50 protein-coding genes (2 of these 50 running past the window's edge) are annotated in these 57,671 nt (G+C 56.6%); 36 read left to right on the forward strand and 14 right to left on the reverse strand.

All coding sequences use genetic code 11. The features are described 5' to 3' along the window. The 4 genes in view from GN111_RS04895 to GN111_RS04910 are tightly spaced (at most 28 nt apart) and all read left to right on the forward strand, a layout consistent with a single transcriptional unit that may run on beyond the window. Positions 1-2,109: the 3' portion of an acetate--CoA ligase family protein gene (locus GN111_RS04895; protein ID WP_231715674.1), read on the forward strand. 72 nt of this gene lie to the left of the window's left edge; the window shows 2,109 of its 2,181 coding nt (coding positions 73-2,181); its start codon lies beyond the left edge, outside the window; it ends in the stop codon at positions 2,107-2,109. Between the two features lie 6 nt (positions 2,110-2,115). Beyond that, the gene (locus GN111_RS04900; protein WP_155302679.1) at positions 2,116-2,538 is read left to right on the forward strand and encodes an SNARE-associated domain-containing protein; all 423 of its coding nucleotides are present in this window, start codon (positions 2,116-2,118) and stop codon (positions 2,536-2,538) included. Between the two features lie 28 nt (positions 2,539-2,566). Continuing rightward, the gene (locus tag GN111_RS04905; protein WP_155302680.1) at positions 2,567-3,502 is read left to right on the forward strand and encodes an Hsp33 family molecular chaperone HslO; all 936 of its coding nucleotides are present in this window, start codon (positions 2,567-2,569) and stop codon (positions 3,500-3,502) included. A 24-nt stretch (positions 3,503-3,526) separates the two neighbouring features. Then, positions 3,527-4,726: an MFS transporter gene (locus tag GN111_RS04910; protein ID WP_170302129.1), complete on the forward strand. Its 1,200-nt coding sequence runs from the start codon at positions 3,527-3,529 to the stop codon at positions 4,724-4,726. 92 nt (positions 4,727-4,818) lie between these two features. Here GN111_RS04910 and GN111_RS04915 read toward each other — a convergent pair whose 3' ends face one another. The 6 genes from GN111_RS04915 to GN111_RS04940 all read right to left on the reverse strand — a co-directional run bounded on the left by GN111_RS04915 (position 4,819) and on the right by GN111_RS04940 (position 10,505). Then, positions 4,819-5,349, reverse strand: coding sequence for an NUDIX domain-containing protein (locus tag GN111_RS04915; RefSeq protein WP_155302682.1), 531 nt, complete (start codon positions 5,347-5,349; stop codon positions 4,819-4,821). After that, complete coding sequence (locus tag GN111_RS04920; RefSeq protein WP_170302130.1) at positions 5,346-5,948, reverse strand: tetratricopeptide repeat protein; 603 nt, start codon at positions 5,946-5,948, stop codon at positions 5,346-5,348. Before GN111_RS04920 ends, GN111_RS04915 begins: the two co-directional genes overlap by 4 nt. A gap of 144 nt (positions 5,949-6,092) precedes the next feature. After that, a complete protein-coding gene (locus tag GN111_RS04925) occupies positions 6,093-7,091 on the reverse strand; it encodes a glucosyl-3-phosphoglycerate synthase (protein ID WP_155302684.1) in 999 nt (332 codons plus the stop codon). Next, a complete protein-coding gene (locus GN111_RS04930) occupies positions 7,084-8,241 on the reverse strand; it encodes a zinc-binding metallopeptidase family protein (protein WP_155302685.1) in 1,158 nt (385 codons plus the stop codon). The genes GN111_RS04925 and GN111_RS04930 overlap by 8 nt, the downstream gene beginning before the upstream one ends. A 7-nt stretch (positions 8,242-8,248) precedes the next feature. After that, positions 8,249-9,109 carry an HAD family hydrolase gene (locus tag GN111_RS04935; RefSeq protein WP_155302686.1) on the reverse strand — a complete coding sequence of 287 codons (861 nt, stop codon included), beginning with the start codon at positions 9,107-9,109 and terminating at the stop codon, positions 8,249-8,251. Beyond that, positions 9,096-10,505 carry a glycosyltransferase family protein gene (locus tag GN111_RS04940; protein ID WP_155302687.1) on the reverse strand — a complete coding sequence of 470 codons (1,410 nt, stop codon included), beginning with the start codon at positions 10,503-10,505 and terminating at the stop codon, positions 9,096-9,098. The genes GN111_RS04935 and GN111_RS04940 overlap by 14 nt, the downstream gene beginning before the upstream one ends. A gap of 312 nt (positions 10,506-10,817) precedes the next feature. Here GN111_RS04940 and sixA point away from each other — a divergent pair, with 312 nt between their 5' ends. Next, positions 10,818-11,279, forward strand: coding sequence for a phosphohistidine phosphatase SixA (gene sixA / locus GN111_RS04945; protein WP_155302688.1), 462 nt, complete (start codon positions 10,818-10,820; stop codon positions 11,277-11,279). A gap of 23 nt (positions 11,280-11,302) precedes the next feature. Here the strand turns inward: sixA and GN111_RS04950 are convergent, their stop codons facing one another. Further along, positions 11,303-11,890: a hypothetical protein gene (locus tag GN111_RS04950; RefSeq protein ID WP_155302689.1), complete on the reverse strand. Its 588-nt coding sequence runs from the start codon at positions 11,888-11,890 to the stop codon at positions 11,303-11,305. A 3-nt stretch (positions 11,891-11,893) separates the two neighbouring features. After that, positions 11,894-14,437 carry a hypothetical protein gene (locus GN111_RS04955; protein WP_155302690.1) on the reverse strand — a complete coding sequence of 848 codons (2,544 nt, stop codon included), beginning with the start codon at positions 14,435-14,437 and terminating at the stop codon, positions 11,894-11,896. Between the two features lie 363 nt (positions 14,438-14,800). Between GN111_RS04955 and GN111_RS04960 the strand changes: the two genes are divergently transcribed. Next, a complete protein-coding gene (locus GN111_RS04960) occupies positions 14,801-15,814 on the forward strand; it encodes a 3-oxoacyl-ACP synthase III family protein (protein WP_155302691.1) in 1,014 nt (337 codons plus the stop codon). Positions 15,815-15,993: 179 nt separating this feature from the next. Here GN111_RS04960 and pgi read toward each other — a convergent pair whose 3' ends face one another. Together pgi and GN111_RS04970 are read right to left on the reverse strand one after the other, a co-directional pair. Next, positions 15,994-17,619 (reverse strand): glucose-6-phosphate isomerase, encoded by a 1,626-nt coding sequence (gene pgi / locus GN111_RS04965; protein WP_155302692.1) that lies wholly within the window; start codon positions 17,617-17,619, stop codon positions 15,994-15,996. Positions 17,620-17,802: 183 nt separating this feature from the next. Continuing rightward, a complete protein-coding gene (locus tag GN111_RS04970; protein WP_170302047.1) occupies positions 17,803-18,024 on the reverse strand; it encodes a hypothetical protein in 222 nt (73 codons plus the stop codon). Between the two features lie 209 nt (positions 18,025-18,233). On the opposite strand from GN111_RS04970, the gene GN111_RS04975 reads away from it, so the two are divergent. From GN111_RS04975 to GN111_RS04990, 4 genes are all read left to right on the forward strand, one after another. Next, positions 18,234-18,929, forward strand: coding sequence for a DUF2760 domain-containing protein (locus GN111_RS04975; RefSeq protein WP_155302694.1), 696 nt, complete (start codon positions 18,234-18,236; stop codon positions 18,927-18,929). An 87-nt stretch (positions 18,930-19,016) separates the two neighbouring features. After that, complete coding sequence (locus GN111_RS04980; RefSeq protein ID WP_231715675.1) at positions 19,017-21,803, forward strand: Hsp70 family protein; 2,787 nt, start codon at positions 19,017-19,019, stop codon at positions 21,801-21,803. A 128-nt stretch (positions 21,804-21,931) separates the two neighbouring features. Continuing rightward, positions 21,932-22,156, forward strand: a complete 225-nt coding sequence (locus GN111_RS04985; RefSeq protein ID WP_155302696.1) for a hypothetical protein — start codon at positions 21,932-21,934, stop codon at positions 22,154-22,156. A gap of 11 nt (positions 22,157-22,167) precedes the next feature. Next, entirely contained in the window at positions 22,168-24,912 is a 2,745-nt protein-coding gene (locus GN111_RS04990) for an ATP-binding protein (RefSeq protein WP_155302697.1), read from the forward strand. Between the two features lie 14 nt (positions 24,913-24,926). On the opposite strand, the gene GN111_RS04995 is transcribed toward GN111_RS04990, so the two are convergent. After that, a complete protein-coding gene (locus tag GN111_RS04995) occupies positions 24,927-25,895 on the reverse strand; it encodes a cation diffusion facilitator family transporter (protein ID WP_155302698.1) in 969 nt (322 codons plus the stop codon). Between GN111_RS04995 and GN111_RS33315 the strand changes: the two genes are divergently transcribed. The 6 genes from GN111_RS33315 to GN111_RS05020 all read left to right on the forward strand — a co-directional run bounded on the left by GN111_RS33315 (position 25,885) and on the right by GN111_RS05020 (position 28,350). Then, positions 25,885-26,025 carry a hypothetical protein gene (locus GN111_RS33315; RefSeq protein WP_170302131.1) on the forward strand — a complete coding sequence of 47 codons (141 nt, stop codon included), beginning with the start codon at positions 25,885-25,887 and terminating at the stop codon, positions 26,023-26,025. The two genes, GN111_RS04995 and GN111_RS33315, sit on opposite strands and share 11 nt — an antisense overlap. Positions 26,026-26,149: 124 nt before the next feature. Continuing rightward, positions 26,150-26,506, forward strand: coding sequence for a cytoplasmic protein (locus GN111_RS05000; RefSeq protein WP_155302699.1), 357 nt, complete (start codon positions 26,150-26,152; stop codon positions 26,504-26,506). Continuing rightward, positions 26,507-26,764: a hypothetical protein gene (locus GN111_RS05005; protein ID WP_155302700.1), complete on the forward strand. Its 258-nt coding sequence runs from the start codon at positions 26,507-26,509 to the stop codon at positions 26,762-26,764. 91 nt (positions 26,765-26,855) lie between these two features. Continuing rightward, complete coding sequence (locus GN111_RS05010; protein WP_155302701.1) at positions 26,856-27,416, forward strand: YceD family protein; 561 nt, start codon at positions 26,856-26,858, stop codon at positions 27,414-27,416. A 7-nt stretch (positions 27,417-27,423) separates the two neighbouring features. Next, positions 27,424-27,603 (forward strand): hypothetical protein, encoded by a 180-nt coding sequence (locus tag GN111_RS05015; protein ID WP_155302702.1) that lies wholly within the window; start codon positions 27,424-27,426, stop codon positions 27,601-27,603. A 165-nt stretch (positions 27,604-27,768) separates the two neighbouring features. After that, positions 27,769-28,350 carry a hypothetical protein gene (locus GN111_RS05020; protein WP_155302703.1) on the forward strand — a complete coding sequence of 194 codons (582 nt, stop codon included), beginning with the start codon at positions 27,769-27,771 and terminating at the stop codon, positions 28,348-28,350. A gap of 222 nt (positions 28,351-28,572) precedes the next feature. Here GN111_RS05020 and GN111_RS05025 read toward each other — a convergent pair whose 3' ends face one another. Together GN111_RS05025 and GN111_RS05030 are read right to left on the reverse strand one after the other, a co-directional pair. Next, positions 28,573-29,571, reverse strand: coding sequence for a hypothetical protein (locus GN111_RS05025; protein ID WP_155302704.1), 999 nt, complete (start codon positions 29,569-29,571; stop codon positions 28,573-28,575). Positions 29,572-29,753: 182 nt separating this feature from the next. After that, entirely contained in the window at positions 29,754-31,139 is a 1,386-nt protein-coding gene (locus GN111_RS05030) for an aspartate kinase (RefSeq protein WP_155302705.1), read from the reverse strand. Between the two features lie 212 nt (positions 31,140-31,351). Between GN111_RS05030 and GN111_RS05035 the strand changes: the two genes are divergently transcribed. The 16 genes from GN111_RS05035 (at position 31,352) to GN111_RS05110 (ending at position 46,440) form a co-directional block, all read left to right on the forward strand. Continuing rightward, on the forward strand, positions 31,352-32,140 hold the full coding sequence (locus tag GN111_RS05035; protein WP_155302706.1) for a FadR/GntR family transcriptional regulator: 789 nt from the start codon (positions 31,352-31,354) through the stop codon (positions 32,138-32,140). 106 nt (positions 32,141-32,246) lie between these two features. Beyond that, a complete protein-coding gene (locus tag GN111_RS05040; protein WP_155302707.1) occupies positions 32,247-32,666 on the forward strand; it encodes a hypothetical protein in 420 nt (139 codons plus the stop codon). Positions 32,667-32,696: 30 nt separating this feature from the next. After that, the gene (locus GN111_RS05045; RefSeq protein ID WP_155302708.1) at positions 32,697-33,692 is read left to right on the forward strand and encodes a TAXI family TRAP transporter solute-binding subunit; all 996 of its coding nucleotides are present in this window, start codon (positions 32,697-32,699) and stop codon (positions 33,690-33,692) included. A 184-nt stretch (positions 33,693-33,876) separates the two neighbouring features. Continuing rightward, on the forward strand, positions 33,877-35,778 hold the full coding sequence (locus GN111_RS05050) for a TRAP transporter permease (protein WP_155302709.1): 1,902 nt from the start codon (positions 33,877-33,879) through the stop codon (positions 35,776-35,778). Between the two features lie 17 nt (positions 35,779-35,795). Beyond that, on the forward strand, positions 35,796-36,617 hold the full coding sequence (locus tag GN111_RS05055; protein ID WP_155302710.1) for a creatininase family protein: 822 nt from the start codon (positions 35,796-35,798) through the stop codon (positions 36,615-36,617). Continuing rightward, positions 36,605-37,981 carry an MmgE/PrpD family protein gene (locus GN111_RS05060; RefSeq protein WP_155302711.1) on the forward strand — a complete coding sequence of 459 codons (1,377 nt, stop codon included), beginning with the start codon at positions 36,605-36,607 and terminating at the stop codon, positions 37,979-37,981. The genes GN111_RS05055 and GN111_RS05060 overlap by 13 nt, the downstream gene beginning before the upstream one ends. A gap of 38 nt (positions 37,982-38,019) precedes the next feature. After that, positions 38,020-38,730 (forward strand): class I SAM-dependent methyltransferase, encoded by a 711-nt coding sequence (locus tag GN111_RS05065; protein ID WP_170302132.1) that lies wholly within the window; start codon positions 38,020-38,022, stop codon positions 38,728-38,730. After that, positions 38,720-40,132 carry an FAD-binding oxidoreductase gene (locus tag GN111_RS05070; protein WP_170302133.1) on the forward strand — a complete coding sequence of 471 codons (1,413 nt, stop codon included), beginning with the start codon at positions 38,720-38,722 and terminating at the stop codon, positions 40,130-40,132. Before GN111_RS05065 ends, GN111_RS05070 begins: the two co-directional genes overlap by 11 nt. Continuing rightward, the gene (locus GN111_RS05075) at positions 40,129-40,470 is read left to right on the forward strand and encodes a 4Fe-4S dicluster domain-containing protein (protein ID WP_155302714.1); all 342 of its coding nucleotides are present in this window, start codon (positions 40,129-40,131) and stop codon (positions 40,468-40,470) included. Before GN111_RS05070 ends, GN111_RS05075 begins: the two co-directional genes overlap by 4 nt. Continuing rightward, complete coding sequence (locus tag GN111_RS05080; protein ID WP_155302715.1) at positions 40,457-41,467, forward strand: (Fe-S)-binding protein; 1,011 nt, start codon at positions 40,457-40,459, stop codon at positions 41,465-41,467. Before GN111_RS05075 ends, GN111_RS05080 begins: the two co-directional genes overlap by 14 nt. Positions 41,468-41,495: 28 nt before the next feature. Then, entirely contained in the window at positions 41,496-42,788 is a 1,293-nt protein-coding gene (locus GN111_RS05085; RefSeq protein ID WP_170302134.1) for an MFS transporter, read from the forward strand. Positions 42,789-42,873: 85 nt separating this feature from the next. Next, a complete protein-coding gene (locus GN111_RS05090; RefSeq protein WP_155302717.1) occupies positions 42,874-43,563 on the forward strand; it encodes a DUF1847 domain-containing protein in 690 nt (229 codons plus the stop codon). A 43-nt stretch (positions 43,564-43,606) separates the two neighbouring features. After that, positions 43,607-43,816 (forward strand): 4Fe-4S dicluster domain-containing protein, encoded by a 210-nt coding sequence (locus GN111_RS05095; RefSeq protein ID WP_155302718.1) that lies wholly within the window; start codon positions 43,607-43,609, stop codon positions 43,814-43,816. 128 nt (positions 43,817-43,944) lie between these two features. After that, positions 43,945-45,093, forward strand: a complete 1,149-nt coding sequence (locus GN111_RS05100; RefSeq protein ID WP_155302719.1) for a 2-oxoacid:acceptor oxidoreductase subunit alpha — start codon at positions 43,945-43,947, stop codon at positions 45,091-45,093. After that, entirely contained in the window at positions 45,094-45,897 is an 804-nt protein-coding gene (locus tag GN111_RS05105) for a 2-oxoacid:ferredoxin oxidoreductase subunit beta (RefSeq protein ID WP_155302720.1), read from the forward strand. Then, entirely contained in the window at positions 45,898-46,440 is a 543-nt protein-coding gene (locus tag GN111_RS05110; protein ID WP_155302721.1) for a 2-oxoacid:acceptor oxidoreductase family protein, read from the forward strand. A 197-nt stretch (positions 46,441-46,637) separates the two neighbouring features. Here GN111_RS05110 and GN111_RS05115 read toward each other — a convergent pair whose 3' ends face one another. After that, positions 46,638-47,543 (reverse strand): universal stress protein, encoded by a 906-nt coding sequence (locus GN111_RS05115; protein ID WP_155302722.1) that lies wholly within the window; start codon positions 47,541-47,543, stop codon positions 46,638-46,640. 217 nt (positions 47,544-47,760) lie between these two features. Here GN111_RS05115 and GN111_RS34580 point away from each other — a divergent pair, with 217 nt between their 5' ends. The 4 genes from GN111_RS34580 to GN111_RS05135 all read left to right on the forward strand — a co-directional run. After that, positions 47,761-54,768, forward strand: a complete 7,008-nt coding sequence (locus tag GN111_RS34580) for a beta-ketoacyl synthase N-terminal-like domain-containing protein (protein ID WP_155302723.1) — start codon at positions 47,761-47,763, stop codon at positions 54,766-54,768. Continuing rightward, a complete protein-coding gene (locus tag GN111_RS05125; RefSeq protein ID WP_155302724.1) occupies positions 54,765-55,676 on the forward strand; it encodes an alpha/beta fold hydrolase in 912 nt (303 codons plus the stop codon). The genes GN111_RS34580 and GN111_RS05125 overlap by 4 nt, the downstream gene beginning before the upstream one ends. A 92-nt stretch (positions 55,677-55,768) precedes the next feature. Continuing rightward, complete coding sequence (locus tag GN111_RS05130) at positions 55,769-57,448, forward strand: fatty acid CoA ligase family protein (RefSeq protein ID WP_155302725.1); 1,680 nt, start codon at positions 55,769-55,771, stop codon at positions 57,446-57,448. Positions 57,449-57,469: 21 nt separating this feature from the next. After that, on the forward strand, positions 57,470-57,671 hold the 5' portion of the coding sequence (locus GN111_RS05135) for an NAD-dependent epimerase/dehydratase family protein (RefSeq protein ID WP_155302726.1). Its footprint extends 812 nt past the window's final position; only the first 202 of its 1,014 coding nucleotides appear in the window; its start codon is at positions 57,470-57,472; the stop codon falls past the right edge of the window.

Consider the following 57,671-nt stretch of genomic DNA (forward strand, 5'->3'; position numbering starts at 1 on the left):
ACAGTGCTGGGCGCTTACGGCGTGCCGGTGGTGCCCGAAACCATTGCCGAAACCGCCAAAGAGGCGGCCCGGGCTGCATTGGAAATGGGTTTTCCCGTTGTGCTCAAGGGGCTTGGCGAGAGCCTACTGCACAAAACCGAAATGGGACTGGTTCATCTTCAATTGCAGGACGAACCTTCCGTAATCAAAGCGGCAGAAAAGATACTCGCCGCAGCACCGGAGGCCCGATTTCTCGTTCAACCGCAGGTTACCGGCGACCGGGAATTCGTTGTCGGCCTTTTCCGTGATCCGCATTTCGGTCCTGCCGTTCTGTTCGGGCTGGGCGGAGTCTTCACCGAAGCCCTGTCGGATGTCGTTTTCCGCCTGGCGCCCCTCACTTCCACGGATGTGGCCGACATGCTTGCATCCATCCGATCCCGTTCGCTTCTGGATTCCTTCCGCGGTCAGCAGGCGGTGGATCGCCTAGTGCTGGAAAAAACATTGATGGCACTGAGTGCCATCGCCATGGATTTTCCCGAGATTACCGAGATCGACATCAACCCCCTCATCGTTACCGCGACCGGCGAGCTCAAGGCCGTCGACGCCCTGATTACTCTGGCACCGCCGGACAATGAAGAGAAGGAATGCCACCCGGTGCCGCCTCCTGCCATGCATGCGCTCTTCTATCCGCGTTCGGTGGCCTTTATCGGCGCTTCGGCCCAAATGGGCAAATGGGGGCACATGCTGATCTGCAACACCATCGGCGGCGGCTACCAGGGCGACGTGTACGCCGTCAACCCAAAGGGAGGCACCATCGCCGGCAAAGCCGCCTATCCATCCATCGGTGATATACCCGGGAAGGTGGATCTGGCGGTGATCACCGTTCCCGCCGCACGCATCAGGGATCTGATTCCCCAGTTGAAGGCCAAGGGTATCAAAAGCATGGTGCTGATTACCTCCGGTTTCGGCGAAACCGGCGACGAAGGTAAACAGTTGGAACGACAGATGGTGTCCGAAGCCCGCCAGGCCGGCATCCTGGTCCTTGGCCCCAACACCATGGGCATCTGCAATCCTCACATCGATTTTTTCTGCACCGGTACGTCGGTCCGTCCCCTGGCCGGCTCCACGGCCGTGGTGGCCCAGTCCGGCAATATGGGCACCCAACTGCTGGCCTTTGCCGAAGAACAAAACATCGGTATCCGGGCCTTCTCCGGCTCGGGCAACGAGGCCATGATCACAATCGAAGACTACCTGGAAGGCTTCGAGGTGGACGACCTGACCCGCACCGTGATGCTGTATATCGAAAGCGTCAAGCATGGGCGCCGTTTTTTCGAAAGCGCCTGCCGGGTGAGCCGCAAAAAACCCATCGTCCTGCTCAAAGGCGGACAGACCCGTGCCGGCAACCGCGCCGCTTCCAGCCACACCGGCGCCATGGCGTCCAACAACCGTCTGTTTGATGCGGTCTGCCGCCAGGCCGGCATTGTCAAGGTGGATCAACCCATGGAGCTGCTGGACCTGTCCGCGGCCTTTTCCTCGTTGCCCCTGCCCAAGGGCAACCGCATAGCCATCATGACCCTGGGTGGTGGATGGGGCGTGGTCACGGCCGACCTGTGCAACCGCTTCGGACTGGAAATACCCGACCTGCCTTCGGAATTGATCGCCCGCATCGACGAAATCCTCCCTCCCTACTGGAGCCGATCCAACCCCATCGACCTGGTGGGAGAAAATGACACCACCCTCCCGTTGACCGTGATGGAGGAGTTGTTGAAATGGGAAGGCTGCGATGCCGTCATCAACCTGGGCATTCTCGGGCGTCGAATCTTTACCCGCCGCCTGGCCGATTGCGTAGCCAAGGCGGATCCTGCCTACACCAAAGCGTTTCTGGAAGAAGCCGTCAAGATTTTCGCTGATTTCGAGACCGACTACGTGGCCGACATTGTCCGCCTGATGGAAACCTATGAAAAGCCCGTTTTGGGCGTAAGCCTGCTTACCGACGATCAGGACGCAACGGTGTATCGCGTGGATGGCCACGACTTGAAAGCGGTGTTCTACGAAACGCCCGAACAGGCCGTAAAGGCGGTGGCGCGCATGGTCGAATACCAGCGCTTTCGTTCAAAACGGGCAGATTGAGGCAACATGCTTTTCAACTTGGACCCATCCCTGCTGATCGCCGCCACAGCCAGTTTTTTGGCCGGATTGCTGGGTTATGTGATCGCCAGGCTGTGGATCAAGCCCATCGTGGGCTACAACATCGAAAAACGCAGGCTCGATCGTGAAATCTCCCGTTATCTGCAACGGATGGGGACTGTCGAAGAATCACAGACATCGGCAAAGGACCCGGAGGTTCAGGAAATATTGAAGGCAATTCGCAAATCAGCAACAAACCTGGCCGCCCGAAACAGCACGGAACTACCCGCCTGGTATCGAATTTTTCTGGTAAGCCGGGAGGAATCTTCCGATAAAGCGATGAAATTGCTGTCCCCGCTTGCCAAAATTAAAGACCACCATCAGATCCAGGAACGGGTTGATCAGGCACGCAAGGCCTTGCGACTTTCCTAAAACGGTATTTTCAGACGTATAGCGAAAGATGAATAAACAAGAATTGAAACCCTCCATTAAAATTTTGGATCCCGATGGCAAGGATGCGCTGCATACCTTTCTCATGGCTGATGACACCATACGCGGATCGGTGATCGAAGGCACCCGGATGATCCACCGGATGCAGCGCAAGCATCAACTGGGTGTTCTGGAGGCCCTCATCCTTGGCCACGCTTACCTGGGGGCATGCCTGATGAGCGCCGGTCTGAAAGGAAAAGAGCGCCTGCAATTACAGGTGGACTGTTCGGGCCCGATAAAGGGCCTGGTCGTCGAAGCCAATGCCGCCGGGGAAGTACGTGGGTTTTTAAAAAATGTCCTCATTCCTGTGGAAAAGCCCCTGGAAGACTTCAACATGGCGCCATTTTTCGGGGCGGGTTTTTTGTCGGTCACCCGAACGCTGGAAGATGCCAAACAACCCTTCTCCGGACGGGTGATGCTGGCCCATGGGCGTCTGGCCAAGGATCTGGCCCATTACTACCTCACGTCCGAACAGATCCCAACGTCCTTCAGCCTCAGTGTAAACTTCGACAGCCGGGGAAAAGTGGATGCCGCCGGAGGTCTGTTTTTGCAGGTCATGCCCGGTGCCAACGATGGCGTCGTCGGCCGGATCGAAGATCGGGTGGTGGATCTGCCGTCCATCGGCATCGCGTTTTCCCGAGGCATCGACCCGAAGCGTTTTGTCTACGATCATCTGGGCGAATATTCTCCCCGTTTCATCGGCCATCGGGATATCGGTTTCGTCTGTCACTGCAGTCGGGACCAGATCCGCAGTGTTCTCACTATGCTGCCCATGGATGAATTGCGCGATATTCAGACCAAAGGCCCTTTTCCGGTAGAAATTCGCTGCCATCACTGCAACACCCGGTATCGTTTCGATCGGGAGCACATCGACAGGATTGTGGCGGCACGATTCGCCGACAACTAAGAAATCCAAAAGGATCGTCGCAATTTGAGCAAGGCCACCGAACCGTCCCAGCGCATCGGGTTTCCCATTGCGGGCATCACCTTTTTCCGTCTGGTGCTCAATACCTCGAAACGCTTTGCCTACCCGTTCGCACCGGTGTTGAGCCGCGGTCTAGGGGTGTCCCTGACGGCCATCACCTCCCTGATTGCAGTCAACCAGATTACGGCCCTGTTGGGGCTGCTGGTAGGCCCGATCTCCGATAGGTGGGGATACCGCAAGATGATGGTTGCCGGCATGGCCCTACTGGGCATCGGGATGCTGGCTGCCGCCTTTTTCCCCTTTTATACCGTTGTCCTGGTGGCCCTGTTTCTGGCCGGACTGGGCAAGAGCGTTCTCGATCCGGCCTTGCAGGCCTGGGCGGGCAGCCATGTCCCCTTCGACCGCCGGGCTATGGTTATCGGCATCCTGGAGACATCCTGGGCGGCCAGCACATTGGTTGGCATTCCCCTGGTGGCCGTGATCATCGACCGGTACGGCTGGCGGTCCCCTTTTCTGGTGATGGGGCTTTTGGGGGTGGCGGGAGCCGTCACCCTCTTTTTTATCATTCCCCGGGAAAAAGAGATCCCCGAAGCTGACCGGACGGTTTCGTGGGCGACCTACCTGGGAGCCTATGGGCAGCTGGTCGGCAGCAAAGCCGCTCTGGGCGCCCTGGGATACGCATTCTTCGTCAGTGCGGCAAATGACAACCTTTTTGTCGTCTATGGCGCTTGGCTGGAAAAAAGCTTTGGCCTCGGCCTCGTAGCCCTGGGGATGGGAACCAGTCTCATCGGCCTGGCCGAACTGTTCGGAGAAGGGCTCACGGCAACGGTATCCGACCGCCTCGGTTTAAAGCGGGCGCTTTTCTGGGGGCTGGGACTGACAACTTTGAGTTATTTCATACTGCCGTTTCTGGAAAGTGCACTTTCCGCCGCCTTGGTCGGTATTGCATTAATATTCCTGGCTTTCGAATTTACCATGGTGACCAGTTTTTCCCTATGCACCGAGATTCTTCCCGCTTCCCGGGCGACGATGATGGCCAGCTTTCTGGCCACGGCCGGAATGGGGCGTGTGCTGGGTGCGCTGTTGGGCGGGTTCGTGTGGCAAACCGGCGGCATCTGGGCCACGTGCTGGTTGTCCGGCGGGCTGACCATCCTGGGTATGGGTTGCCTGAAAATCGGTCTCACCGGTTGGCAGCGAAAAAGTTAACCCTTCTTGACCACGCTATGCATTTCAGGGTGAATACCGGAAAAGATAGGCCTGAATAACAGAGAACCCGAATGCAGACTGGGCCGGGACCTTCATCCCAAACGACCGGCGGATAGGTGCAGCGCGCTGATCGTCTTGGCGTCCTGAATCTCTCCGGCAGCGATCATGTCCAAACACCGTTGATATTCGACGGGATGGACATAGAGCAGTTCGTCCGCATCCAGGTCTTGCGTTGCCTTTTCCAGACCTGTGCCCAGGAAGAGGTGAATGCGCTCGTCCGAATAAGCCGGCAGTGGCGTGATTTCGGCTAATTTTTCAAAATACCGGGCCGAGTAACCGGTCTCTTCGACCAGTTCCCGCCGGGCGCAGACCAGCGGATCTTCTTTCGGATCCAATGTCCCGGCAGGGATTTCCCAGATAAATCCCCCCACCGCGTGTCGGTATTGCTGGAGCAGCAGAACCCGTCCATCCGCCATTACCGGTACAATCGCGGCCGCACCGGGATGACGGATAATTTCCATCTCCAGGGTGACATCGTTCGGTAGGGTGACGTTTTCGGCGTAAAAATCGAACACGCGGCCTTTTAGGATCAGGGTGGATCGATTGCAGACTGCTGTTTTCATTTTTCTTTCCGGTGCTCCTGTAGGATGTGATCGACCAGTTCCCGTACTGAGTGACCGCCCGGCGACTGGGCATCGGGGTTGATGGCCAGCAAGGATTCCCAGGCTTTCAGGGCACCTTTTTCATCCTTGAGATCGTGGAAGAGAACAATCCCTTTGTTGAACCGGGATATTTCGTGCTTGGGATCGATCTGCATGGCCCGGTCAAAGGCAGCGACCGCCTTTTCCGGTTTTCCGCTTCTTCGGTACATGACCCCGAGATCCGTCCATACATTGGCATTTTGCGGCTGGATGGCCAAAGCCTTTTCATAGGCCTCGATGGATTGCTCCGCCTGGCCGGCGTCGAAATAAAGATGACCCAGTTGAATCCAGGCCTCTGCGTCTTTTGGATCTTCGCTGGTGCGGGCCTTGAAAGCGTCGATATTTGCTTGCAGTTCGGCATTCATGGCCGGCGCCCCCTCCATGGAACCGGGTGCCGAAAAGGTACCGCTTTTGTAAATGCCAAAGGCAACCCCACCGACAAATCCGATCAACAATGAAACCACTACAAACCAGATCACGTTTTCTGATTTTACGTAGCCGTCTATTTTCTTTGAGCTCATGGTTCTCCTTAATTTTTGGCCAGGCTGTCCGATCTTTCGAACGGCCGGCATCGATTCTGCGATAGAGGTTTTGTTTCGAACGGGTCGGTGATACCCAATTCCAGGGTAAAAGACAAGAATGCCTTCTACAGCATCCGTTGTGGATTACAAAGAGGCCTTTTCCCCGGCTGCTGTCCGGGAAAACTTTTGTTGATATTCGGGAATTTCGATCATCGGCGGCCGTTCGTGCTGCTCCAGAAGAAAATTTTCAGGCTTCAAGCGGTCTCGGACCAATTGATACTGAATCATCTCATCGTGGATCTGCTGCTGGATCTGCATCCGCTCTAATGTCTCCATACGGTTGAGGAAGGTTTTGATGATGACAAATGCCATCCGTCCCAGGGCCTTGGTGTCCTGATTTTTGTGTACCCTTCGATCCAGATCCACCTGGGCCATGACATCCAGTCCCCATTTACGATGGATGTCGATCAGCATACCGGTTTCAACGCCGTAGCCGATGTGGAAAGGAATTTTTTCGAAAATGCTGCGATACCCCGCGTATTCACCGGAAAGTGGCTGCAGGAATTGGGTCATGTCCGGCATGAACATGGAAAAAAGCGGTCGGGTAACCAGTTCCGTGACCCGGCCGCCGCCCGTGGGGCGCAGTTTGTTTTGTCCGATGGCAATGGGTCGGTCGTAAAAGGCTTTGGTAAAACGGATACGATCCCCGAGCAGTAGCGGGCCCAGCAATCCGTAGGCGAAACGATGATGGATGTTTTTGATGTCGGCGTCGATATAAATAATAATATCGCCTCGGGTCACATAAAGGGCCTTCCAGAGATTTTCTCCTTTGCCTTTGAATTTTTCCATCTGCGGCAGGATGTCGTCCGCCTGGTAGACCGTAACGTCATAGGAGCGGGCGATCTTTCGGGTATCGTCCGTCGAACCGGAGTCGATGACAACGATTTCGTCCAGCAGTGGATAGCGTGTCATCAGCTCCGATTTCATGATGACGATCTCTTTGGCGATGGTCCTTTGCTCGTTCAGTGTCGGAAGGCAAAGGGAAATGGACAGGTTCTTTTCGTGTTTGGCCGCCACCAGACGTCCGATATCCTTGAACTCGCTGTGATGGAAGGTGTTGGTGTCAATCCACTTCTCATTCATCGCAGGCTCCCTTGTCCATGGCCATCAGAAGGGCCGGAATTTGAGCGATACCTTTAACCATCGGTTCAATTTCGATCATGGCACCGTCCTGGTGGAAATTTTCTCCCAGTGTCAATCCGATGGTGACTGACGGGATGCCGTTTTGCAGGAAAATGGACAGGGCCGTTTCGCTGGGGTCGCAGACCGCTTCCACCTCCAATCGCCGGAGAATGCGCGAAGCGCATTTGACCAGCGGGTGGTTGTGCTGCAACTGGGTAGCGTTGAGATTGCTGATGCGATCCAGCTTGATTTCAACCGCAAAGGACTTATTGATGCCATCGACGATATCATGGATATCGCTGTACAGTTCCCGGACCATCTCATCGGAGTCGCTTCGGATTTCGAAGCCGATCATGGCGTCGTAGGCGATTTTACCGTGGTTGAAGCCGCCCGATATCTTGCCGATGACGATCTGGGTTCTGGGCTTCTGGGGCAACCGTAGGCCGAGAATTGCGTTGATCACCTCATTGATCACCAGAATTGCGTTGGGCGTGTGATGGCGTCCCAACTGTTTTTCGGCGGCGATGCTGCAATTGATTACCCCCCGGATCATGGCCGAAGAATAATAGTTCAAACGCCCCAATTCCACGCTTTCCAGGCAGATGGCCCCACGGATCGGCCCCGGCCAGGCACGCAGCAAGCGGCGGATGCCCCTTAAATTGCCCTTTCCCAGGGATTGCACGGGCGCCACCAGGACGATATCCGACTCGAAGGTCAGATCCAGTTGCCGAAAAATTTCGGGCAGGGAGGCCAGCACGCCCACGGCCGCTGAATTGTCCGAAACGCCGACGCCGCTGATGATCTTATCGGTCACCTCATAATGCTGGTCCGTCTCGAGTTCCGAAAAGGTGTCCAGGTGGGCGACGATAAAAATCGCTCCCTTTTCCTTCGCGGTTCCCCGAATGACCCCCACCGGATTGCCATAGTCGTCGATGACGCATTCGTCCGTGTTGAATTCGGACAATCGCTCGACCAGACACTCTGCACGCCTTCTTTCCTGAAAGGTGGGGGCCGGAATCTGTCCGACCAGGACGATATTGCTGATGATGATTTCGCGAATCTTGCGTATCCGGTCGACAAATGTCGGCAATGCGTTGAGATAGTCTTCCATGTGGCCCTCAACTGTTCGATTGGCCGGCGGCTTCCGCCAGTTGGTTGAGATGGGTGACGATCCAATCCGGAGAAACGTCCCGAAACGGTTCGTCTTCGTAGCGGAGCCGAAGGGAGCGTCGGTCTCCGGCAAACAATGCAGTACGAAACCCGGCTTCGGTGGCCGGCCGGATGTCGTTGCGCATGTCGTTGCCCACGTAAAGAACCGATTCGGATGGTATTCCCATGGATTGAAGGGCCGCTTTGGCACGGTTAAATAAGGTTGCCGAAGGTTTGGCACAGCCTTGCTGCCAGGAATAAAAACGCAGCCGCGGATCGAAGGCCGAGTCGTACAATTCCTTTCCGAAGAGCCACGCCAGCACGATGGGGGTGTAAAATTGCGCGTTGGAGATGATTCCCATCGGAATTCCCTTTTTTTTGCACAACCGGGCCAGCGTCCCGGCCCCGGGCATGGGGAAAACGGGATTGGTGATCAGCTCGTAGGCCAAGGCAAACGCTTTCACTAAGGAAAGATCCCGAAGTTCTATAATTTCCTGCCATATTCTCACGATGTCCACTTCCGGGAAATCGACGCCCTTTGCCTGTTGGCTGCGATGCTCCGCCTCGATGCCCCGGCGCAGCATCGACTGGAGCTTTCGGGGCGCATGTGCTATTTCATAGCGCTTCAGCAGTTCCGGCAACCGATCCATCCCGGAAGGCTGTGCCTGCACCAGCCCGATCTCCCCTGCCCCGCTGACCAGCAAGGTTCCGTAGACGTCGAAAAGGATCGCGCCACAGGGGCCCATCTTCGGCAGATTCGCACGCATCCCGGTGGCAATCGGTTCGAGTGGCCCCAGGTAGCGTCGACAAATATCGTCAAAATCCTCCATAGGCAGCCCATTTGAGAAGGGAAAAAGTTTCGGGCCTGAAAAACGAGTGCAGCAGGATCTTTTTATCGATGGTATGCCGGACCGGTTGGCTGACCACCCGGTCGTAGATCTGCAGGAGCCGGTCACGGTAGCGGTCCATTCCGTAACGATCCAAAGCGACCCTGCGATTTTTTTCAATTACGCCCGGGACTGCCACTCCTTCCCTGGCATCGGACAGCCATGGGTTGGTTCGGATCAGTTCCTCTTTCGCGAAGGGTGAAGCAATCAACCGGGAAAGGATCTGACGCTGGAATGCCTCGTCCAGCATGCCGAAATCGATGGTTTCCCTGCCGGTCAGATGATCGAAGGCTTTCGATACGGTGGCATCCGAAATGGTTAAACCGAATCGGTTGGCAGCCCGCAGGACCGCTTCGCGCCAACGGTTGGAAAAATCATCCCGATCGATCCAGTCCAGGGGTACATCGATACGGTCGTAAAGGGTTTGCAAATCGATGCCGCTTTCTTCGTAATCGCTGCAGATATCAGGGAGCCGGCGTCCCAACAGCGGTTTTCCAGTGGTCCACGTCTCGAGATACGCCATCCCGAAACCTTCGGAAACGCTGGTGGTGATCATCGACTGCGAGGCAGCGACAATGGATGCAAAGGGCGTTTTTCGGCCGACCTCGAAATCGACGGACAAGCCGTTGACCGAAGACCAGGCCACCCAATCCCGATAACTGGCTATATCTTCAGGGCTGTTGGGTGGTTGGGTGATTGCCAGACGCTGTCCTGCTTTGAAAAACAGGGAAAGCAAAAGTGCCTCCCCCAGGTTCTTGCGCCGAATAGCCCGCACCGGGTAAAGGACCTGTTTTGTCTGTTGCCGGTTCGAATCCACGGGCATGCCCAGGACCGCATTGGGAAGACAGTGAAGCCCCGAGTTGTCCAATCCGGCAGCCTTGAGTATGGCCTCGTCGCGCCGGTTGATCACCCCGTAGTGGCAATCCTCTGGGTAGGGCTCGTCGAAATAGACCTGGGGCCTGCCATCTTCCGCAAGGTCGTGAATCTGAAGAAAAAGAGCGATTCCGCTATCCTGCAGGCGCCGGATAACTTGCAGAAATCCCCTGTTTTTGGCCAGGGTCGGATTGTGGATGTGCAGGATATCGCACCCGTCGGACCATTTGCGAAGCAACGCCCTGCGCACCTGTTCGGCAACCCGCTCGGGCGGCAATTGCGGCTGCCCCGACCGATCGTATCCCAAACCGGGAATCTCCTCCACCTCACAAGGCAATTGTGTGTCCGCCCGGTCCCCCGTCAAAACGAAAAGGTCGCAAGCGTCGCCAAGCGCGGCGATCTGCCGTTTTATAACGGTAGTCACCCCTCCGGTCTTGAGGTGATAGTGAACAAGGGCAATCTTCATGGATACTTTAATTGCAAGCGTTCACAGGATACCGCATCTGCTTTGTTCCCGGGCACTGAAGGTTGACCAAACCGTCTGCGTGCCCGGCGCCTCACACCTGCGGCACCCTGTGAACGCTGGTTAGGCAGTTGCCGCACATTGGGCATTTCAATCCCGTGAATGGATACTTTAATTGTAGCCTGCACACGCTTTTTGTCAACTCTCTGAAAGTGACTGCATCCTACCGTTGACATCTCCCGTGCCGCAGTACATGTTTGATTTAAAATACTCGTGGTACAAATCAATCGTACCCCATTTTCTGGAGGATGAGAGATGGCATTGTATGTAGTACAGCACGGAAAAAGCCTGCCAAAGGCGGATGATCCCGAAAAAGGATTGTCCGAGGAAGGAATACGGGAAACCGAGCGCATTGCAAATGTAGCCAGAGGCTACGGCGTTACGGTCTCTGTCATCGTTCACAGCGGGAAGAAACGCGCCCGCCAGACAGCCGAACGGATGGGTGCAGCCCTCTGTCCGGATCAAGAAATCCAGACGCGCAGCGGCATGAACCCTTTGGACGATGTCGCTGCATTTGTAAGAGACCTGCCCCTGGATCAAAACATCATGCTGGTCGGACATTTGCCGTTTTTAGAAAAACTGATTGGTCTGCTGGTATGCAGCGATGCGACGCGGACGGTATTCAAACTCCAGAACAGCGGTATTGTCTGCCTGGACGAGGCGTCGGATATCGACAACGCGGTGATTCGCTGGGCGCTGATGCCCAACGTCGGTTGATATGGCAGGGGCTTATTACGCGATCATCGACCCGTATCGAGGCTTTTCCAGACGGATTCCGGAGAGTCGATGACCATGCTGCCCGGTTGAATGACGATCGTCTGGGCATCGGGCAGGTAGGCGTTCACAATCTTTTCGGTCTGTGAGACGAGCGCTCCGATTTTCATCCCCGAGAGCGTGTTGACAATTTTAAGGTCGTCGTCGGCCTGTTGATACAGGTAGCTGAGACGATCGCAGGCGACCTGGTAATAACTCATCTCCTTGGCGTAGCGTTTCATGTAGGCCTGAATCTCGGCAATGAGCCGCAAATCGAACAGGATTTTTGGCGTTTTCAACGCCTCTGCTTCATCCTTGATCTTCAATTCCGCCGTTTTTTCCCGGATTTCTGCTTTGATTTCCTCCATGCGCTTGGCCAGTTCCTCCCTCAATCGGGCGGCATCGGCCCTGCGCTGGGCCAATTGGTTGTTGAGCAAAGAAATGTCAGCCATCGTTTTTCGAAGCTGCTCTGCTCCATTGGGTGAGGCTGCCGTCACACCGGGGAACACGGCCCACAGACAGACGACAATGGAAAGCATACAAAGTCCGGCAAGAATCGGTTTTAACGGTTTCACGGTTTAATCCTTTGCAAAGCGGCGCTTACGGTTCATCTCTTCAGAAAGAAACAGCCGGGTTTTCGAGTTTTCCCAGTGGGCCATATGCTTGACGTTGACCAGTTCGATCTGATCGCCCTGCCACTCCGACAAAATGGCTACCACCCGGGGCGACAGCCGTGATAGGCCGTTTAAGGACAATCCTTTTCCCTTCCAGCGGGCAAGATGCGCCGCAGATTCCGGGGAGAGTTCCTCTATTCCGTTCAAACCCAACCAGTCTCCCTTCCAGGTCGCCAGTTGACGGGCCGCCTCCGGCTCCAGTTCCTTCAACTCGTTTAAAAATAGATCCTTGCCTTTCCATTGGGCCAGGCAGCCGGCCGTTTTCGGAGAAAGCATCGTCAATTTATGTTTCTGTGAATAATCGCCATTGCAGATTTGTTCTGAAATGAGATTGTTATCGGCGTTTGGGCCGGCGGCTGCGGCTTTTGGTGGATTTTTGGGCAATCGGCTTGTGATGTCGTTCCAGATGGCTTCCGTGGACAAGGGCGATACCGAAACATCGTCGATGTTCAGTTCCTCCAGGGCCCGAGTATGCTCGTCGATGAGTTCATGGGACTGCCGGATAAACCCGTCGATATCGATGTCGCTGGTTTTGGTGGCCATCAACGCCAAAAGTTCGGCTTTTCGAGAAGAGTAGAGCAGTTCTTCACTGTTCCAGGTAAGCTCGTCAACCGGACGCACCAGTTTCCGAATGTAAGTGTCGCGTCGCTGGATAGCGGAAAGACCCAATCCGATGCGAGGATCCGCCATGGCCGCCGAATCTTTGTTTGTCGTTTTCAAAAGATCAATGATCCCGTCTATTTCTGCATCGATGCCGGCCTGGTAATAGGCGCGCAATTCTTCGATTTCGGCCTTTTTAGCCAGCAATTGGCTGCGCAGGCGATCCAGGCTTTCCGCAGCGGTTTTCAGGCTGGATTGGTCCGAAACGTGTTGGTCCGGTTGAACCGGGGCCTGGGGTAAAGATGGTGGGGTGGGCTCCGGTTGGATGCTGGTTTCCGGGACGACGGTTTCCGATGAAACCACTTTCGGTTCGACATCTTCAATGGGTTTACGCAGCCAGTAGCGATACCCTGCCAGAAAAACGAGAATCAGAACGACAGTCGCGGCACCCAGGACGATCTTTTTCCACTTCTTTGCTGCAGGTTTGCCGGCTTCCCGCAAGGCGGCCGCCTTCTTTTTGGGGGCATCCTCCACGGAATCCGCTCTTGGCAGCGGTTTGAATTTTATGTCCGGCTGGGGCTCAACCAAATCTTCGGCTGGCTGTGTGCTTGCGGATGGAGCGTCCTGAACTGCTGCCGCTTTTTTGGCCTCAGATGGGGATTCGGCCGGTAAATGTTCTTTTTTATCCCCTTCTTTTGCGGTTTTTCGATCCTGCTCGATTGATGTCGGTTCGGGATCGGTTTCAGCGACGGTTGGTGCCGGCGGCGAGGTCTTTTCATCATCATCCTCTTCTTCCACAGCCACTTCTTTTAGGATTTCATCGACGTCCGCCGTGATATCCTCTTTCGTTTCATGGGCTTCGTCCTTTGGCAGACCGGTGTCTGGCGCTTGGATAGCCGCCGGCTTTTTTTCAGGCCGGGTCTCTACCGCTACTTCCAGTTCCCCCTCTGGCTCCTCTGCTTCCGGCTTGCCGCCTTCGATCTGAGCCATGATGCTTTCAAAGGCTTCCTGTTGGTCCTTATCCAGTGATTCATCGGAATCGGCATCTGCGCCTTCCTTATTTTCCTCTTTTTCCTCAGAACCTGCTGTTTCGGCGGTATTCTCGGATGGCTCGCCCTCATTGGCGGCGTCGGCCTGCCGAACGACCTTTTCCAACTCATCCGAAAAATCCTCTTCCGATACCGTGCCGTCATCCTCCTCGGCCTTATCTGCTTCGGCCTCATCTGTGGACGGGCCATCTTCGCTGTCACCGCCGCCCTCGATTTGGGACATGATGCTTTCGAAGGCCTTTTGCTGGTCCTCGTCCAGTTCGTCTCCCGCTTCGCTGTCGGTATCCGAATCTTCGCTTCCGTCGCTGTCGGCGTCGGCTTGTTGGACCACCTTTTCCAGTTCAGCCGAAAAATCCTCTTCCGACACCGTGCCGTCATCTTCCTCGGCCTTATCTGCTTCGGCCTCATCTGTGGACGGGCCTTCTTCGCTGTCACCGCCGCCCTCGATTTGGGACATGATGCTTTCGAAGGCCTTTTGCTGGTCTTCGTCCAGTTCGTCTCCCGCTTCGCTGTCGGTATCCGAATCTTCGCTTCCGTCGCTGTCGGCGTCGGCTTGTTGGACCACCTTTTCCAGCTCTGCGGCAAAGTCCTCCTCCGACACGGTGCCGTCATCTTTCCCGGATTCATTTTCTTCCGGGCTTTGTGCACTGTCGCCGTTGCCTTCGATTTCTCCCATGATTTTGTTGAAGGCATCCTCTTCTTCGGCGCTCATTTCATCGGACGGGCCATCGGTTTCAACGGACGATTCTGTCCCGAGATCCTGTTTTTTGGCGGACGAATTTTTCTTGTTTTCCGGCATATGGTTCAACTCGTTGCTGATTTCCGCTTGACGAGCGGCATATCGGGTCTTGTCTCTTTTTTCGATCCGTTGCCACGATTTCTCTCGTATCTCAGTAGGGATATCGTCGAAAGCCTGCCAAACTTAAGCGTTTTAATGGTTTTCGTGCTTGTTGAAGGCGGCTTTCGTTATTTCATTCATCGCCTCATCCACCTTCCGGATATCACCGAATCGGTCGGATGAGCCTGAAAAAAGAGCGAAAGCGATCCTAACCGGATAAATTTCTTGATCATTTTGTCAACCATAGGTATATTTCGGGTTGGCTTCACGTTCGCATAAACGCTTTCAAGAAACCGGAAAAGCTGACATGGAGGAGAAACAGACATGAAAAAAACCATCATCAAAGGAACCGGTCGCTACCTTCCTTCACGGCTTGTCACCAACGAAGATCTGTCCCGATGGATGGATACCTCCAACGAATGGATCATTCAGCGTACCGGCATCGAGCAGCGCTACTGGATCCCCGAAGAAGGTGGAGTTGGTGTCTCCGATTTGGGGCTGGAGGCCTCGAAAATCGCCATGTCGCGCGCCGGCTGGGAGCCCGGGGACATCGATCTGATCATTTTTGCAACATTGAGCCCGGACCTCTTTTTTCCCGGCTCCGGCTGCCTGCTGGCCCACAAGCTGGGCCTTACCACCACACCGGCACTGGATATCCGCCAGCAGTGCACCGGCTTTCTATACGGCATGGCCACCGCCGACGCCTATATTCGCAGCAGCCTCGCCAAACGCATCCTGCTGGTCGGCGCCGAAGTACACAGCACCGGATTGGATATTTCGACCCAAGGCAGGGACGTGACCGTGATTTTCGGAGACGGCGCCGCGGCTGTCTGTCTGGAGCATGTGGAAACGGACGACAAGAAGGCCGGCGTACTGGCTTCCTGCCTGCACGCGGACGGTTCCCTGGCGGAAAGCCTGATGGTCTATGCCCCGGCCTCCCGTGAAAATCCGCGCATAGATGAAAAAATGTTGGAAGAACGCAAGCATTTTCCGACCATGGACGGCAGGAACATCTTCAAGCATGCCGTTCGCAGGCTTCCCGAAGTGGCCGGAGAAGCGCTGAAAAAAGCTGGGGTCCCGCTGGAATCGGTGGACCTTTTCATCCCCCATCAGGCCAATCTGCGGATCAATCAGGCCTTTGCCAAATCTTTGGATCTACCGGAGTCCAAGGTGTACAACAATATCCAGCGCTACGGAAACACCACGGCTGCCAGCATTCCGCTGGCACTGGACGAAGCCATCGAAAAGGGGCTCGTAGGATCGGGAAGTACGGTGATGTTCCTGGGGTTGGGTGCCGGGGTGACCTGGGGTTCGGTGCTGTACCGCTTTGCCGACTGACGTGTCCGTCCAGAAATGGCCAAATTGCCCGATATCTTTGTTGCACGAAAAATTTTATCCTCGGAATATCGACCATATGCCTCCGGTAAAATTTTTAGTGCGCCTCGATCTCGACCAAATTTGCCTATTTCTGGATGAAAAGAACCGTCCCGATTCATCATCAAGACGATTCGGCTGGATCAATCCAAACGCCCATTAAACAACATCTGCAGATAGCGGCGGTTGATGGGATCGACTTCGGAAAAATCGTGAGCTTCATCGCGATTGCGGGCAGCCATCTCGGTGCGAAGCTTGCCGGCGGTAACCTTTCCCAGCTCGACGCCGAACTGGTCGAAGGGGTTGATCCCCCAGACAAAAGCCTCGAATATGGTTTTGGCTTCGTAAAAAGCCAAAAGCCGTCCGACACTTTCCGGCTCTAAATCCTCCACGACGATGGTGGAGGACGGCCGGTTTCCGGAAAAGGATCGGGCCGGATCGTCGCTTGGTTTCCCCATTGCCAGGGCCGTGGACTGGGCCAGCAGGTTGGCCCACAGTTCCTGTTGGTGCCCTACCCCCTTGAATCTGCCTTCATCCAGCTGCGTCTGCGGATTGAGCACGCCGATAAAATCGATGGGAAACGCCTTGCCCTGATGGGCCAGTTGAAAAAAGGAGTGCTGGGCGTTGGTGCCCGGCTCGCCGAAGATCATCGTTCCCGCCGGTTCGTCCAGCTTGTTGCCGGCGGCATCCACCGATTTTCCGTTGCTCTCCATGTTCAATTGCTGAATGTGGGCGGCCAATTTACGCAACGGAAAGGCATAGGGAACGATGGCGGTCTGGGGATATCCTAAAAAGCTGGCGTTCCAGACACCGATCAGGGCCGCGATGAGGGGCAGATTGTCCTTTGGCGGCGCTTCAAGGGCATGGCGGTCCATCTCTTCGGCCCCTTTAAGGAAACGCTCGAATCGCTCATAACCGAGATAGAGACTCAGTGGGACCCCACCGACCGCAGAGGTTACGCTATACCGCCCGCCAATGAAATCGAACATGTGGAAGGCGGCCAGTTCCTGGCCTGTGCCTTGATCGCCCGGACTGCCCTTGCTGGTTACCGTCACCATGTGCCACGCAGGATTCAGTCCCACCGCTTGCATATGCCTGCGAATCAGATCTTCGTTGGCCATGGTTTCCACGGTGGTGTAGCTTTTGGAGATGACCACCCACAGCGTTTTCTCGGGTACGATGCGCGACCAGACGCTGGAAAAATTGTGGATGTCCACATTGGCCAGAAAATCAAGCGAGAGATTTTTGTCGGCAAAGGCTTCCAGAGCGCAGGCGACAAACTCCGTTCCCAGGTAGCTTCCCCCGATCCCCACCACCACCACATGGCTGAAAGCTTGGCCGGTGCTGCCGGTGATCTCGCCTTGATGGACCGCTTTGGAAAAAGGACGAATCTGTTCCAGGACGTCTTGAAGTTCTGCCTTGGCATCCCGTCCATCTACCATGGCCGGCGACGATGAAAAACTCCTGGCCGCCATGTGCAGGGCCGCCCGGTTTTCGGTAACGTTGACCTTTTCTCCGGCGGCCATGGCGGCAAACTGCCGACCAACATCGGCGGCCTCGGTCAGTTCAAACAGCAGATCCATGACCGATTCGTCCACCCGTTGACGGCTGAAATCGTAAAACACCCCACCGCCCATAGCGCTGAAGGCATCCAGGCGCCGGTCCGCTGCAACAAGACGTTCGAGATGACAATCCGGCCCATTCATCCGTCCGGCCTGTTCGAGCAACCGGCGGTGCAGGGGGTCGTGGTGAAAACGGTATTTGGTCATGATGGGTTTCCTTGCAAAAGAGTCACATGGATGACAACTTCATAAAAGCTCCGGAATTTTCCACGAAACACCGGAAGGGATGATGATGCTTACGAATCCGGAAAAATGCGGTTTGTTTGGACCAACTGTGCAGTGACGAGGGATGAAAGCAGTTCGCAGTTATATGTTATTTAAACGAATCCTTCATGATTCGTCGCGGGCGTCCTGAAAGATGACGCTGGATTCCATTGCCCGGTAGGACCGCGAGCAGGAGATGCTGTTGGCCAGCACCGAATGGATCTTGTCCAACGGGGCGCAACCGTTCATGCAGCCGGGGAAATGGTGCCGGTTCGTGCACTCCCGGCAAGGGCTTTTTACCAGGTAGCCGATGTCGAAATCGAAGCGATGTCTGTAATTGTTGGCCATTTTTACGATCATAGCGGATGACGGTTGATTTTCCGGCAACGGTCTTTTGCACCGAAGCTTTTAACTTGATCTGTTAATTTTTATGATTACCATACACGCCTGGTTCGCACAAGAGGCAACCCTGGGTTTGCCGGGGCTTGACACAGCGACGGGTTTTTCTCTATCGTGCCGGCACCCATTTTAACCCATCTTTTCGATCAGGAAAAACAATGACGAAACAACCCTCTTTGCGCAGGACCTTTGCCCTTCGGTCCCTGGTACAATTTCTCGTTTTCGCTTCACTGTTGTCGGCCGTCGCCGTGGGCCTGCACTGGTATTCTCTGGACGCCGGAATCCGACCGAACTTCCGAAACTATGCCCTTTTGTTCGCTTTTCTGATTCTTTTCAGCCTGCTGCAATGGATGTTTTTGAAAAACACGCTGTCCAAACTGTTGGCCCGCAGCCTGGCGTCTTCAACGCCAAAAAACAAGAGGCCGACGACGCCCCGGGAAGACGAAGTCGACCGGAAAAAACGCGAAAACGAAAACAAACGTCTTTTTGTGCACCTTTTTGCCGTGCTCCAGCGGGAAGGAAGGCTGATGGATTTTTTGCAGGAGGACCTTGACCGGTACGAAGACGCTCAGATCGGTGCCGCAGTGCGCAGCATTCATGCAAACTGCAAACAGACCGTAAAACGATACCTCTCCCCGGAACCGGTCATGCGGCAGCAGGAGGGCGAGACCGTCGAGATTGAGGCCGGATTCGACCGCCAGGCAATCAAGCTGACGGGCAATGTGGGGGATCAGCCGCCCTTCACCGGAATTTTGCGCCATCGGGGATGGCAACTGAAATCCGTCGCCCTTCCAAAATTGGCGGAGACGGAAAACGCCGACTTCATCGCCCCTGCAGAGGTGGAAATCCTTTAATCGTCCTTCCATCCGAATCCAATACAAGCGCCGGATTCATCAGGTATCGGCCAAGGGGCCCTTACGGACCGGCGACGAGGAGTTCTTGTGATTTCAGACAGACGCTATGTCGTGGGAATCGACCTGGGAACCACCAACAATTCGGTAGCCTGTGTGGATCTTGCCCCCGGCGAAAACAAAACTTGTAAAATCAAAACGTTCCCTATACACCAGTTGGTCGGCCCCGGTGAGTTCGCTCCCCTTTCCGTGCTGCCCTCTTTTTTATATATCCCTGGTGAATACGACATCGCCAAGCAGGACATGGCCGCCCCGTGGACCGTCGACCAACGCAGCCGGGACGACCGCAATTTTGCCGGCGCTTTTGCCCGAGACCACGGCGCCGCGGTTCCCTTGCGTCTGGTCTCTTCCGCAAAAAGCTGGCTGTGCAACAAAGACGTCGATACCCGGGCCAGGATTCTGCCCTGGGGCGCCGGAGAGGATGTGTTCAAGGTGTCACCGGTTCACGCCTCGGCCGCCTATCTGAAACATATCCGCAAGGCCTGGAACGTTTCCATGGGCGACGAAGAAGAAAACTATTTAGAAAAACAAATGGTTATTCTTACCGTCCCTGCGTCATTCGACGAGGTGGCCAGGGATTTGACCCTCCAGGCCGCCCGCTCCGCCGGGCTTGGCGATGTGATTCTGCTCGAAGAACCCCTGGCCGCGTTCTACAGCTGGTTGATCGAACACGAAAAGAACTGGCCCGATCATGTGGCGGCCAATCAGTTGATTCTGGTGTGCGACGTCGGGGGCGGCACCACCGACTTCACACTGATCGCCCTGCGCGAGGTGGATGGCAGCCCCCGTTTCGAACGCATCGCCGTCGGCGATCATCTGATTTTAGGCGGCGACAACATGGATCTTTCCATTGCCGGCAGTGTTGCCCGAAAGCTTGGCAAAACACCTAAGGCCATGGGTCGCAATGACTGGAAAGCCCTGTGCCATCAATGTCGACAGATCAAGGAGCACGTTCTGGAAGGGTCTGCCGACAGCGGCCGGATCACGATTATGGGTGCCGGTTCCGGCCTGATTGCCGGTACCATGACGGCCCGCATCGACCGATCCATGGTGGAATCCATCGTTCTGGATCGCTTTTTTCCGCTTTCCGGCACCTGCGCACAAACAGAACTGCCAACCGGCGATGCCTCATGGGGCCTGCCCTATGAAGCCGACACCGCCATTACCGGCCACCTGATCCGTTTTCTGGACCGCCATAGAGAGGATGTCCGCGCTGCCATCGGCAGGGATCGGACCGCCCCGGACCTGATTCTTTTCAACGGTGGTGCGCTCAAGGCGCCGATTCTTCGCAGCCGGATCCAGCAGGCGGTAAAGCATCACTTTTCCCTGGACACCGCCCCTCGATCCCTGGACAATCGGGAGATGGATCTGGCCGTGTCCCTTGGGGCGGCCTACTACGGCACGGTTAAATCCGGGGCCGGCGTACGGGTAGGCAGCGGAAGCCCGCGCAGCTATTACGTGGGTGTGGGCGACGATGCCAACGGCAGCGGCGAGAGGAGCAGACAGGCCGTATGTCTGGTGGAACGGGGACTGGAGGAAGGCAGTAGCATCGCCCTGCCGGATCGCCCGCTCAAGGTTCTGGCCAACCAACCGGTTTCCATTGACCTGTTCAGTTCCAGCTACCGTTCCGGGGACCGCAGCGGCGACCTGGTTGAGGTGGATGATACCCTGACCGCTTTGCCCGCCTTGAACACCGTCATTCAATTCGGCAGCAAGGGGATCCGCACCGAAATTCCCGTGAACCTGGAGGCCAGCTATACCGAAGTGGGAACCCTGGAGATCTGGTGCCAGTCGTTAAACAGTCCCCACCGCTGGCAACTGCGCTTCCAACTGCGTGGCGACAAAAAGCCCATCGAGGTGACTGAGCACAACGTCTTCGAAGCTTCCCTGGTCCAAAGCGCCCGGGAAACCATTCGAGAGGCCTTTACCTCTCCACCCGGTCAAACCCGGCTTCCTCGGCTCATGTCGGACATAGCTGGCGTGCTGGACCGTCCCCGTGAAAAATGGCCGTTGAGTCTGCTGCGGACGCTGGCCGATACCCTGCTGGAACACGAATCGGCCCGCAAAAAATCCATCGAGGCGGAAAGCCGTTGGATGAACCTGCTGGGATTCTGCCTGCGGCCGGGAATCGGTGAGGGGTTGGATCCCCATCGGGTCAAAACGCTCTGGAAGCAATACAAGAAAGGACCGGTTCACGCCACGGCGCCCCAGGTGCGTCTGGAGTGGTGGATTCTGTGGCGGCGGCTGGCCGCCGGGCTTACCGCCGGCCAGCAGCGCCAAGTGTATCAGGATATCGGATCTTTTCTGGTACCGAAAAAAAAGTCGCGCTTTTCCCGTCAGGAACTCACGGAAATGTGGATGGCCATGGCCAATATGGAACGCTTGCTGGTCAAGGACAAGATCGTTCTGGGACGTCAGTTGATTCAGGCGTTTCATACCAGAAAACCCCAGCCACAGCTGCAATGGGCCCTGTCTCGCATCGGCAGCCGCGATCCGCTTTACGGTTCCATCGATCGGGTGATTCCACCCAGCGAAATAGGCCGGTGGGTCGAAAAGCTCCTTTCCATGAGTTGGAAAAACCCCAAGCCGACCGTGGAAATGCTTTCCCAACTATGCCGGAAAACCGGAGACCCCTTGCGCGAAATCGACGACGAAACGCGGGACAGGGTCGTGGGCTGGATCGCATCGGCCGGCGATTTTCCCGAGGCGCTGGCCCGCATTAAAACGCAGTCGATCCGCGAGCAGCAGGAAAAAAATACCGTTTTTGGTGAATCGCTGCCCGCGGGACTGGTTCTGGACAACTCCCCGTCAGTATAACCATTTTTAAATACTACACCCCTTCTGACCCGTCCAATCGTCGGCTGGACTTTCCCCAACCTCGATGGTAGAGTGAATCGACCTTTCCCCCCTCGTTCCGCAAACGATTTTTCGAAAGGAACGGATTGATGACAGGTGACAAAACCGTAGCCGGACGACTGATCGGGCTGTTTCTGCTGGGGTTGTTGCTGTTCAATTTCCCCCTGCTCTCGATTTTCAACCGTCCGGTGCTCTATCTGGGCATTCCCGTTCTTTATTTTTACCTGTTCGCCGTTTGGCTGCTGATTATCTTTCTCATGCTGCTGATCAGCCGGATCAAGCCGGATCAAGCCTTGCCCGATAAAAACGAATAAAGGACGCTGTAATGCTGGCTACGGAAACCGTCATATTCGCTTCCCTTTGCTACATCGGCGCATTGTTCGGTATCGCCTACTACGGAGACAAGCGCGCCGATTCCGGCAGCAGCATTATCAGCAATCCTTACATCTACGCGTTGTCACTGGCCGTATATTGTACGGCCTGGACCTTTTATGGCAGCGTTGGCCGGGCGGCCTCGGCCGGACCCGCCTTTCTTACCATCTATCTGGGGCCCACCCTCATGGCCACCTTAGGTTGGCTGGTACTCAAAAAAGTCGTTCGGATCTCGAAAATCCACCGTATCACCTCCATTGCCGATTTCATCGGCTCACGCTACGGGAAAAGCATGACGCTGGGCGGTGTGGTCACGGTCATCGCCGTGCTGGGCATTATTCCCTACATATCGCTGCAGCTCAAAGCGATCTCTTCCAGTTTCCTGCTGATTCATCAATATCCATCCCTGGAACCCCTCAGTTACCCGGCTGGTATCGGGATCTGGAGCGATACCACCTTCTACGTAGCGCTATTGCTCGCGGTGTTCGCTACCCTTTTCGGCACCCGCAGCCTCGAAGCCACCGAACGTCATGAAGGGCTGGTAGCGGCCATCGCCTTGGAATCCATCGTTAAACTGGTTGCCTTTCTGGTGGTCGGCGTCTTCGTAACCTTTTTCATTTACGACGGATTGGCCGATTTGGGGGAAAGGGCCATGGCATCCGTCGAACTGCGCCAGCTTCTGACCCTGCCAGAAAACACCGGTGCCTATTCAAGTTGGGCCGCCCACATCTTCCTTTCCATGATGGCCATCGTATTTCTGCCGCGTCAGTTCCAGGTCATGGTGGTGGAAAATGTCAACGAAAGCCATCTCAACAAGGCTATCTGGCTTTTTCCCCTTTACCTGGTCGCCATCAATCTTTTCGTTCTGCCGGTGGCCTTCGCCGGCATGCTCTCCTTCGGGCATAGCGGTTTGGACGCGGATATGTTCGTTCTGACCCTTCCCATGGCCAATAAACAGGTTTTTCTGACGCTTCTGGTCTTCATCGGCGGCATGTCCGCGGCCACTGGAATGGTCATCGTCGAGACGGTGGCCCTGTCCACCATGATCTGCAACGACTTGGTCATGCCCCTGCTGTTGCACATGCCCTCGTTGAAGCTGGCCCAACGCAGCGATTTGAGTGGTATACTGCTCACCATACGGCGCATTGGCATCATTTTCGTGCTGCTCATGGGATATGCCTACTTTCACTATGCAGGAGAATATTATGCCCTGGTTTCCATCGGTTTGGTATCCTTTGCCGCGGTGGCCCAGTTCGCTCCTTCCCTGTTGATCGGGATTTTTTGGAAACGAGGCACCCGCACCGGCGCCCTTTTGGGACTGCTGGCCGGGTTCGGCATATGGTTTTACACCCTGTTTCTACCCTCCCTTGCCGGGGCAGGATTGATCGCCCAGGATTTTCTGGAACACGGCCCTTTTGGCATCGACCTTCTGAAGCCGTTCGAACTTTTCGGTCTGGACGTGTTCGACCACATTACCCATGCCGTATTCTGGAGCATGCTGGCCAATGTGGGCTGCTACTTAGCGGGTTCCCTTTTCAGTCGACCGTCGGCCCTGGAACATACCCAGGCAACCATGTTCGTGGACGTATATCGCTATGTGGGCCGGGTTCACGATTCGTCCCTCTGGCGGGGAACCGCCTACCTGCCCGACCTGGTATCCATGCTGGAGCGCTTTTTAGGAAAAGAACGAACCGAAGCGGCGTTGGACAATTACGCCATGGCATACGGGATCAATCGGGACCAGTCCCTTACCCGCGATCCCGGCCTGGTCAACCATATCGAGAAACTGTTGGCCGGAGCCATCGGGGCGGCATCGGCCAGGGTCATGGTTGCTTCGGTGGTCAAGGAAGAGCCCCTGGGAATCGACGAGGTGATGGACATCCTCAACGAAACCCGCCAGGCGATTATCTACAGCCACGAACTGGAGCGGGCCACGGCGGAATTGAGAGCGGCCAACCAGCGTCTTCAGGAGTTGGATCGACTGAAGGACGAATTCATCTCCACGGTTTCCCATGAACTGCGCACGCCGCTGACGGCGATTCGCTCCCTGGCGGAGATTCTGCACGACTATCCCGAAACGACGCCCGAGCGCCAGCAGGAGTTTGCCGGCATCATCATTCGTGAAACCCGTCGCCTGACCCGTCTGATCACCCAGGTTCTCGATTTTCAGAAAATGGAGATGGGCCGACTGCGATGGACCATTGCCCCGGTGGATTTGAAAGAGGTGATCGAAGAGGCGGTCAGTGCCACTGGACAGCTAATGGCGGAAAAAAACATTCGAATGCGTCTGCACCTGCCCGATGCTTCGCAGCGCATTTACGGGGACCGCGATCAGTTGATCCAGGCCATGGTGAACCTGATTTCCAATGCCGTCAAATTCTGCCAACCGGAGACGGGCCGAATCGATGTGCGGTTGGCGACGGACGAAAAGGGGGTGACGGTATCGGTGGCGGACAACGGCATCGGTATCAGCGAGGCGGACCAGCGGCACATCTTCGACCGCTTCCACCAGGTGATGGATCCGGCCCGCGGCCGGCCTGCCGGTACAGGCCTGGGCCTTTCCATTACCCGCCGCATCATTCGCCACCATAAAGGGGAACTGACGGTGAAAAGCCAGCTCGGAAGAGGGGCCACGTTTTCCTTTTTCCTTCCGTGGAAGGGACTGCCCGCCTCAGCGACAGATGATACATCCGGATGAAAAAGATTGATCTGTCAATCGGTTTCGAATCCATTTTTCCGTACCGTCAACCGCTCGCGATCCCAGACAACGGGCGCCCCGGATTCCCGGCTGCGCAAATTGCACCGATATTGGGTGCAGACGGCGCATTCCGGATCTTCGCAAGGGTCCATATGAACCAGGACGCCGGCATTGCCTTCGAAGTGGTCGATGAGCATACGTTCCACAATCTTCGCTTCGCTGTGGGCATTTTCGAGGAACAGGTCCCGGGGAAGCACAAGGTGCAGATCGATATGCACAAAATTTCCCGAACGCCAGGCCCGCAGTTGATGGATATCGATCCAAACTGATTTTCGATGGCCTTCCAGCACACGGGAAATCTCGTCCAGCAGGACGGGGTCCGAGGCATCCATCAATCCGGAAAAGCTCTGCCGCACCAGTTGCAGGCCGGTAAGCAGAATGTGGAGCCCCACCAGGCAGGCCAGCGCGCCGTCCATCCAAAGCCAGCCGGTCCAGTACACCAGGACCAGACCGACCACGACACCTGCCGAGGTATAGACATCGGTCAGCACGTGCCGGCCGTCGGCAATCAGCGTCAGGGAGTTCGTTCGCTTCCCGACCCGGACCAGGCCCAACCCCAAAAACAGATTGACAACGGAGGCTGCCAGCAAAATAACCAGGCCCAGTTGCAGGTTGGGAAGCGCCTGGGGCTTTGCGAGATGGGAAATGCCGGTTTTGAAGATTCCGATGGCGGCAAAAATGATCAGGGCACCTTCGAATCCCGCCGAAAAGTATTCGATTTTGCCATGTCCGTAGGGGTGATCGGCATCCGGTGGCTGGGAGGCCATCCAAACGCTCACCGCGGCAAAGGTGGCGGCCACCACGTTGATGATGGATTCCAGCGCATCCGAAAGAACCGCCGCGGAGTGGGTCAGGCGATAGGTGTAGAATTTGACGGCCATCAATACAATGGCAACCAGCAGGGAGATGAGGATGGCGCCCATGCGTCCGCCGCAGCATTTGCCGTCCGACAGTGTTTTTATCTTTTCTGATGTCATGGCGATTGAAAATATACGCCGGGCGGAGGAAAACTTCAATACGGGTCGCACGAATCCGCTGGTCTCCGGTTTTTGACAAACACCGTGACACCGTGATCGAAATCGGGTAGGGTGCACCGGTACGGATGGAAACGCGGTTTTCTATTCCCTTTCAATATTTTCTGTCAGCAACGGAAGATTAAACCTACTGGAGAACATGAATGAACGAAGCGGAACAAATTAATTTTACAGTTGATCGTGGAAACCTTTACCGGGAAGAATCCATCACGGATCTTAAAGTGGCATCCATCCGAAAAATGGTGCCTGTGACCGAAAACGGCGAGGAAGATCCGAGCCGGACGCCGATGTTCCTGGGCCATACCCAGATCATTACCCCCCAGGGCCCGCTGCCGCTGCAGGCCAGGCTCATGGCCAACAATCTGCAGGAAGCCATGGACGCCTTCCCTGGGGCCATGGAGCAGGAGATGGCAAAAATGATCGAACAAATCCGCAAAATGCAGGAAGAGGAACAGAAAAAGCAGCGCGACGATTCGCGGATTATCGTTCCCGGCCGTTAAATGCAAATCCGCGTGGATTGTTATGCCGGCTACCGGGGCGAAGAGACGCCCCGGCGACTGATACTGGGATCCTGCCGGATCGGCATCGTGGCCGTCGAAGACCGCTGGCTGGCACCGGAACACCGATATTTCAAACTTATCGGCGATGACGGCGGCCTGTATATCATCCGGCACGACACCAGCCGGAATGTCTGGGAACTGACCTTTTACACGACGCAGGAGGCCCGGTCACACGCTGATGGCCTCCAACGTCCATAAACGCATCTTCCCGCATTTTACCGCTCTTTTTAACGAAGGTTGGCGGGAAAGATCCAACCGAACACGGGCGTAAATCCGACATCGATTTGCCATGCTGCGCATTCCCATCGGCAGTATCTGCGAAAATGGATGGCTCCTGAACGAACAGGTGGAAGCCGCCGGACTCCCTCTTCTCGCTGCGCTGGGCCGCAAAGAGGAGATTCGGTTTGTCCAACCGATCCAGATCCGGGTTGTGGCGACGCGGACCGGAGAGACGATTGCGATAAAAGGCGATGTGCACACTGGTGTGCATCTTCGATGCAGCCGCTGCCTGACGCCATTCGATCTGGATGTGCGATCCGAGTTTTCCGTCACGGCCGTTGCAGCGTTGGCCGAATCGCCAGCCGATTCGCATGCCAGCGAAACCGAACTGGCTGCCGACGAAATGGACGTGCTTCTTTACAGCGGTGACAGCATCGATCTGCGCGAGGAGATCGCCCAGCAAATCATTATGGCCCTGCCCTTCAACCCGTTGTGTAAAGAAGCCTGCAAGGGTCTGTGCAACCAATGTGGAGCCAATCTCAACCGATCGACCTGCCAGTGTAAAACCGTAGAAACGGGCAATCCCTTTGCCGTCCTGAAGAACCTTTCGCTTCCTGAAAAAAAGGAGTAGGCCGTCGATGTCCATTCGGCTCATCGCCAGGGATCTCTACCGTCTCCAGCAGGCGGTGGATCGGCTGGAAAGAAAATGGATCCGGGCCCCACTTGAGGAGCGGGAAAGGCTGAAGCGTGAACTTGACCGGGCCCGATCCGAACGTGATCAGGTCAAACGCATGCTGGACGGCCGCCTTGACCGCTGACGACCTTGTCTGCCGACGGTTGACAACAGCCAGATCAACCGCTATATGCCTGCCATTGGTTCACGGTTGCGTCAATCCATCAGATAATAATTCTCATTTGAAAAACAGCTGGTTGTTCGTTTTTTAACCGGCAATCCATCAACCTTTACCTTCTTTGGAGAGCGCATGGATTTTAAACGTCATATCGAATCCGCCTGGAATTTGACCCTCGGCAACATCGTCTCGCTGATTCTCCTGACCCTGGTCATGGTGGCGGTCAGTTCCCTTACACTGGGAATTCTGGCCCCGGTTACCTTGGCCGGCTACACCCAAAGTCTGCTGCTCCTCATCCGCAATGGACGTGAACCCAAAGTTCAGGACCTGTTTTCCCACATGAACCTGTTCCTTCCGCTTTTGGGTTTCGGCATCGCCCTTACGGTGGCCGTTGCAATCGGCTTTACCCTGCTGGTCCTGCCCGGCATTCTTATTGTTGTGGGCGTCACCTTCTGCTGCGTTTACATGCTGCCTTTGATGACCGACAAAAACCTGGGCATCGTGGATGCGATCAAGGAAAGTTACGCCATGGGGCGGCGCGGGGATCTGGTGGACCACGTGGTGGTGGTGGTCATCTTCATTGCCATTTCCGCGATAGGAAGCTCGGTATTCATCGGCGTACTGTTCACCCAACCCCTGGCAACGCTCTTTCTGCTTTTCACCTACGAAGAAAAGATTGCTGGAAGCGCCCCCCCTGCCCCACCGCAGCCCTGATGAGGGCAATGTATCAGGGGCTCGGCGCACCGTGCCCCTGCCAAAGAATCGGAATGTTTATTTGTCATTGTTTGATGGGCTCGTAAATAGCCGCATTTCCGACGGGCTCGTAAAAAGGCCGAGATCAAGGCTTGCGAATCCTGAGGAAGGAGGCGTACTTGGGCGTACGCCGCAGTGACGAAGGATGAGCGTAACGCCGATATCGGCCTTTTTACGCGCCCGTCATTGTTTGGATTTGCGCTTCAGCAACTTCCGATAGGCCGCGTTGAGCCGTATGAATCTCTCCGGATCGCCCCCCTTATCCGGGTGATGTTTCTGGGCCACTTTTCGGTATCTGCGTGTCAACATCCGGCAATCCATCTTTTTAAGGGTTTCGCTTGGCACGCCGAAAAGCCGTGCGGATTCTTCCAGGTTCACCCGTACGCTTTTCGGAGGCTGATAGATCCGATGCCGGTTCATGAAATCCCGTAGGAAATCTCCAAAGGGATCCCGCAGGGGAAAGGCACTGTCGAAGTACATGACCGCGTAGCGCACAAGATGCGGTTGCAGGCATTCGCCGGTCTCTTCCTCCATCCAGAAAGATCGGTCCCGATTCAATTCGCAGAGGGTTTTGACGAAAAAGCGGTCCATTTTCCCCGAGTCGAGGGCTTCAGGGTGGTTACGAGCATAAATTTCAGTAAAGTGGCGTTGCAGGTCGAAAATCTGGTAGGTGTAAAGGGCCAGTTCCCCGGGTTTAAGCTGACGTTCGGCACGAATGAAATCGTGTTCGATCTCGTCCCGGGATTTACGGTCCAGTTTTGCGTAGAAGCGATCCGGTGTGCAGCCCATCTCCCGATGGCTGACCCTTCCCGTTCTTAAAAAATGGAGTCGATATCGATCGAAACGATGGTGGGCCGCGGCCGGGGTGCATTCCTTGGGATCGGAACAACGACGGTCTTTCCGATCGAATCCGTCGATCACCCGCCGGATGTGCGGTGCCAGGAAAGGCAGAAAAACCGGCTCCAGATCGTCCTGGGAAACGGAAATACCTTGATCGGCGATGGCCTTTTCAAGGTTCGTGTCGATGTAAAAGCCATTGCCTCCGGGATAAACGATAAAGCGCGACGGATCGTCGCCTAAATCGAAAAGATCGCGGCTGCGGTATCCATTGTTATGGGAATAGGACTGTCGAATGATGTACCGCCAGCCCATATTTTTATCGGGCACTCGAGCCAGGTACATGGTAAGGTCTCCCGTATACCACGCACAGCGTCTGTTAAAACGCTTCCAACGCCGTACCGTTATTCTGAAAGTTGTTTTTTGAAAGATAATCCTTGTAAGGGAAAACACAAACACAGATAACGACGTCCGCAAACCCAATCGATCAATGCCGCCGGAAAGCGATCATGGATATCGGATTGCGGTCAGTTGCTGCAGCGCGGCGTAGAAAAAAAAGTGCTGTGAATGGCGATCACGGCACGCTGAAGACTGTTTTCACGCACCAGAAAATAAAGGGCGGCGCGAGACGGCCCGAAGGCAATCATGTTGACATTGACGTTGCACCCTGCGACAGCTGCGAAACAGCGTGCGGCAATGCCCTTTTTTCGTGAAAGCCCGTCGCCAACGATACTGATCAGGGCGCTGTCGGCCACTTTTTCGATGCGGCGGAACGGCCGGGGGCGCAGGGACATGAGGGCCTGGCGGCCGGCATCCAGATCGTTGCGCGCCAGAAGCAGGCTGATACAGGTCTGGGAAGTGACCACCGAGCGGATATTGATCCCGTGATCGGTCATGGCAGCGGCCACCTGGGCCAGGATGCCCATGCGGGCGCCCACGCCGGAGGCGAAAATATTGAGCAGACCGATGCCGGTATCGTAGGCCACGCTTTTAATCACGCTGGGAGGCTGCGGGCTTTTTGCACAGATTCGGGTGCCTTCGACATCGGGCCTGACCGTATTGCGTATCGTGACGGGAATTTTTCGAAGCCGGACCGGTTCCATGGTTCGTGGATGAAGGATCTTGGCCCCGAAATAGGCCAGTTCGGCGGCTTCTTCGTAAGAAAGCTCGGGAATCAGCCGGGATTCGGGAACGATTTTCGGATCGGCGCTCATGAACCCATCCACATCCTTCCAGATTTCCAGACATTCGGCCTCAAGTGCGCCGGCTGCAACCGCAGCGGAGTAGTCGCTGCCGCCCCTGCCGAAAGTGGTGATGTCACCTTCGGGTCCCACACCGAAAAAACCGGGCATAAAAACGATGCTCCCTGTTTCCAGAGACGTTTTAAGATGCCGCCTGAAATTGGCCGCCGTTTTTTTGGGCGCCACCGTGGCGTCACCGAACTTGCCATCGGTGATCAGACCGATTGTCTGGGGCATGGCCGTCACGGATGTTATTTCCCGGCTGTTCATCACCGCGGCCAGCAGTTCGGCACAGGTCCGTTCGCCGAAACTGACGATAGTGTCGTAAAGGCGGGGGGTAATCTCGCGAGTAAAACTGAGACCGTAAAGAAGACGCTCCAGTTGGCTGAAGGAACCGGCAAGCGTCTCTTTGCACAACCGCCTCGATTTTTTGTCCTGGATCAAATGGCGTCCCACCTCGGCATGGCGGTTTCGGTAGTGCGCCATAATATCCGGTATCCTGGATTCATCGACCAGGGCCTGCTGCATGGATTCGATCAGAAAATCGGTGATGCCCTTCAGGGCGCTGACAACGATCACGTTGCCCTTGCCGCGCTCGGACAGCAAATCCATAATGGTTTGAATGGTCCTTTTCCCGTTAAGACAGCCGCCGCCGATTTTAATCACCCGCATGCTGATTTCTTGCTCCTCGGTTTCACTGGTTTTATCAAAGGTCTTTTGCCATACCCCAGCACTGGAAAAATGGCAACTGCGGGGCGACCGGTTTTTAGTAGCATATTCCCGAAAACCGTTTGACAAACGTTTTCATTTCCATTAGTGGTATGACAACAGACGTCAAACGACAGACAACTGATTTTTAGCAGGGCCGAGGAAGGAGTTCTCCGATGCCAGAATATAAATCCCTTAAAAAACCGCTGCTTTCGCAAGAGGTTAAGGACGCCATCCAGACTTCCATTGCCGACGAAACCTTTAAACCCGGAGAGAAGCTTCCATCGGAACGGGAACTGGTTGATCAGTTCCAGGTGAGCCGTGTCACCATTCGTGAGGCGTTGAGGAATCTACAAAGCGCGGGGTTGATCGAAATTCGAAGAGGAATCAACGCCGGAGCTTATGTATCGGAACCCAATTCCGATCCGATCACCGAAAATTTCAGGAATCTGATCCATATGGGCCGGATCGGCTTTTCCCACCTTATCGATGCCCGTCTTTATATCGAACCGAGGGCATCGGAAATCGCCGCCAAATACGCCACGGACAAAGATATCGATCGCCTGCAGAAGGTTTTGGATAAGGCTGCGGGTCAAGTTGCTACATCCCGGAAAAGCGCACGCCTTACCAACGTCTCTTTTCATGTTGAAGTCGCTAAAATCACAAAAAATCCAATTATTTTATTTATCACCGAATCCATCACCCAATCCTATTCGGCCACGATCATTGAACTGACGCGAACCCAACTCAGGCGACGGGTGATCCAGAAGTTTATCCTGGGACACCGGGAGATCCTGGCTGCCATCGTGAAGCACAACCCTGCCGAGGCCTATGAAATGACCCGCCGGCATTTGCTCGATACCTACCAGGCATACACCCATGTCCTGCCTGACGATCAAGTCCAGGAAATTGACCGCCGCATTCAACAGGAGAATCATTGTTGGTCCGAGGATACTGAATTGTAAAATTTTGTTTGGTCATAACCGTCCGACGGTTCCCCGATAACCTGCCGCTTTCGGAACTGCAATAAAGCAGTCGACAACACCAAACCCAACTGGAAAGGAGAATGTTATGCCCAAACCGAGCAGGATTGAACTATTGGCAAGCGTCGTTCTCGCGATTGCGCTTTTCGGCCTCGGAGGATGCGCAACCACGGATGCCGGCGTCAATGAAGCTGCGTTCGAACAGAACATCCAGTACGAGGTCGCCCCTTCCGCGGAAATTACGAATATTGCCTACTGCATCAAACCGTACAAGGGCACCGACCGATTGCACATGTCCGTTACGGTGAAAAACAAGGCGGCCGAAACAAAACGGTTTCGGGTAAATATTTTTCTTCCGGACGGGACTTCGGCGGGTGGATTGTACCCGCGCAAGGTCAAGGGCGATGTCACCGGGGTGCCGGCCAGCGAGGAGCATACCCGCGAATTTCCGATGCTCTACAATCAACTGCCCAGCGGTTTCACAATCCTGATCAAGGAACTTGGCTAATCCAGCAGAAAACAAAGAAAGGGGGGTTTTATGCACGCAAAAAGATTGTTGCTCCGGTTCTCAAAACTTATCACTGTATTGTCGGTGGCGCTGTTCTTTGTGACGGCCCATCCAGCGTCTGCCATTGAATTTATTTCCTTCGGAACCGGGAGCCCGGCCGGCACCTATTACTTCCTCGGTGCCGGTTTCGCTTCGCTGATTAACAACAACGTCCCTAATGTTCGGGTGGCAGCCGAATCCACAGCCGCTTCGAATGAAAATGCCCGCTTGATGATTCGCGGTGAAATGGAGATGGGGCTGGCCTGCATGGGGACGCTCAATGGAATCAAGGCTCAGGGGCTGGAGGTCGATAAACTTCGACTGGTCGCCATTGGACACACCAGCGATGTGCATTGGATCGTTCGCAATGAATCTGACATTCAAACCATCGCTGACTTCAAGGGAAAGGTTATTGGCGTAGGACCGGCCGGCAGCGCGACCCTCAACGTGGTATCTAAAAAACATCTGCAAGATGGATGGGGGCTGACATTCGACGATTTCTCACCGAAATACATCTCTTTTTCTGAGGTCACACGTGGACTCCGGGATAAGACCATTGACGCCGGCCTGATCTTTGCCGGTGCGCCTCTTGCTTCTGTCATGGAACTGGCCCGTGACATTCCAATTCGAATTCTCGACATCCAGCCGGACATGCTGGCCGGGCTGCGGGCCAAGTTCAGCAATGTCGTCCCGCTGACCATTCCTGCCGGTACCTACAACGGAATCGATAAAGACATCCACACCTATTGTCTGCCGCAGATGTGGATCTGCCGCACGGATTTGTCCGAGGACCTGGTCTACAAGATGCTCAAGGCGGTTTATGACCATCCGGAAGACCGGGACGCGATCCATCCCATGGCCAAAATGTATATTCCGAAGAACGCATTCCGCGGATCACCGGGTGTTCCCGTAGGGTACCATCCCGGAGCCATCAAGTATTACAAGGAGATAGGCATCTGGGATAAACGGGCCGAGTATTACGAATAGACAACATCATTTATTTTCGTAAAAGCAGCCTTTGGACGGGGGAGGTGCTCGCAAAAGGCCTCTCCCGAAGCCGCATCCGCCACAACATGGTTTGCGCAAAAATGCTGACTTCTATTGCCGATCGCTGGGTGTATACCGGCAGTTCACATGAACCGTCGCGAACTATCTGAAAACGGGGTCAATCATGGAAAACCAAACCAAATCGTCCACCGCAAAAGCTCCCATGCTCATCCGCGTAATTGCCATTGCCATGAGCCTGTTTCAGCTTTACACGGGCATCTTCCAACTTACTGCCATGAATCAGCGGGTCATTCACGTAACCTTTGCCCTGGTGCTGATTTTTCTTCTCTATGGTTTCGACCAGAAGAAAAAACCACGAATCGCATGGCATGGGTACCTCATGGCTGGAGCCGTTTTTTTAATGGGGATTTATGTCCTGGCCAACTGGTTCAAAAAGATTGGCGAATGCGGGATGTGCCCCCCCTGGTACGAACTGGCGATGGGGACGGTCTTTTTGCTGATGTGCATTGAAGCTGCCCGTCGGACGCTGGGATGGATATTTCCGATTATCGCCGTCGTGGCTATGATCTACGCCCGCTTCGGAGAAATATTGCCCAGTTTCCTGGCCCACCGGAATTACTCTTTCGAGCGCATTGTCAGCAACATGTTTATCACCACGGATGGTGTTTTCGGCATGCTGGCGGGTATCTCGGCGACCTACATCTTCCTGTTTATTCTCTTTGGCGCCCTGCTGCGCGCCGCCGGGGGCGGAGAGTTTTTCATCAATCTCTCTTTTGCCCTGTTCGGGCATGTTCGCGGCGGTCCGGCCAAAATCGCCGTTGTGGCATCCTCCCTTTTCGGAATGCTCTCGGGCAGCGGAACGGCGAATGTGGCCGGCACCGGGCAAATCACCATCCCGTTGATGAAGCGCAGCGGCTATAAACCCCATTTCGCAGCGGCTGTGGAAACCGTATCCAGCGCCGGCGGACTGCTGATGCCCCCGATTATGGGCAGCGCCGTTTTCATCATCATGGAGGTTCTGGGAGTCAACTACGTCACCATCATGAAGGCCGGCGGCCTGGCAGCCATCTTGTACTATATCGGACTGTTCTTAATGATCGACATCGAAGCTCAAAAATTGGACATGGCGGGAATGCCCAAGGAGGAACTCCCCAGCCTGAAGCAGACCCTCAAAGAAGGCTGGTTTTTCTTCATTCCCATTTTCGTCCTGATTTTCTTTCTGGTGTATTCGAAGGTCTCGGTCACCCGGGCAGCTTTTTGGGGCGCCGTTTCGATTCCCCTGTGCAGTCAACTGGCCGGTTCCGGTCGACGGATGACCATCCGCCAGTTTTTCGAAGGCCTTGAACAAGGCGCCATCACGGCCCTGCCCGTGGTCGCCATATTGTCTCTGGGCGGAGTCGTGCTTGGCATGATCACCCTGACCGGCTTGGGGCTGATGATGTCGGGCCTGCTGATCAAAATGTCAGGCGGCAATCTGCTGGCCCTGCTTTTCCTGACCATGATCGCCTCGATTATTCTCGGGATGGGCGTCCCGCCTGTGGCGGCCTATATCGTGTTGTCTATTCTCGTCGTGCCAGCCCTGATCAAACTCGGCGTATACCCGCTGGCCGCCCATCTGTTCGTCTTTTATTTCGCTACCATCGCCGGGATCACGCCGCCTATGGCTCCAGATGCATTCGTGGCCGCCGGCATTGCGGACGCCCCCATGATGCGTACCGCCTTTACGGCCTGTCGTCTGGCCCTGGTAATTTTTATCGTGCCGTACATGTTCGTTTATAATAACGCCCTGCTGCTAATTGGAAGCCCCGGGCAGATTGCCCAGGTCTGCATCACCTCCTTCTTCGGTGTTCTCGCGCTTGCCTGTGCCGCCCAGAATTATCTCGGCGGCCGTTTGAACATTGCATACCGGCTGCTTCTGTTTTTCGGCGGAGGGTGTTTGATTTATCCGGGGCTCTATACGGATATCGTCGGTCTGGCAATCGTTCTTGTTCTCCTTTGCGTCCGGGTTCCCGATCTGGTGAAGCGGTTCACCATTGGACTGGTTCAAAGACAGCAAACTACCTGACCCAGAAAGAGACGGTCATGACTTCTCTTTATCTCTCGGAAATGACCTCAGGTGAATGCCGCCGGATTGCAGAGGAAGACGCCGTAGTGGTGATCCCCATGGGGTCCATGGAACTGGAAGGCCGACACCTCCCACTTGGCGTCGACACCTTCGTTGCGGACGGAATTGTCCGTCATTTGAAAGGCGTTTCCGGCGTGTGTGTTGGTCCCACGCTACCCATAGGGTACTCCAAATGGTTTTTGCCTTTCGCTGGTACCATCACTCTGGAGACCGACACCCTGATCCGGGTACTCATCGAATATGTGGAAAGCCTGATATCTGCAGGGTTTCGCCGATTCGTTTTTTTAAACGCCCACAAAGGTAACAATGCCTGCATCGAATCGGCATCCCGCTCCATGATCGACCGCCATCGCATCAAAATTGGCATGTTGAGCGTTTGGAAGCTGGCCCACGAATTGTGTGCGGTCAAGGATGGTATCATCGAGGAGGGTCGTTTCACCCATGCCGGTGAAATCATGACCTCTACGGTCATGGCCCTGAAGCCGGAAACCGTTGTCGACGAACGCATGCGTGGTGACGCGCCCAGGTCGATGCAGGACAGTGCTTTCAAGGTAATAAATTTCCTGGGCGAAGTCTCCTTCAAGGATTCGGTGCAGATCGTTTACCAAGATATCCGTGAAATTACCGATTCGGGTACCATTGGCGACCCAACCTCAGCCAGTGTGGAAAAGGGGGAGGCCATCATCGCACGCCTGTCGGAGTATGCGCGCGCGTTTCTGAAGGAGTTTCGGATGCTGTCCCTGCAGGAGGACCCAACGGAGGTACCATGTCAAGCGTAACACCTGTCCTGGAAGAGATGTTGGTGGATTACATCGCAGGCGCCCATTTTGAAGATCTCGATTCACAAGCGGTCGACCGCTGCAAAAAATTGATTCTGGACACTCTTGGGGTGGCCTTTCCGGGTAGCCGGGCGCCGGGTTGTCCGCAAATCGTCGACCTGCTCGGCTTATGGCAGACTGACCGTGGCGCCTCGGTACTCCTGTCCGGCGTTCAGGTGCCCCCGCCGATGGCGGCGATGGCCAACAGCGCCATGATGCACGCCATGGATTTCGACGATACCCTGGATGCATCGGCTTTGCACACCTTCGTCAATGTGCTGCCAGCTGCGTTGGCAGCGGCGGAAAACAGCAAAACCGTCAGTGGAAAGGAACTGATAACCGCTCTTGTTGTCGGTGTGGACATTATCTGTCGAATCAGTCTGGCTATCGACCGCCCCCTTTCCTGGATTCGAACGGCAACTTGCGGATGTTTTGGCGCCGCTGCCTCGGCCGCCAAGATCCTCGGACTGGATCGGGAAGAGATGTTCAATGCACTGGGGGTCGTTTACGGACAGACCTCCGGAAACGCCCAAGGACTGATGGAAGGCTGCCTGGTCAAGCGCATGCAGCCCGGCTTTGCCGCCTCTGCCGGTGTGCTTTCCGCCTTTCTGGCCGGCCGCGGCATTACCGGGAGCCGCCGCTTTCTCACCGGTCCATACGGATATTATCCGCTTTATGAGCGGGGAGAATTCAATCCTATACCAGTAACCGAAGGATTGGGACGTCATTATTCAGTCGTCGATTTGAGCATCAAACCCTATCCAAGCTGCCGGATGACCCATGCCAGCATCGATGCGGCCCTGGCCCTGAAAGACCGGCTGGGCCCGCCGGACGACATCGACCACATCGATGTATCGGTTTGTTCCATGGGGGCCGAAATGGTGGGCAAACCCTTCCGTATAGGGAACAATCCCCAGGTTGATGCCCAGTTCAGCATCCCCTATACTACAGCCTGCGCGATTATCCGCGGAGATGTCTTTCTGCGAGACTTCGAAGCCGATGCTATTGCCGATCCCACAGTGATGGATCTGGCCAGACGGGTTCGGGTTGTGGCCGATCCCACCCTTCCGGCAAAGGATATCCTTCCGGCCGAGATGACAGTCACCTTGAAGGACGGGGCCATTATTTCAGAAGATGTCCCGATCCCTTTGGGCCATCCACACAATCCCATGAATGCGGACCAATGCCGCCGCAAGTTCCTAAAATGCCTCGATTATAGCGGTTTTTCAATGAGAGAAGAGGCACGCGAAGAGGTGCTTTCAATGATCGATCACCTGGAAACGCTTCCCGATGTGCGGGATCTGATCCGTATCATGGCCGGATGAAGCGTCCCCCCCCCCGAACCCAAGAGAGGATTTCTTCGATGACCGTGAAAGAACTTTTCGACGCCGGTGCCTTGAAATACGACGGCAACCGGCGAAAGGTAATTTACTGCTTCGACGACTTCTATGGGACGCTGTTGGATCTGATCCCTTTTGAACCGGATGGTCGGTTCTCCTTTCTCGATCTGGGCGCAGGAACCGGTTTGGTTTCGGCGCTGATTCGGCAGCGGTTTCCAAACGCCGAGGCGCATCTCCTGGATGTTTCCAAGAAAATGCTTGAAAAAGCCCGAGCACGGTTTTCCGAACAAAGGGCGGTAAGGTTTTATGTCCGCGACTACGCCCGAGAAGCACTGCCCGGCCGATATCCGCTCATTGTTTCCGCCATGTCCATCCATCACCTGTCCGATACGGAAAAGCAGCAGTTGATGCAAAGAATTTTTGACATTCTTACGCCCGGCGGCTGCTTTGTCCACGCCGAGCTGGCCCTTGGCACGACGCCGAATACGGAAGCGTTCTACCAAAAAACCTGGCGCAGGCATCTGGAAGCCACCGATATCGAAAAAGAAGAACTTGATGCCATTTACGAGCGCATGGCCTGTGATCGTCCCGCCACTTTAGAACATCAACTGGCCTGGATGAAGGCTGCCGGGTTCTTGGATGTGGACTGTTTTTTCAAACGTTACAACTTTACGGTTTATGCGGGTAGGAAACCGGAAAAAACTGAGACAAGAGGAGAAACCAATGGAAGTTGAGCCTAAACAGCTTGCCAAGGATTTAGCAAACATCGTCGGCAAGGAAAACGCATTCAGCGACCGGCCCACCGTATTGGCCTATGCCAAAGATACCATGCCCTGGGATGTTGAGCCCCATCATATGCCGTACGCGGTGACCCGGCCAGCCGACAGCCGAGAGGTCGGGGCCATTCTGGCCTATGCCAGCAGCAGAAAAATTCCGGTGCACACCCACGGTTCCGGCACCTCCCTAGTTGGTCTGGGACGGCCCAAAACCAATGCCATCATCCTCGATACGGCCCGGATGCAGGATCTGCAAATTTATCCGGAGAGAGGCTATTTTGAAGTTGGGCCGGGGATGCACATCGGAAAGCTCAGAAAAGCCCTGAATCCATACAATGCCCTGCTCCCAATTTTCCCGGGAAGTGAACCGATCGCCACTATTGGCGGTTCTGTTTCGGTCAACACCAGCGCCCATGCCGTCGATGCCAGCCTATGCAAACCGGGAGATTATGTCCTGGGACTGGAAGTGGTGCTGCCCAACGGCGAGATTCTTCAAACGGGAACGCAATCGACGCGCAAGCCGGCAGGCATCGAGGCGACCAAATTTCTCGTGGGTTCCGAAGGGCTGCTCTGCGTGATCACCCGGATTCGCATGCGCTTGATTCCCAAGCCGCACATGGCCAACATCGTAGCCTATTTCAACAGTACGGAAGAGATCCTTGATACCGTAATGGCCATGTATCGTGAGGGGGTGCCCACACCGCTGTTTTTCGAATACCTGGATGAGAAATCTTCGAAGGTCGGATTCGAAGCCGTCGGACTCGAGGCACCTCCCGGTGCCGTGGCCATGATGAGCATGCATTCGGCCACCGAAGTCGGCTGCCGGGAAAAAGCACGCATTTTCCTGGACTTTGTCAAAAAAGCGAACCCGATCGAAGCTCGGATCGTTTCGGATGCCGCAGAGTGGGATAAGGTTTGGAGCAGCCGGGCTGAAGCCGGCAACTACGTGTATCGGCTCGGCTCGACTTTCGGCAGCGAAATCACCCCCCGGGTGGATAAACTGAAGGACGCTTTTAAGGAAGCGAAAGAACTGATTTTGAACCTGGAAAGCTTTCAGGGCAATGAGTTTTACTCATTCGGCCACATCGGAGCGCCGACGATCCATGCCTATGCCTTCATCCCCACCAAGGACATCCCCAATGAGGTGAAGAAAGCTGTCACGCTGGAGGTTCGCGAGAAAACCGAAGCACTCAACGTCAAATACGGTGGGTGTGGAGGCGAATGGGGCCTGACGGCACAGCGGGCCGGATTTCTCGAAAAGAAGTACGGCCCCGTTTATACGCAGACACTGACGCGCCTGAAAAAAACCTTCGATCCTGAAAATATTCTCAACCGGGGGAATCTGGAGGGCTGGTTGTGAAAAGAGACGAGATGGAACAGGAAATGCTTCTCAAGGAGCTGGCAAAATGCCGCTCCTGTAGATTCTGTGTGGATGTCTGCCCGACCTATCAGTCATACGGAGGCGTTGAAAGCTTTTCCTCATACGGACGCATGCAAATCATCAAGCACTTGCTAAACGGAACCCTTGAATTCGACGATGCGCTGACATACTGCCTTTATAGCTGCCTGCAGTGCCGGCGCTGCGAAGTTGTGTGCAAGAGCAAAGGCCAGAATCTGGATATCTGCGAGCTGATTCAGCGCGGTCGCCGGTTACTTTCGGCCCGTTTGGCCCGGGGAGGAAAACATGCGAAACTCTAAAGTTTTGATTTCACAGGCCTTGAACACCATCTGCGGCAATCTGAAGCGGACCGGCGATCCACTGGGCCTGAAAAAGGCATACTGGACGCATTGGGCCGACGGACTGGGCCTGGCCACGCAGGGATCTACGCTTCTTTATACGGCCCGGATGTATCAGATGCTTCCCTATGTGGTCCAAACCACGGAAATGGCCGCGGCCGCGCAGCCGCTGGTGCCCATGCTCTCGGTAAAAGTGGTTGCCAAGATGGCCGAATTTGCAGGTGCGGTAGCCGCTGATCCGATTATCCGCATAGGTGCACGGCGGGAAACCGAAATCCGGCAGCGATCCGAATCGGCCCTCAAGGGCATTGTCGCTGCACTGAAAAGGGCTGGAAACCGTCCTGCCTATCTTTTCGAAAAGGAACCGTACAGCGGTGTGTTGCTCTACGATTTAGGGATGGAAGAGGAGGTCGCACCCATTGCCCGCGAAGTGGTCCGGACTCTCAAATCGGTCGGAAGCCAAACCGTTCTGACCGTCGATCCGCATACCACGTTCATGTTGCGGCAGATCTACCCCCGGTACGTCTCCGGTACCAACCTGAACGTGCGCCACTACCTGGAGGTCCTTGCCGGAGAAAAGACGATCTTTCCTGAAACCCGGCCCGCTGGCGTTCCGGAGAAAATCGTTTTGCACGACTCTTGTGTGATGACCCGGGATCTGGGCGTCGTGGAACAGGCCCGTACGGTTCTGGAACGCATGGGGGTGGAGGTCATCGAGCCGGAAAACAATGGAATCAATACAGCCTGCTGCGGTGGACCGGTCGAATACGCCTATGCGGATCTGAGCCGATCGATTTCGTGCATTCGGGCCAGGGAACTCGCCGGCGTCTGCAGCGACGTCCTGGTGGCGTGCCCCATCTGCCTGATCAATCTGATGAAACATGAAAAAGACCTGGGCATCCGGGTTTGGGACATGGGTGAAATCCTGCACAGATGCTTTGCCTCCCCTGCAGCATGATGGTTCATTCCATCGCTGCAGGGTAGAAATGAATAGGAATCGGATGCGTTTTTCTCAGGCTTCATCCAAAAAGATACGGCGTCCAGGATATCGCTGGACCGTTTTCGTTATCCTGTCGCTTCAATACCTGCTGGTTTATTTCCACCGGGTATCCCCGGCGCTCATGACCCGGGAATTGGTTGCGGCCTTTTCCATCAGCGGTGCGTCCCTGGGGTTGCTTTCTTCAAGCTATTTTTATGCCTACGCCCTGATGCAGCTTCCGGTGGGCATCTTCGCCGACAGATGGGGGGCCCGCAAAACAATCACCCTGTTTTCGGCCATAGGCGCCGTCGGAGCGATTCTGTTCGGACTGGCACCCAATTTCCAGGTGGCGACGGCCGCCAGGGTATTGGTCGGCCTGGGACTTTCAGCGGTATTTGTCCCGGCCATGCGGGTTTGCGCCAGTCTGTTTAGTGCGAGAGAGTATGCCGCCGTCTCGGGGCTGCTCCTGGCCATGGGCGGCGTCGGCTGGTTTGTCGCCGCCACGCCCCTGACATGGATGACCGCCCTGTTCGGATGGCGGGGAACCTTCACCGGCATCGGTGTGTTGACCATTCTGCTGGCGACGGCCACATGGTTTCTGGTCGTTGAAGAACCCTCGCAATCGACCCGCGCCGGCGATGCTTCCGGCAAGCATCAGCAAAGTGTGTGGGCTGGATTGAGACTGGTTCTATCCACCGGACGTTTCTGGCCCCTGGCCGGCTGGTTTTTTTTCTTCGGCGGAATTCTTTTCGGTTTTTGCGGTTTGTGGGCCGGCCCTTATCTCATGGATGTCTGCGAACTTTCCAAATCCGAGGCCGGAAACGTATTGTCCATGATCGCCCTGGGCACCATCGTCGGCGGTCCGTTGCTGGGGCGCATCTCGGACCGGATGGTCCGCAGGCGAAAATCTGTGATCTGCTTCGCTTCGCTGATGGAGGTCCTTTTAATGATTCTGGTGTTTTCATTGAAGGGTCGCCTGCCATACGCAGCGCTTTTCCCGATTTTCTTTCTCTTCGGAATTTTCGGCAACGGCATCGCCGTTGTCGCCTTTGCGGCCGCAAAAGAGCTTTTTGCTCTCGAGATTGCCGGCACGGCCGTGGGAAGCGTCAATTTCTTCGCGTTTATCAGCGCCGCCATTTATCAGCCTTTAAGCGGACTGATTATGGACATGACCGGAAGAACCAACGGCGGCTATCCGCCCGAAGCCTACACGCCGGTCCTGTTCTGTTTTCTAATAACCAGTATCCTCCTTCTGATATGCATCTCTTTGTTCCGGGAGGAGAGCAGACCGAATGATTGAACGAAAACAGCGACGGCTTCTTGATCCGCTGGTCTCGGGATGAAAATCTGAGAAACGCCAAACCTTTTTTCCAATAGGTGCTATCATGGAGAGCAAAGCCCATTGCGCAAGATGCCGCATCCCCAATAACGAAAAAATATGTAAAAGGGAATCCGGCGGTCGTCATCCAGCATTTTGTCCTACCGTCAACTATCGGGAACTGGCAGAGAAAATTCTCGATAGCTACCAGGATCCGGAGTTTTCCGAATTCGCGCGAATGGCCTCGATTCAGGAAGCCGAGTGCTACGCCAACCGGAAGCCGGGTGCCTATGTGCTTCAGCCGACCAAGTCCCGAATTCAGGAAACCGTCGAGTTTGCCCAAAAGCTCGGCTGTTGCAAGCTGGGACTTGCCTTTTGCGGCGGGCTGCAAAAAGAAGCGGGCCTCGTCGCCGACATATTCGAATCTCAAGGGTTTGTACTGGCCTCCGTTTCCTGCAATTGTGGCGGTATCAACAAGGAGGCGATCGGACTCACCGATGCTGAAAAAGTGCATATCGGGAGCTATGAAACCATGTGCAACCCCTTGCTTCAGGCTGAAATATTGAATCGGGAAAAGACGGATCTAAACATAGTTCTCGGCCTGTGTGTGGGGCACGACGCCCTGTTTCTCAAAAAGGCCGAGGCTTTCAGCACCGTACTGGCCGCCAAAGACCGGGTAACCGGCCACAATCCCCTTGCGGCGGTCTATACATCTCACTCCTATTACCAGAAGCTTAAAAAGCCGAACCTAAAATAGGCGTTTCGCGCTTTTCGAAAAACAGAGAAAGCACAGGTAAATCATGGCAAAACCAAAGTTAAAAGCGCACCGGATCAACCGGGACTGGTGCAAGAGGTGCGGCATCTGTGTAGAATTCTGCCCCAAGAAGGTTCTGGAACTGGACAAGGAGGACAAGGCGGTGGCGGTTCGTCTGGAAGACTGCATCGCCTGCCGGATGTGCGAGCTGCGCTGTCCGGATCTGGCCATCGAGGTGGTGACGGAGGACGGATGACAGAGGACAGAAGTCAGAAGACGAAAGTCGGATTTCCGATCTCAGTCCTCGGACCTCCGATATCCGACCTCAGCTTTTTTCGGTGCCGATAATCCAATCAAAAGAACACAACTTTAGGCAGGTACCTAATGGGTAAACAAATCAAATTCATCCAGGGCAACGAGGCCTGCGTGGAAGGGGCGCTGTACGCCGGGCTGGACTTTTTCGCCGGCTATCCCATCACCCCGTCCACGGAGATCGCCGAGCATCTGTCGGCAAGACTGCCCCAAAAGGGCGGCAAGTTCATCCAGATGGAAGACGAGATCGCCAGCATGTGCGCCATCATCGGGGCGTCGCTCACCGGTCACAAGGTGCTCACGGCGACCTCGGGACCGGGCTTTTCCCTCAAGCAGGAAGCCTTGGGCTACGCGGTGATGGCCGAGATCCCCTGCGTGATCGTCAACGTGCAGCGCGGCGGTCCTTCCACGGGGGTGCCCACCCACGTGAGCCAGGGGGACGTGATGCAGGCGCGCTGGGGCACCCACGGGGACCACAGCATCGTGTGCCTGACGGCCTCCAACCACCAGGACGTGTTCGCCATGACCGTGGAGGCCTTCAACATCGCCGAGACCTTCCGCACGCCGGTGGTTCTTTTGTTCGACGAGGTGGTGGGTCACATGCGCGAAAAGCTTACGATTCCCGAGCCCGGAGAGATCCCGTTGGTGGAGCGGCTGCGCACGGCGGTCAAGGGGGGGGTGGACTACCATCCCTACCTGCCCCGGGAGGACGGCCGGCTGCCCATGAGCGATTTCGGGGACGTGCACCGCTACAACGTGACCGGACTGGTGCACGACATGTGGGGCTTTCCCTCGGACAATCCCAAGATCGTTTACGGGCTGTTGCGCCACATCGTGGACAAGATCGAAAACAACGTGGAGCGCATGGCGCACTACAAGACCTTTTACCTGGAGGACGCCGAGACGGTGCTGGTCTCCTTCGGTTCGTCGGCCAGAAGCGCTTTGCACATCGTGGAGAGCCTGCGCCGGCGGGGACAGAAGATCGGGCTTTTGGAACTGCAGACCCTGTGGCCCTTTCCGGCCGACGTGATCCGGCAGTACTGCAACGATGCCGCAACCACGGTGGTGGTGGAGATGAACATGGGCCAGGTGTGCCAGATGGTCAAAAGTACGGTGAAGCATCCCGATCGGGTGTTTCTGGCCAACCGCATCGACGGGGGCTTCATCACGCCCACGGACATCAAGAACATACTGCGCCTGATCAAGGGCAAGGGGGTATAGATGGCAGTCGAGGATTATATCCGCGAGCGGTTTTTTCCGCACCTGTGGTGTCCGGGTTGCGGCCACGGGATCGTGCTCAACGGGCTGATCCGCGCGGTGGAAAAGCTGGGCATGAGCCGCAACGAGATCGTGATGGTGTCGGGCATCGGCTGCTCGTCGCGCATCTCGGGGTACATGGACTTTCACACCCTGCACACGATTCACGGCCGGGCCCTGGCCTTCGCCACGGGGGTGAAGCTGAGCAAGCCGGAGCTGAACGTGATCGTGCCCATGGGCGACGGGGACGCATTGTCCATCGGTGGCAACCACTTCATCCACGCGGCCCGGCGCAACATCGACATGACGGCCATCGTGATGAACAACCGCATCTACGGGATGACCGGCGGACAGTACTCTCCATTGACCGGCCCGGGCATGATGGCCACCACGGCGCCGTACCGCAACATCGACCAGGGGTTCGACGTGGTGGAGATGGCCAAAGCGGCCGGGGCCACCTTCGTGGCCCGCACCACCACCTATCACGTGACGCAGATGGCGGACATCATCCGCGAGGCCGTCGTTCACGAGGGCTTTTCGGTGGTGGAGATCATGAGCCAGTGTCCGACCTACTTCGGCCGCAAGAACAAACTGGGCAGCGCGGTGGAGATGATGAAGCGCATGAAAGAGATCACCACGCCCATCGGTTCGAAGAAAAAGGCCGAGAACCCGGATCTGATCGAGCGGGGCATCTTCGTTCAGGAAGATCGTCCGGAATACTGCAGCGAGTACAGTCAAATCATCGAGCGGGCCATGGGGGGAAAATAGATGGAACGATGTAGAATGGTATTTTCGGGATCGGGCGGCCAGGGAGTGATCACGGCCGCGATCGTCCTGGCCGAGGCTGCGGTATTGCACGAAGGACTGGAGGCGGTGCAGACCCAGGCCTACGGTGCGGCGGCCCGCGGCGGAGCCACGCGCTCGGATGTGATCGTCTCGGACAGTACGATCAATTTTCCCAAGGTGATTCAGCCCAACGTACTGGTGTGCCTGACCCAGGAGGCCTACAACAAGTTTTGCGACATCATCCGCCCCGGCGGGATTTTGCTCACCGATCCGCGCTATGTGCAGCCCCAGCTCAAGGTGGACGCCCGCCAGCACCAACTGCCCATGTACGAGACCGTGATGGAGAAGATCGGCAAACCCATCGTGTTCAACATCTGCATGCTGGGCGCGGTGGTGGGCCTGACCGACCTGGTGCGACCCAAGTCGATCATGAAGGTGCTCGAAACGCGCATTCCTTCCGGCTTTCTGGAGATGAACCAGAAGGCCCTGGATCTTGGGCTGGAATTGGGGCGGGGGGGCGGCTGAGGAACCGGCCAATATTTACTGACCGTCGTCGTCGATTTAGCAAGGGCGACCGGCCGGTCGCCCTTACAAACGATGGGGTTTCAATCAATGCGGGAAAAGCCATCCAGGCACCTCCTCCTCCCGCTGAGAGCCAAACGTAGTACCAGCATATTACGCACCCAATTATATATATGTTTACGTTTGGCTCTCTTTCCTTTTTATGGTGGACAAACGGACAGCACCGGGCAGGCCACCCCGCGAATCACACGGTCGGTGGTCGATCCCAAAAGCATGGTTTCCACCAGAGAGTGACCGCGGACGCCGAGAACAATGAGGTCGACCTGTTGTTCCTCCGCATAGGCAATCAACGACTGGAATGGCTTGCCGGTCTTGCAGCCTATTTCGATCTTGCACCAGTTTTCTGCCCCTTCGGGAACCAGGGCTTCCAATCGCTGTCTGCAGCCGGTAGTCACCTCGGTAAGCGCCTCTGCCCCTATGGAATCCGGAAGCATGGCATCTCTGTATGCAAACGGTTCGATGACGTGGACCAGATGAATGACGGCTTCAAATTCCTGGGCCAGACTGAACCCGAATTCAACCGCACGGCCCGAATCCGCCGAAAAATCGCAGCCCACCAGAATCTGTTTGAATCCGAACCCTTTGAACTGTTTTTCCATGCGCCCGGCCTTCTCGGGTGGGGTGACCACCAGAAGCGGGCAGCCGATGGTCCGCAGCAGTCGCTCTGTGACCGATCCGAGAAACAGGCGTTTGATACCCGTACGTCCGTGGGTGGAAACGATGGCCAAATCGGCCTGCTTCTCCGACGCCAGACGACAGAGAGTATGGGACACCGGCCCGGTTTCCACCACCGCCTCCCATTTAAGATCGCGGTCTGATACCAGCGCCTGGATCTGTTCCAGGGCACCGGCTTTCATCTCTTCGATCTGATCCTCCTGGTAAACGAAGGCCGCACCATGCATACTGACCATGGGCAGATCGATCACATGGCAGATGGTCAGCCTGGCACCGAACTCTTCGGCCATGCCGATGGCCTGAATTGCGGCTGAATTGGAGTAGTCGGAAAGATCCGTGGCGCAGAGAATCCGTTGAAAATGAATTTTCATGGTCCACCTCCCTGCTGTTAAGTTTTTCTCTTTTCTTTAACCATAGCCCCAGCCATGGCTGCTGTCAAAGCAAATCCAATCTCGAATGATTCTTGCGTTCTATCGTCGAAACAGGTATGTTTTCAGTTTTGAAATTCGGCGGGAACCCTGACCGCTGATTTGTTCATTTTAGGAAATCGCTTCCTTACACTTGGGAACATCGCCAACGCTTTGGCATATGAATAGACACCCTCTCATCGCCGTAGTCGGGATGGACGGCATCTTTCCCGGCGCCCTGAACCTGGACGCTTTCTGGACCAATATCGTCAAGGGGATCGACCAGTCCGCACCGGTGCCGGAGAATCGTTGGATCGCTTCGCCTAAAGATCGGCTCAGCGACGGTTTGGTAACGGATCGCACCTATTCCCGCAATGCCTGCCTGATCCGGGATTTTCATTTCGATCCACATGGATTCGACCTGGATCCCGAAGTCACCCGGCATCTGGACCCTGTTCACCAACTGACCCTGACGGCCGGCAAAAAAGCAGTTGCAGGCTGCAGCACCGCCGATGTCGCTCCGCAGCGGGTCGACACGATTCTGGCGGCCATCGCCCTGCCCACGGACAGTGCTTCCGCATTCACCCGCACGATACTGGGCGAAACCATCTCCCGGAAACTATTCCCTGTTAAAACGGATAGAAAAAGCGTTATCACCAAACCCAGGGCCCTGGCCAGCCGGGTGGACGGACTGCCGGCCGCACTGCTGGCAGCGGAAATGGGATTCGGCGGCAATTGCTTCACCCTGGATGCGGCCTGTGCCTCGTCCACGTACGCCGTCAAGCTGGCCTGCGACGCGTTGGCCTTCGGACGAGCGGACATGGTCGTGACCGGCGGAGTATCCCGGCCGGAATGTCTTTACACCCAGACCGGCTTCAGCCAGTTGCAGGCCCTGAGTCGCTCGGGTCGTTGCGCTCCTTTCGACCACCGGGCGGACGGCCTGGTGGTTGGCGAAGGGGTCGGCATCCTCGTTCTCAAGCGCCTTTCCGATGCTATCCATCAAGGCGATACCATCCACGGCGTGATCCACGGCATCGGTCTGTCCAACGACATGCGCGGCAACCTGCTGGCTCCGGAAAGCCGTGGCCAGGTCCGCGCCATGCAGGCCGCTTACGCCATGGCGAGTTGGCGGCCTTCGGACGTGGACCTGATCGAATGCCACGGCACCGGCACGCGGGCCGGCGACACCACGGAAATCGAAAGCCTGATCCAACTGTGGCAGGATGAATCCAGAGAGTCCGGTTCTTGTGCCATCGGTTCGGTGAAATCCATGATCGGCCATCTGCTGACTGCGGCCGGTGCCGCCGGCCTGATCAAAGTCCTGCTGGCCATGCACCACCGGACGCTGCCGCCATCCATCAATTTCGACCGTCCGCCGGCAGACAGTCCACTTCCGGACAGCCCCTTCAGGGTCCAAATCCAACCGGAACCCTGGCAAACGGGCGAGTCCGGCAAACCCATGCGCACTGCGGTGAGCGCTTTCGGTTTCGGCGGCATCAACGCCCATATCCTGTTGCAGGAATGGCCCTCCTCGTCCAGGCAGACACCCGATGTCGAATCGCATCCCATTATCACCATGGAAAGCAAGGCCGAAGTCCCGCCTGCGCAACCCATGGCCATCGTGGGCATGGATGTTTCCGTCGGACCGTTGACCCATTTGAAATCATACGAAAAAGCGTTGTTTCAGGGCGCCAGTGCCATTTCTCGGCGCCCCGGTGATCGATGGAAAGGTGCCGACGCCGAAGCAATCGGCCACATCGACGGCATCGATCCGTCGGGCGCCTACATGCAGCAATTGGACCTGACCGTGGGCGAGTTCCAGATTCCGCCCAAGGAGATCGGCGACATCCTTCCCCAGCAGTTGCTGGCGCTCAAAGTCGGCGCCGGAGCCTTGCAGGATGCCGGTCTTTCGTTGAAGACCCCGCGCGAACGAATGGGCGTCGTAATGGGGATCGGATTCGATTTCGAAGCCACCAACTTTCATCTGCGCTGGCAGTTCCAAGGTGCCGCAGATCGTTGGAACGCAGACCATGGCTTAAACTTGGACGACAATTCTTTAAAGCAATGGATCGAACAATTGCGGGAAGGATGCGGCCCGCCGCTGACCCCGTCCCGGGTCATGGGAGCCCTGGGGGGCATCGTTGCCAGCCGCATGGCGCGGGAATTCCGTTTCGGTGGACCCAGTTTCGTGGTGTCGGCGGACACGGCATCGGGCATCCAGTCCCTGCAGGTGGCCGTGGACCTGTTGCGCCAGGATGCCGTGGACGCCATGCTGGTAGGTGCGGTGGATCTGGCCGGCGAAGCACGCAATCTCGTTCGACTCCATCGCTGGCTGCCGTTTTCGAAAACCGACCGCGTACGCCCTTTCGATGCCGATGCCGACGGCACGCTGCCGGGCGACGGTGCCGCGGCTCTGGTGCTCAAGCGTCTCGACCGCGCCCGGGCCGATAACGACCGCATCTACGCTGTGATCCACGGCATCGGCACGGCTTCCGGCGGCGACCCTGTCACCGGCAACCTTCCCCCATCCGTCTATACCCGTTCCCTTTCGGCGGCTTTCCGCGACGTCCGAATCGGACCTGATGCTGTTTCCTACTTGGAAACCCACGGTTCCGGGGTTCCGGAACAGGATCGCAGGGAACTGGAAGCCCTGACAGAATTTTTCGGTGGCGTGAATCCTGACGATCCTTCCAGGGCCATTGCCCTGGGCGCTTCCACGCCCATCGGCGGTTTCACGGGCGCTGCCCACGGTCTGATCTCGCTGGCCAAGGCGTCATTGAGCCTTTACCGTCGGCAACTGCCGCCTTTACCCGGCTGTGACGTTCTGACCGGCGGTACCGGCTCATGGGGGCCGTTTCATGTTCCGCGTGATCGTCAACCCTGGTATCGGGACCGGGAAGACGGACCGCGCACCGCCTGCTGCGCGTCCGTTACCATGGACGGCAGTTGCGGCCATGTCCTGCTCCAGGAACATGAAGCGCCTGCCGACAAGGCTGCGGGTCTGATCGAAACGCTCTCGTCGAAAACCACTCCCGGTCTTTTTGTTGTTACCGGCGATACCCCCCGGGAATTGTCCGAGCGTCTGACGCAGCTTGAAACATACGTAAAGGATGCCCTCGGCCCAATCACGGTCGAGTCGGCCGCCGCCCGCTGGATGGCATCGCAGCCGCCGCAATCCGGGCACAAGCTGACTATGGTGCTGATCTTCCAACCCGATCAAGATCCAGATGATCTGTTCCAGGAAGCCAGGCGTGCCATCGATTCCGATGGATCCGACCCGTTTTCCAAACAGGTATTTTATACCGGCCGCCCCATGGGTGCCGATGCCAAAGTCGTCTGGGTCTATCCGGGATCGGGCAACCACTATTTGGGGATGGGTCGGGAGCTGGCCCTGCGGTTTCCCGCCACGGCCGCCGACATGGACCACCGGACGGCCCGCCTGAAAACCCAGTTCCGGCCCTGGCATCTGATGCCCTGGCGTCAGTCCTGGCATCCGCAATGGGAAAGGGATGCCGACCATCGTCTGCAATCGGACCCGCTGAACATGATTTTCGGACAGGTGGTCTTCGGCAGTCTGATGACCGACATCCTCAAACGGTTTTCCATTCCTGCCGACGCTCTCATCGGCTACAGCCTGGGCGAGTCCGCCGCGCTGTTCGCCCACGGCGTGTGGTCGGACCGCGGGGACATGTTGGCGCGCATGCAGGCCACCGATCTGTTCACCACCCAGTTGGCCGGACCCTGCCAATCCCTGCGCCGGGCCTGGAATATCCCTGAAACCCAGCCGGCAAACTGGAAGGTCGCGGTCGTCAACCGGCCGTCCGATCAGGTTCGAAAAGTTTTAAGCGATATCGAGCATGCCCGCCTGCTCATTGTCAACACTCCCGAAGAGTGTGTCATCGGCGGATTGGCGCCGGCGGTGGAACAGGCTGTCATGGCCCTGGGCTGCCAGGCAGTCTACCTGGATGGCGTGGTCACCGTCCACTGCGATGCTGCCCGCCCGGTGGCCGAGGCCTACCGGAAGCTGCATCGGTTTCCCACCACGGCTTTGCAGGGCCTGGAGGTATACAGTTGCAGTTGGGGCAAATCCTATGCGGTCACCCCGGATAGCGTTGCCGATTCAATAGAAAAACAGGCGGTTGACGGATTCGACTTCACCCGGACGATCAACCAGGCCTATGCCGACGGCGGCCGTGTTTTCATCGAAGCCGGCCCCCGGGCATCGTGCAGTCGCATGATCGACCGCATCCTGGCGGACAAACCCCACCTGGCCGTGGCCGCCAATCACGGCAACACCAATGAGGTCGATGCCCTGCTGCGCTGTCTGGCGCGTCTGTTCACCCAACGGGTACCCATGGACCTGTCGGCCCTATACAATGATTTCGATGTCTCTACCGCTGCTGCTCCGGCCGAAAAATCACGGGTTGTATCGGTTCCAGTTGGCGGTCAGCGACTTGAACCGACCCTGCCACAGTTTCGGCAGCAGCCATCCTCGCGGCAACCATCGCCTGAAACGATCAAACCACGACAGGCTCAAACACAAACGTCAGCGCCGGCTATGAACTCCCTCGAACAACTGCTGGAAACCGCCCGACGCAACATGCAGGCCACGGCAGACGCGCACCAATGCTTTCTCGATATCTCCCGGGAGATGACCCGGGCCTATGCAGACACCTTCGAGCTGCAAAACCGGCTGCTGGCCTCCGGTGCACAACCGATAAAAGACAATCTGGCTGCTTCCGTTGCGCCGTCAACACCCTCTCCTGCCGCTCCGGTTGCGAAACCGGCACCGGCCTTCGACCGTGACATGTGCATGAAGTTCGCCATCGGTAAGGTAGGACAGGTATTGGGGCCGGCCTTCGAGGTGGTGGATACCTATCGGGTGCGGGTGCGGCTGCCCGACGAACCCCTGATGCTGGTGGACCGCATTCTTTCCGTCGAGGGCGAAATGCTCTCCATGACTTCCGGGAAGGTAGTGACCGAACATGACGTGCTGCCCGGCGCCTGGTACCTGGACGGCGACCGCGCTCCGGTCTGCATCAGTGTGGAGGCCGGCCAGGCCGACCTGTTCCTCAGTTCCTACCTGGGCATCGATCACCAGGTGAAAGGCGAGCGGGCCTACCGTCTGCTCGACGCCGTGGTGACCTTTCACCGTGGGCTGCCGCGCCCGGGAGACACCATCCGCTATGAAATCGCCGTCGATCGCTTCGTCCGTCAGGGGGACACCTGGATGTTCTTCTTCCGCTTCGAAGGCTTCATCGGTGACCAGCATCTGATTACCATGCGCGACGGCTGCGCCGGTTTTTTCACCGAAGCGGAGGTGCACAATTCCGGAGGCATCATCCTCACCGAGTCGGAGCGCAAACCCGTTGCCGGCAAACGCCCGGCTGACTGGCAGCCGCCGGTCCCCATGGCCAAGGAATCCTATTCCGACGATCAGGTGGACGCCCTGCGCCGCGGCGATCTGGCCGGCTGCTTCGGCAGTGCCTTCGAGGGCATTGCTCTGGCCGATTCCCTGCACCTGCCCGGCGGGCGCATGCACCTGATCCACCGTGTGCTGGAACTGGATCCCACAGGCGGCCGTTATGGCCTGGGCCTGATCCGGGCCGAAGCCGACATCCATCCTGACGACTGGTTTCTGACCTGCCATTTCGTGGACGACAAGGTCATGCCCGGCACCCTGATGTACGAGTGCTGCGCCCACACCCTGCGGGTCTTTCTACAGCGCATGGGGTGGGTGACGGACAAGCCCGGCGCGTGCTATGAACCGGTCATCGGCAACGGGGCCCGGCTCAAGTGCCGGGGGCCGGTGACCCCTGCCACCTGTCACGTGCACTACGAAATTCAGATCAGCGAAATCGGGTACGGCCCCGAACCCTATGTGGTTGCCGACGCCCACATGTCCGCCGACGGACGGCCCATTGTCTTTTTCAAGGACATGTCCATGCAGATGAGCGGCGTCGGACGCGAAGACCTCGAGGCGGTCTGGAGGAAAAAATCCACTGCTCCGGTGTTCAACGAAAAGACCGCGGCCCCTTTGTACGATCGGGCCGCAATCCTGGCTTTTGCCACAGGCAACCCCTCCGATGCCTTTGGAGAGCCATATCGCGTTTTCGACCAACAGCGTAAAATCGCCCGGCTGCCCGGACCGCCCTACTGCTTCATGGACCGGGTCGTCGCGGTGGAACCGGAACCCTGGAAACTGACGCCCGGCGGCTGGGTTACCGCCCAATACGACCTTTCTCCGAACGAATGGTATTTTGCCGCCGACCGCAGTGGGGTCATGCCCTTTTGCGTCCTGCTGGAAATCGCCCTGCAGCCCTGCGGATGGCTGGCGGCCTTTGCCGGGTCGGCCCTGCGCAGCCAGCGGGACCTGAAATTCCGCAACCTGGGAGGCAGCGCCGTCCTACACCGTCAGGTCACCCCGGACACCGGGCAGATGACCATGCGCTGCCGCATGACCAAGGTGAGCGAAGCGGCCGACATGATCATCGAGAATTTCGATTTCGAGGTACATGACGGAAGCGGTCCGGTCTATACCGGCGACACCTATTTCGGCTTTTTTTCCGCCGAAGCGCTGGCCCAGCAAAAGGGAATGGGTGCCGGCGATCCCATGGTTCAAGCCCTGGCTCCTTTTTCCGGGGAGGCCCGGGGAGAGACATCCCTGAACATAGAGCCGCCGATCACCCCGGACGAGTCCGCGGTCATGTCGCTTTCGGTCGACCGACTGGAACTACCCGGCAAGGCCCTTTTGATGGTGGACGACATCGCCGCCCACTTTGATGTGGAAACCGACGAGGCGAAATACATCCGGGGCACCAAGCAGGTGGACCCCGAGGAGTGGTTTTTCAAGGCCCATTTTTACCAGGATCCCGTCTGCCCGGGATCGCTGGGGCTGGAATCCTTCATCCAATTGATGAAAACGGCGGCAATGAAACGCTGGCCCGAGCTGATCGACACCCATCGGTTTCGCATGCAGGAAGGCAGCCGCCACACGTGGACCTATCGCGGTCAGATTGTACCGACCAACAAAACGATTGCCGTGGAAGCCCGGATCGCCTGTGTTGCGGACAGTCCCACACCGCTGATTAGGGCCGACGGCCTGCTCAGCGTGGACGGCCTGCCCATCTACAAAATGGAAAACTTCGAACTGGCCCTGGTTCCGGCAACCGAAAGCAGGCACGCATGACTCTTGCGGCAACCCCCATAAATGTGAACGACTACCGGGATGGCTACCCGTTTCAATCTCATTTCCTGGATCGCAACGGGCTGCGATACCATTATCTCGACGAGGGCTCCGGTGAAGCCGTGGTCATGGTCCACGGCAATCCAACCTGGTCCTATTTTTTCCGGCGGGTAATCGCTGCCCTGTCACCGGCCTATCGCTGCATAGCACCCGACCATATGGGCTGCGGATTGTCCGACAAGCCGGACGAATCCCGCTACGACTTTCGCCTGCGCAGTCGTGTGGACGATTTTTCGGCGCTCATGGACCATCTGAACCTGGAGCGGGTGACCCTCATGGTTCACGACTGGGGCGGCATGATCGCCATGGCCTGGGCCGTGGCCAACGCAGACCGGGTGGCCCGCATCGTCGTAACCAATACAGCCGGTTTTTTCCCTCCGGGAGGCAAAGGTATCCCCCTGCGGCTATGGATCGTGCGCAACCTGGGCGCATTTGCCCGGCCCGCGGTCCTGCATGGAAATCTGTTCGCCCGCGGGGCTACTGTCATGGCACCTCGCAAGCGGCTTTCGGCCGATGCCAGGAAAGGACTCCTGGCACCGTACAACAGCCCCCGCAACCGGATCGCGACCCTGCGTTTCGTCCAGGACATTCCGATGATGGCCGGCGATCCCGGATTCGACATCGTCGATGATGTTTCGCGCAACCTGGACAGGCTTTCCTCTGTTCCCATGCTGATTTTGTGGGGCAAACACGACTTCGTCTTTGACGTGGATTATTACGACGAATGGCGACGACGATTTCCGGCCGCCGAATACCATCTGTTCGAAGATGCCGGCCACTACCTGCTGGAAGATGTGCCCGAAGCGATCATGGATCGGGTAACCAATTTTCTGGGCCGGCATCCGATATAAAAATGTCAATTCCCGTCGCAGGAGCGAAAAATCTTTCGCCCCTGCGACCCCTTAGAAATGATTGAGTTCAGGGATTCAGGGAGCAAGGGTCGATGCAGACAACTCCGGATAAGGCCGATGGAAGCACCGTCAATGTCGCCACCTACCTGCGCACCATGGCCCGTGTCCAACCCTACAAGCGGGCGGTGGTCAGCCCGGTCGGCCGTGACCGCCATGGGCGGGTCGCATACAGCCACCTGACATTCCGCCAGCTGGACATCGAATCGGACTGTCTGGCCCAGGGCCTGGACAATGTGGGCGTCAGCCGCGGCGTGCGCACGATCCTTATGGTCAAGCCCAGCCTGGATTTTTTCGCCCTGGTCTTCGCCCTTTTCAAGGTGGGGGCCGTGCCCGTGGTGGTCGATCCGGGAATGGGCATTGGCCGGATGCTGAACTGCCTGGCGGAAAGCCGGGCCCAGGCCCTGATCGGCATCCCCCCGGCCCATGTCCTGCGCACCATGGCGCCCCGGTATTTCAAGACGGTCACCACCTTCATCACCGTGGGCAGCCGCTGGTTCTGGGGCGGCTTGACGCTGAATCGTGTCCGCCAGCGTCACTGGGAGCCCTACCCAATGGCGGCCACCGGCCCCGACGAAATCGCCGCCATCCTATTTACCACCGGCAGCACCGGACCGGCCAAAGGCGTCTTTTACACCCACGGTGTCTTCGACGCCCAGGTGCGAAACATTAAGGCCCAGTTCGACATCACTCCCGGCGAAATCGACCTGCCGACCTTCCCTCTTTTCGCCCTCTTCGACCCGGCTTTAGGTATGACGGCCATTATCCCGGACATGGATCCCACTCAGCCGGCGCGGGTCAATCCGGAAAAAATCATCGAGGCCATCGGCGACCATGGCGTCACCAATATGTTCGCCTCGCCGGCCCTGCTGAACCGCGTGGGACGCTACGGCAAGGAAAAGGGCATCAAACTGCCCACCGTAAAGCGGGTCATTTCGGCCGGAGCCCCTGCCGCGCCGGCCAACATCGAGCAGTTCAGCGCCATGCTCACCGACGGCGCCCTGATCCACACCGGCTACGGTGCCACCGAAGCCATGCCGGTAAGTTCCTTCGGCAGCGACGAGATTCTCAGCGAAACCCGGAAGCTCAGCGAAAAGGGATTCGGCATGTGCGTGGGACGCCCCATTGCGGGCATCGAGGTCCGCATCATCCGAATCAGCGACGGGCCCATCGCCCAATGGACCGACGATCTATGCGTTGCCGACGGCGAAACCGGTGAGATTGCCGTGCGCGGTGAACAGGTAACCCGTGGCTATTTTGAGCGCCCCCGGGACGATGCACTGGCCAAGATCCAGGATGGCGACGGCTTCTGGCACCGCATGGGCGACCTGGGTTGGATGGACAAAAAAGGCCGCATCTGGTTCTGCGGACGCAAAAGCCATCGGGTGGTCACCGAAGCCGCAACCCTTTTCACCATCCCCTGCGAGGCCATCTTCAACAATCATCCCCGGGTGTTCCGCAGCGCCCTGGTCGGCATCGGCACGCCGGGCAAACATCGGCCGGTGATGTGCATCGAACTGGAAACCGGCGACAAAGGCAGCGGAAAAAAGGCCCTTGAGCAGGAGCTTCTGGAATTGGCCCAAACCAGTCCGATCACCCAATCTATCCAGACTATCTTGTTTCACCGGGCTTTCCCTGTCGATATTCGCCATAATTCCAAGATATTCAGAGAAAAATTGACCGTTTGGGCGGGAAAGAAGGTAAAATCGGTTTAAGGTTTTAAGCTGAATTCCATTATGAAAGAAACCACCAAATCCATATTGGTCACAGGCGGCGGCGGCTTCCTCGGCCAGGCCATCGTCAGGATGCTGTTGGAAAAAGGTCATCGGGTAGCCAGCTACTCCCGAGGATCGTATCCGGAACTGGACGCCATGGGCGTCGTTCAGCACTCGGGCGACCTTACCGATGTAGATGCCGTAAAAAAAGCCGTTGACGGCA

It is taken from the genome of Desulfosarcina widdelii (assembly GCF_009688965.1).
GTDB lineage: Bacteria > Desulfobacterota > Desulfobacteria > Desulfobacterales > Desulfosarcinaceae > Desulfosarcina > Desulfosarcina widdelii.

Excerpts from the sequence above, each read along its gene's own strand:
- GN111_RS05005 (WP_155302700.1), top strand. The coding sequence starts at position 26,507 with ATGCAAATCCGCGTGGATTGTTATGCCGGCTACCGGGGCGAAGAGACG.
- GN111_RS05085 (WP_170302134.1), top strand. The coding sequence starts at position 41,496 with ATGAATAGGAATCGGATGCGTTTTTCTCAGGCTTCATCCAAAAAGATA.
- GN111_RS05010 (WP_155302701.1), top strand. The coding sequence starts at position 26,856 with ATGCTGCGCATTCCCATCGGCAGTATCTGCGAAAATGGATGGCTCCTG.
- GN111_RS04940 (WP_155302687.1), bottom strand. The coding sequence starts at position 10,505 with ATGAAGATTGCCCTTGTTCACTATCACCTCAAGACCGGAGGGGTGACT.
- GN111_RS04970 (WP_170302047.1), bottom strand. The coding sequence starts at position 18,024 with ATGGCCAACAATTACAGACATCGCTTCGATTTCGACATCGGCTACCTG.
- GN111_RS04900 (WP_155302679.1), top strand. The coding sequence starts at position 2,116 with ATGCTTTTCAACTTGGACCCATCCCTGCTGATCGCCGCCACAGCCAGT.
- GN111_RS05125 (WP_155302724.1), top strand. The coding sequence starts at position 54,765 with ATGACTCTTGCGGCAACCCCCATAAATGTGAACGACTACCGGGATGGC.
- GN111_RS04985 (WP_155302696.1), top strand. The coding sequence starts at position 21,932 with ATGACAGGTGACAAAACCGTAGCCGGACGACTGATCGGGCTGTTTCTG.
- GN111_RS05040 (WP_155302707.1), top strand. The coding sequence starts at position 32,247 with ATGCCCAAACCGAGCAGGATTGAACTATTGGCAAGCGTCGTTCTCGCG.
- GN111_RS04930 (WP_155302685.1), bottom strand. The coding sequence starts at position 8,241 with ATGGAAGACTATCTCAACGCATTGCCGACATTTGTCGACCGGATACGC.
- GN111_RS05105 (WP_155302720.1), top strand. The coding sequence starts at position 45,094 with ATGGCAGTCGAGGATTATATCCGCGAGCGGTTTTTTCCGCACCTGTGG.
- sixA (WP_155302688.1), top strand. The coding sequence starts at position 10,818 with ATGGCATTGTATGTAGTACAGCACGGAAAAAGCCTGCCAAAGGCGGAT.
- GN111_RS05060 (WP_155302711.1), top strand. The coding sequence starts at position 36,605 with ATGTCAAGCGTAACACCTGTCCTGGAAGAGATGTTGGTGGATTACATC.
- GN111_RS34580 (WP_155302723.1), top strand. The coding sequence starts at position 47,761 with ATGAATAGACACCCTCTCATCGCCGTAGTCGGGATGGACGGCATCTTT.
- pgi (WP_155302692.1), bottom strand. The coding sequence starts at position 17,619 with ATGACCAAATACCGTTTTCACCACGACCCCCTGCACCGCCGGTTGCTC.
- GN111_RS05025 (WP_155302704.1), bottom strand. The coding sequence starts at position 29,571 with ATGTACCTGGCTCGAGTGCCCGATAAAAATATGGGCTGGCGGTACATC.
- GN111_RS05100 (WP_155302719.1), top strand. The coding sequence starts at position 43,945 with ATGGGTAAACAAATCAAATTCATCCAGGGCAACGAGGCCTGCGTGGAA.
- GN111_RS05090 (WP_155302717.1), top strand. The coding sequence starts at position 42,874 with ATGGAGAGCAAAGCCCATTGCGCAAGATGCCGCATCCCCAATAACGAA.
- GN111_RS05045 (WP_155302708.1), top strand. The coding sequence starts at position 32,697 with ATGCACGCAAAAAGATTGTTGCTCCGGTTCTCAAAACTTATCACTGTA.
- GN111_RS33315 (WP_170302131.1), top strand. The coding sequence starts at position 25,885 with ATGGCGCCCATGCGTCCGCCGCAGCATTTGCCGTCCGACAGTGTTTTT.
- GN111_RS05055 (WP_155302710.1), top strand. The coding sequence starts at position 35,796 with ATGACTTCTCTTTATCTCTCGGAAATGACCTCAGGTGAATGCCGCCGG.
- GN111_RS05030 (WP_155302705.1), bottom strand. The coding sequence starts at position 31,139 with ATGCGGGTGATTAAAATCGGCGGCGGCTGTCTTAACGGGAAAAGGACC.
- GN111_RS04955 (WP_155302690.1), bottom strand. The coding sequence starts at position 14,437 with ATGCCGGAAAACAAGAAAAATTCGTCCGCCAAAAAACAGGATCTCGGG.
- GN111_RS04960 (WP_155302691.1), top strand. The coding sequence starts at position 14,801 with ATGAAAAAAACCATCATCAAAGGAACCGGTCGCTACCTTCCTTCACGG.
- GN111_RS04995 (WP_155302698.1), bottom strand. The coding sequence starts at position 25,895 with ATGGGCGCCATCCTCATCTCCCTGCTGGTTGCCATTGTATTGATGGCC.
- GN111_RS05020 (WP_155302703.1), top strand. The coding sequence starts at position 27,769 with ATGGATTTTAAACGTCATATCGAATCCGCCTGGAATTTGACCCTCGGC.
- GN111_RS04925 (WP_155302684.1), bottom strand. The coding sequence starts at position 7,091 with ATGAATGAGAAGTGGATTGACACCAACACCTTCCATCACAGCGAGTTC.
- GN111_RS05000 (WP_155302699.1), top strand. The coding sequence starts at position 26,150 with ATGAACGAAGCGGAACAAATTAATTTTACAGTTGATCGTGGAAACCTT.
- GN111_RS05035 (WP_155302706.1), top strand. The coding sequence starts at position 31,352 with ATGCCAGAATATAAATCCCTTAAAAAACCGCTGCTTTCGCAAGAGGTT.
- GN111_RS05080 (WP_155302715.1), top strand. The coding sequence starts at position 40,457 with ATGCGAAACTCTAAAGTTTTGATTTCACAGGCCTTGAACACCATCTGC.
- GN111_RS05070 (WP_170302133.1), top strand. The coding sequence starts at position 38,720 with ATGGAAGTTGAGCCTAAACAGCTTGCCAAGGATTTAGCAAACATCGTC.
- GN111_RS05015 (WP_155302702.1), top strand. The coding sequence starts at position 27,424 with ATGTCCATTCGGCTCATCGCCAGGGATCTCTACCGTCTCCAGCAGGCG.
- GN111_RS05115 (WP_155302722.1), bottom strand. The coding sequence starts at position 47,543 with ATGAAAATTCATTTTCAACGGATTCTCTGCGCCACGGATCTTTCCGAC.
- GN111_RS04975 (WP_155302694.1), top strand. The coding sequence starts at position 18,234 with ATGACGAAACAACCCTCTTTGCGCAGGACCTTTGCCCTTCGGTCCCTG.
- GN111_RS05095 (WP_155302718.1), top strand. The coding sequence starts at position 43,607 with ATGGCAAAACCAAAGTTAAAAGCGCACCGGATCAACCGGGACTGGTGC.
- GN111_RS04915 (WP_155302682.1), bottom strand. The coding sequence starts at position 5,349 with ATGAAAACAGCAGTCTGCAATCGATCCACCCTGATCCTAAAAGGCCGC.
- GN111_RS04920 (WP_170302130.1), bottom strand. The coding sequence starts at position 5,948 with ATGAGCTCAAAGAAAATAGACGGCTACGTAAAATCAGAAAACGTGATC.
- GN111_RS04935 (WP_155302686.1), bottom strand. The coding sequence starts at position 9,109 with ATGGAGGATTTTGACGATATTTGTCGACGCTACCTGGGGCCACTCGAA.
- GN111_RS05065 (WP_170302132.1), top strand. The coding sequence starts at position 38,020 with ATGACCGTGAAAGAACTTTTCGACGCCGGTGCCTTGAAATACGACGGC.
- GN111_RS05130 (WP_155302725.1), top strand. The coding sequence starts at position 55,769 with ATGCAGACAACTCCGGATAAGGCCGATGGAAGCACCGTCAATGTCGCC.
- GN111_RS05110 (WP_155302721.1), top strand. The coding sequence starts at position 45,898 with ATGGAACGATGTAGAATGGTATTTTCGGGATCGGGCGGCCAGGGAGTG.
- GN111_RS04990 (WP_155302697.1), top strand. The coding sequence starts at position 22,168 with ATGCTGGCTACGGAAACCGTCATATTCGCTTCCCTTTGCTACATCGGC.
- GN111_RS04905 (WP_155302680.1), top strand. The coding sequence starts at position 2,567 with ATGAATAAACAAGAATTGAAACCCTCCATTAAAATTTTGGATCCCGAT.
- GN111_RS05050 (WP_155302709.1), top strand. The coding sequence starts at position 33,877 with ATGGAAAACCAAACCAAATCGTCCACCGCAAAAGCTCCCATGCTCATC.